This window comes from Brumimicrobium mesophilum, from assembly GCF_003025005.1.
In the GTDB taxonomy this organism is placed as follows: Bacteria; Bacteroidota; Bacteroidia; order Flavobacteriales_D; family Crocinitomicaceae; genus Brumimicrobium; species Brumimicrobium mesophilum.
This window is the reverse complement of sequence record NZ_PVSS01000010.1, coordinates 115,344-173,014: the sequence shown is the minus strand read 5'-3', so window position 1 is coordinate 173,014 and position 57,671 is coordinate 115,344. Positions and strand designations below refer to the sequence as shown.

Genomic DNA, 57,671 nt, shown 5'->3' with positions numbered 1-57,671 from the left:
GATGAATACAGAGATATGGCTGGTCAAGCACCATGGATAATTAACGGAGGAATCGAATACGTTGGAGAAAAAGGGTTCGGTAAAAACCTAAACGTTGGAATGTATTATAACGTTCAAGGTGAAACACTTTTATTCTCTGGAATTGCTGATCGTCCTGATATTTATTCAGTTCCTTTCCACAGTTTAAACATGAATGTTTCAAAACGCTTCGGGAAGAAGGATCAATTTAATGCAGGTATAATGTTGAAAAACATTGCCAATTCTAAAAAGGAAGCAGTATTTAAGTCTTACGAGGCAGATGATGAATATTTCTTTTCTCTTCGTCAAGGAACTACTGTTAGTTTGAAGATGAGTTGGAATTTTTAAGATTTATAAAATTTAAGTGAATCGATCAGAATATATCTTTTAATTTGAGAATAGTTGATTCCATTTTTTTACAAAATCCCTCCAGAAATGGAGGGATTTTTTTTTGGAAATGAATTTTATATCTTTAAAAACGCATCCTCTTTCCCTGATTTACGATTGCAAAATAGAAAACGTCCAAGCCGGTTTGGAGGAAAACAACCAAATTCCTATCTCAAAACAACCAAATCGAAGCCTTTAACCCTACGCCCCGACTTTAAGCGAAAAGCTTGCTGAACTTGTTTGCCAATTCCACAGCGATAAAAAGCGACAAAAGAAGCTATTTTAGCGGTGATCGGAATTGTGCAAAACAAGAAAGCAACTTGCAGATGGAGACGGAAATAGGCGCCCAAAGCAAAATCCCTTTAATATTTTTCAGTGCAGAATAAGAAGATTCATTTTTTGTACTCATGAAAACCCTTTACTATGTTTACAAATCGTTCCTAGTTCCACAGGAAATTGTCAGAATCATTTCTAATCTTGTATTTTAACTTTAAATTACTAAAACAATGCTTTCATTTTCTTGATAAATCTCCTAAATTTCGTTTGCTTTGTTACTTATACAAACGATAATTGCGGATTATAATCAATCATTAATGAAAGGTTTTATATTAAAACTACCGCATAAAAAAACATCAAACAATGAAAATTATTTTAATATTAGGAGCAGGATTATCATCTTCCTCTTTAATACGTTACCTTCTTCAAAATGCAGAAACGGAACAATGGCATTTAAAAATTGTAGATCAAAACAAGGAAGCTATTGAGAAAAAAATCAACGGTTCTGAATATGCTACAGCGATGGTTTTTAACGCATTGGATCCGGCTGAAAGAAGGCCAGAAATAGAAAAAGCAGATATCGTAATCAGTATGTTGCCAGCACGTTTTCACGTGGATGTAGCGAATGACTGTATTCAAATGAAGAAAAATTTGATTACACCTTCTTATGTTTCTCCAGAGATGAAAGAATTAGATGAAAAAGCGAAAGATGCGGGTATCATCATCATGAATGAAATTGGAGTTGACCCTGGTATTGATCATATGAGCGCGATGCGTGTGATTGACGAAATTCGTGACGCGGGTGGGGAAATGAAAGTTTTTGAATCATTTACAGGAGGTTTAGTTGCACCAGAAAGTGACGATAATCCTTGGAATTATAAATTTACTTGGAATCCAAGAAACGTTGTTTTAGCGGGACAAGGTGGAGCTGCTCAATTTATTCAAGAAGGGCTATACAAATACATTCCTTATCATAAATTGTTTCGCCGAACAGAAATTATTGATGTTGAAGGATATGGTCGTTTTGAAGGTTATGCCAATAGAAATTCATTGATGTACCGTGAGATTTACGACTTGGAAGGAATTCCAACAATTTATCGGGGTACATTAAGAAGAGTTGGTTTTTCAAGGGCTTGGGATGTTTTTGTTCAGTTAGGAGCAACAGATGATTCTTACACTTTAGAAGGAAGTGAACACATGACGAATCGAGATTTTATTAATTCATTCTTGCCCTACAATCACAGTGATACTGTTGAATTAAAGTTGCGTCACTACATGAAAATTGATCTTGATGATTCACTTTGGGACAAATTGGTATGGCTAGGAATTTTTGAAAATGAAACAAAAATAGGATTGAAAAATGCTACTCCAGCTCAAATGTTACAACATATATTGGAGGCTAAATGGCAATTGAAACCGGAAGATAAGGACATGATTGTGATGTATCACAAATTTATCTATTTGTTGAACGATGAATTGAAAGAAATTACATCAGAAATGGTAAATATTGGTGAAGACCAAACTTTTACTTCTATGAGTAACACGGTTGGTTTACCATTAGGAATTTGCGTTAAGAAAATTTTGAACGAAGAAATTCAGTTGAAAGGGGTAATTATTCCAACTCACAAAGATGTTTATGATCCAATTTTAAAGGAGTTGGAAGAATACGGAATTGTGTTTAAAGAAAAACAAATTCATCCACCGCGATTGTATAATGAAGAAGAAACGTGGAAGTAAATCGAAGATTTACAGTATTGAGTCTTGAGTTTCGAGTTTTGAGTATTGGGTAGGGAGTTAGGATTCTCTACTCACTACTCCTTACTCATAACTGATCTTCAGGTCTATCCAAAATTTCACACCAACAATACCTAAGACATAAACAAATCCTGGGATTGGAATTAAAATAGATAATATAATTGCCAAAAGACTTCCTCCAGTTGCAATATAGAGCGCTTTTCTTCGAGAAAAAATCAAATTTTTCCAAGACTGCCTTTGATACAGTCCTGTTTTTATAAACATTGTATTATACTGCTGGTAGTTTCCTAAAAGTACCAACGGTAATAGGATGTATCCTTGTGGGATGGGGAGTCCGGCTTCTTCATAGCTTAAAAATTCTATAATTTGATATGGGAAGTCTATGCCAGGAACAATGTGATAAACCGCAAAATGTGAGATAATAATCACCAAAAACATGATTGCAGAATTAACGATTAATCGACCATATCGAGTTGAGAACGGAAAATTAATCTTTTGATTCTGGACGATTTTATTGACTTTGATATACATAAAAACTTCGGTTACTACTAGGTCAATAAAGTAGTATAGCAGGATAAAGTAAATTCCCCAGTCAAAAAACAACAAGCCTAAAATCGGGAGTATGGCCTCACCAATGGCGTTTGCTAATTTTAAGCGATTCATAGGAATCTGACTATTTATTTCGTAATTTTTCTGCTGCTTCTTTTACTGGGGCGTAATTGGGGTCAATTCTTAAAGCTTCTGCAAATGCTCTTCCGGCATCAGGAATTCTATTTTGAGAATAATATGTTTCACCTAGTTGATACCATGCTGGTAGATATTTTGGATGTATTTCCAAGGCTTTGTTGTAAAAGTAAGTTGCACTGTCGAGCTCTTCCTGATAATATTGCTTGATGAAGGCCTGATTGAAATAGGTGATATAAAAATCAGGTTCGATTTTTTCGATTTTTCTGTATTGTGCTAAAGCTGCTTCGTAATCGCCAAGATCTTGTAAACTTTTGGCTACTCCATAAATTGCATTTAAATTGTCCGGTTTTAGATTTACGGCATTCTCATAATACTCAAGCGCTAATTTGTGATTCTCAATAGAAGTCAATAACCAACCTGTGTTTAAATGTCCAATAAAGAATTCTGGATCAATTTGAAGTGCTGTTTGGTAACTCGAAAGGGCTAAATCATTTTTTTCTAATGTTTTATAAATTGACCCTTTCAAAACATAGCCATCACGGTAGCGTTCATCAATTTTTAAAGCGTCATTGATATATTTTATAGCCGTTTTAAAGTCTCCAGTTAAAGAAAAAGTATTGGCTAATTCTACCAATGTTTGAGGGTCTTTTGGTTGTAGAGAAAGTATGTATTGGTAATGACGTTTTGCTCTTTCAATGTCAGAAACCGGTGCTTTGGGCTTATTAATTAAAGTCCAAGCATAAAGTCGACGTGCTTCAATATTTGTTGAATCTATTCTAAAAGCTTTTGCTCCTGCGTTTAAGGCACAATCAAAATTAAGCTCGTCCTTACACAAATTACCTTGACGAATCCATAATTTGACGTTTTCAGGATTTTCATTTAAACTATCAGATATTTGGGTGAACACATCTTTTTCCTTTTTAACTTCTTCTTTAACAAAGAATTGATCGTCTTCTACTTTCTCTTCGGAAGTGCAAGAGAATAATATTCCGAATCCTAAAAGTGCAAATATAAATGTGTTTTTAACCATAATTTCTTTTATTAAATAGACAAAGATAAGTATTTCTTCATTCTTAAAGTTGAGTTTAATTACAGAAGCTTAAGTGAAAGCTACGTTTTACTCATTGATAATTTACTTTTTTCTTGCGCGCAGCATTTCTCGCTTTCCTGGAGGACCTGGAATCTTTTCAACCTCAAAACCTAAACTGATTAAGCTTCTGCGTACATCTCCTTTAGCACAATACGTAACAAAGACACCATTGGTTGATAAAGCGCCGTACATTTTTGACAAAACTTCATCTGTCCACATAAATGGCTGAGCCCGTGGTCCAAATGCATCGAAATATATGAGGTCGAAATGTTCTTTTTTTGGAATAAAATCTTCCATTTTTTGCTGAACTTTATTTAGAGAGAAAGAATCGATGATTTTATTCGGAACGTCCCATTCGGTGGAATGCATTTTATAGAATTCACTTTTAACATTCTCTATGCCTTCCAAGTCTTCATATTTCAATAAATCAACTTCTTCTTTAGTTACTGGAAAGGCTTCTAACCCAACGTAATTTACCTTCTTGTTCTCATTTTTTGCTGCGATTAAGGTAATAATTGCATTTAAACCTGTTCCAAAACCAATTTCTAAAACATTAACTTCATCTTTTCTGATTTCTTCCCATCCACTTTTTATAAAAACATGCATTGATTCTTGAAGTGCACCATGATTTGAGTGGTAATGTTCATAAATACCTGGAATATAGAGGGTTTTTGAGCCGTCTTTTGTTGTGATTATTTCTCTTTTCATGTTTTCTTCTTTTTATAAAATCAATATTCTATTCTTTCTTTATTAGAACTTGTTTATCGTAACTTTGTATGTGCAAAACTAATGATTGTTTTTTGTTATGAAACAATTAGTTTAAAGCACAATCGAGGCTCTAGGATAATAAAAGTTATACACTAATATAGAGTTTTACACAATCTTAAAAGATGAACAGATTAAAACCCAATTTGGAATTGGTTTTAAATATATTTGCAATATGGATAAGCAGGATAAAAAAGAGGGTAAAACAGTAATGAGTAGGAGCACACGTGGTAGCAAAACTCCTATGGATATAGGTAGAATACCACCACAGGCAACTGATTTAGAACAAGCTGTTTTGGGTGCGATGATGATTGATGGAACAGCCATGAATAACGTTATCGATATTTTGAGAACCAAAGATGCCTTCTATGATCCTAAGCATCAAGCTATTTTTGAAGCAATGACGGAATTGTATAATACAACAACTCCTATTGATCTTTTAACAGTTACCGAACAACTCCGTAAATTAGGAAGTTTAGAAGTTGCAGGAGGTGCTTATTATTTATCTACTTTAACGAATAAAGTTGCTTCTGCTGCCCATGTTGAACACCACGGTAGAATTATCATTGAGAAATACATTCAACGTGAAATAATTGGAATTTCAAGTGAGATACTAAAAGAAGCATACGACGAGACGAAGGACGTATTTAGTGTACTTTCAAAAGCGGAGGAAGATTTGTTTGCGATTGCTCAAAACAATATGAAAAAGAGCTATGACACCATGCAAACTGCCATGAAAGGCGCAATTGAAGAAATTGAAAGTGCTCGAGGTAATCAAGATGGTGTTTCTGGAATTCCAACAGGTTTAAAAGCACTTGATAAGTTGACTTCTGGTTGGCAACGTTCGGATATGATTGTAATTGCTGCCCGTCCTGCGATGGGGAAAACGGCATTCGTACTTTCTATGGCCAGAAACACAGCGGTAGATTATAACATGGGAGTTGCGTTTTTCTCGCTTGAGATGTCAAGTGTTCAGCTCGTTAAACGTTTGATCTCTTCAGAAGCGCAAATTGATGCTGAAAAATTGAGAAAAGGAAATATTGAAGATCATGAGTTTCAGATGATTCATACAAAGATTGCCCGTTTATCAAAAGCACCAATATACATTGATGATACGCCAGGAATTTCGATTTTCGAACTCCGTGCAAAATGTCGTCGAATGAAACAAAAGCACAATATTGAATTGGTGATTATTGACTACCTGCAATTAATGACCGCTGGAACAAATAAAGGTGGAGGAAACCGTGAGCAAGAGATTTCACAAATTTCTCGTTCCATTAAAGAGATTGCAAAAGAATTGAATATTCCTGTTATTGCATTGTCTCAGCTGAGTCGTTCGGTCGAACAACGTGGAGGAGATAAAAGACCAATTCTTTCTGACCTTCGTGAATCTGGAGCGATTGAGCAAGATGCCGATATCGTTTCCTTTATTTACCGTGCCGAATACTATGGGTTACTGGAAGACGAAAAAGGTCCTACACAAGGAATGGGAGATATTATTATTGCGAAACACAGAAATGGTTCCACAGATACTGTAAGATTGAAATTTATAGGGAAATACGCCAAATTTGCTAACGTAGAATCTTTCGGAATGGATGAAGAAGTTCCACAATTGAGTACAATGCCTGTTGGAAGTGATTTCGATACATCATCTGCTGGAAATCGAATGGTGATTTCAAGTAGAATGGACGACATTGATGATGATGAATTTGATGTTTCTCACAATGAAGATGATGAAGCACCGTTTTAATCAGTAGATTATTTATACATTGACCAAAACGAAATAGATATGCGATATATTTTTACGATTATAATCACACTTTTTTTTAGTGCACAATTATTTGCATCTTCGATTTTAGTGCCAATGGATAAAGCGCAAGCGAATCATTTGAAGGCTTACGGTATTGCTTATTTTGTGTTGGAGAATGGTGTAACTATGGAATGGCTGCTCAATTATAGAGGTGGTTCTTTTCTTTTGCCGCATCTTTCAGCGATCGAAAATGAATTGGTAATTCGTGGAGTGAGCTATGAAATTGTTGCCGATGGTCAAGTCAATAATATTAAACGAAATATTGCTTCTCCTGAAGTAAATCAAGAAGTGGTGCAGTTAGAAGTTGCTCCAAAAATTGCTGTTTACACACCTGGAGGGAAGCAACCTTGGGATGATGCCGTAACTTTAGTTATGGAATACGCCGAAATTCCTTATGATAAAGTTTATGATAGTACAGTAATTGCTGGCGGATTAAAAGAATATGATTGGTTGCATTTGCATCATGAAGATTTCACTGGTCAATATGGAAAATTTTATTCTGCCTATAGAAATGCACAGTGGTATAGGGAACAGGTGGCTACTTTAGAAGCTAGTGCTCAAAGTTTAGGGTTTTCCAAAGTTTCAGATATGAAATTGGCAGTTGCTGAAACAATCAAAAGTTACGTTTTCTCTGGTGGTTTTTTGTTTACCATGTGTAGTGGGACAGATAGTTTTGATATTGCCCTAGCTGCGCATGAAACCGATATCGCCGAACAAATGTTTGATGGTGATGGAGTAGATCCTAATTACAAATCAAAATTAGATTTTAATAAGACTTTGGCTTTTGAAAATTTTGAAATTATTGAAAATCCAATGGAATACGAATATTCTACGATTGATGGAACAAATAGGCACAGAAGAATTGGAGAAAAAGATGATATTTTTACGCTCTTCGAATTCTCTGCAAAATGGGATGTGGTTCCAACGATGTTGACTCAAAATCACACCACGATTCTTAAAAATTTCTACGGGCAAACAACCGATTTTGTGAAGGATTACATTAAATCTTCAGTAACAATTATGGGTGAATCCAAAGCGATTGAGACTGTAAAATATGTTCATGGAGAATTGGGATTAGGAACTTGGACTTTCTACGGAGGTCACGATCCAGAGGATTACCAGCACAGAGTAGGAGATCCACATACGGATTTGAGTTTACATCCTAACTCTCCAGGTTACCGTTTGATTTTAAATAATGTTCTTTTTCCAGCTGCGAAGAAGAAAAAACGTAAAACATAGAAATTTTGGGCTTCCTCTTTAAAAAAGAATACCGTTTAGGGTTAATGCTTGTGCTGGTTTTTGGATTATTCCTTTTCTACGCAGATCAAACTTCAGAACAAATCATAACTTATTTCAGTAATACAATTTTTCACTATGAGAAACCAGCCTTTTTGAAATTGGTTTACTTGGTTTTACTGATAGTTACGATTGCAATGTTAGCGACTCTAAATAGGAGTGAAATTTCAACAGTTGAAGAAAAGAAAGAAGCATTTAATTCATTCGTCATCTCAAGTGTTTCCGCATTTTTCCCTGGATGGATTGTGCATCTATATTTCGTAATTCAAACGGTAGAAACAAGAGCCAGCTTTATGCAGCTTGAAGATCAATTCTGGATTTACCATTGTGCAGATTTAACGATGGTTATAGGATTTGCTTTTGCAGGATTTTTGAAATTAAGACCGGCTATACATAAATAATTACGAATGTTTTAATTACGAATTACGAATTGTTGGATGTGAAATCCATAGGCAGGCTTTACTCGTAAATTGAAAATCAGTGAATCCCGAAAGCTTTCTGGACCACGTTCGAAGATCCGTCATTTTTGCGGTGACTGAGCTCGTTGAAGGCCCGCGTTCCATAAAGTCACATAACCAGCCCACGAATTATCAATTAAAAAGGCTTTTTCTTCGAAGGTGTAACCACAAAATCTTTCAAATATTTTGGTTCAAAATACGCCACATCTTCGAATTCTTCATTTTTGAATTTTTCAAAAGCAATTTCTACTTGTCCTGCGGCACTTGAAACAATCGTTTCATCAATTAGTAAATCACGATTCCCCCAAATTTCTTTGGTTTTATTCGCTCCATCTCCGCATACAACAATTGGTAAAAACGCTTCGTAGGTTTTCTCCTCTAAAATGTCCGCTGAAAGACTTTTTACTATTTTAAAATCGCCGTCGAAGATCGTAGAAAAAACCTCCATTCTTCGTGCATCAATCATCGCACAAATTGAAGAGTTAGGATGCTTTTTCTGTGCTAAAGAGGCGATACTTACAAGGGTGTTAACGGCTATTAATGGAATACTCAAAGCATAACATAAACCTTTCGCTGTTGAAACTCCGATACGTAATCCTGTGTACGAACCTGGTCCGCTAGTGACAACAATAGCAGATAATTCATTCAATTTGCAATTGTTTTGCTTACAGATTTGATCAATGAAAACAGTCAACCTTTCGGAGTGAATATAGGCGTCAGAACTTTCTTCTAGAAGATCAATTAACTGCCCATTTTCGGAAAGTGCAACAGAGCAAACTTTAGTTGAGGTTTCAATGTGAAGAAATTTAGCCATATCATATAATTCGTTTTGCAAGAATAAGGTTTTTTCGTTAAAAGGGTTTAAATATGTAAAAAATTGGGTTCAATTAGTGAAGTATTGCTATTTTTGGGAGTTCTAATTTAGAAATATTCAAACATGTCATATTTATTTACGTCCGAATCAGTTTCGGAAGGACACCCAGATAAAGTTGCAGATCAAATTTCTGACAGCTTAATAGATCACTTTTTAGCTTTTGATAAGGATTCAAAAGTAGCATGTGAAACTCTTGTAACAACAGGATTAGTAGTTTTAGCGGGAGAGGTTAATTCAAACATTTATTTAGATGTTCAAAAAATCGCTAGAGACACAATCGAGCGAATTGGTTACAACAAAAGTGAGTATCAATTTGATGCAAAATCTTGTGGGGTAATTTCAGCAATTCACGAGCAATCTGAAGATATTAATCGTGGTGTAGATCGCGGTACTCCAGAAGAGCAAGGAGCAGGTGACCAAGGAATGATGTTTGGTTATGCAACAAACGAAACAGAAGATTATATGCCATTGGCACTTGATTTATCTCACCGTTTGTTGATCGAATTAGCTGAATTAAGAAGAGAAAATAATGAAATCACTTATTTACGTCCAGACGCGAAAGCTCAGGTAACAATTGAATATAGTGACGATAATAAACCACAAAGAATTGATGCTATCGTTCTTTCAACACAACACGATGATTTCGATGAAAGCGAAACTGTTATGTTGGATAAAATTAATGCAGACATCAAAGAAATTTTGATTCCTCGTTTAATTAAGAAAATCAATAATCCAGCTGTTGAAGAATTATTTGATGGCAACATTAAATACCACATCAACCCAACAGGGAAATTTGTTATTGGAGGTCCTCACGGAGATTCAGGATTAACCGGTAGAAAAATCATCGTTGATACATACGGAGGAAAAGGTGCTCACGGTGGTGGAGCGTTCTCAGGAAAAGATCCATCAAAAGTGGACAGGTCTGGAGCTTATGCTACACGTCACATCGCGAAAAACTTAGTTGCTGCGGGATTATGTGATGAGGTTCTTGTTCAAGTTTCTTATGCTATCGGTGTTGCTGAACCAATGGGTTTATATGTTAACACTTACGGAACAGCGAAAGTAGATATGACTGATGGTGATATTGCTCGTGAAATTTCAAAAATGTTTGACATGCGTCCAGCGGCTATTGAAAAACGTTTGAAATTAAGAAACCCAATTTATAGTCCAGCTGCAGCATACGGACACATGGGAAGAAAACCAGAAACGAAAACTGTTACTTTCGAAAACGCAGGAAGAAAAGAAACTTTAGAAGTTGAATTCTTTACGTGGGAGAAATTAGATTTCGTAGATCAAATTAAAACTGCATTCAAATTGTAAGAAGCAATTTGTATTTATATTGAAAAAGGTCGACAGTAATGTCGACCTTTTTGGTTAATGGGGTTTGTAGGCGTAGTTTTATAGGTTGAAATGCGATGTTGTTATGTTGGTTTGATGTTATGTAAAACGGTGTTGTTATATTGAAACGTATTATTCTGTTGTTCGGTGTTATGTAAAACGGTGTCGTTATGTTTATTATGTTGAAACGTATTATTATTCTGTAGAGACGCACGGCCGTGCGTCTCTACAGAATAATCGTCGGTCACCGTATAATAATCGTCTGTCACCACGCAATACCCCTACATTATAACAACCTGTTTTACAAATAAAATCGTGGTGTTGAAAATTTAATTCTTCAAGGTCTCATCCAACCATTTATAAAACTCCGTTTGCCAAATCATCGCGTTTTGAGGAGCTAAAATCCAGTGGTTTTCTTTCGGAAAGTAAATCATTTTAGATTTTATTCCTTTTAATTGGGCTGCTTGAAAAGCTTCAAAACTTTGTCCTTCTGGAACACGGAAATCAATTCCACCTTGGATAATTAAAATTGGCGTGTCCCAATTGTTTACCAATTTATGTGGACTAAATTCTTCGTAGGATTTCTTGTTTTCTTCTTCCCAATATGGTCCACCTAAATCCCAATTGGCAAAAAACAACTCTTCTGTTGTTCCATACCAAGACGTCATGTTGAATAATCCTGCGTGGGCAATTAATGATTTGAAACGTCCTTCATGCACTCCAGCCAGGTAATAAACTGAATATCCGCCATAAGACGCTCCAACAGCTCCAATTCTTTCTTTGTCAACGTATTTTTCTTTACTTACATCATCAATTGCAGATAGATAATCACGGATAGATTGACCACCCCAATCTTTTGAAATGGCATCGTTCCATTTTTGACCAAATCCTGGTAAACCTCTTCTGTTTGGCGCTACAACTACATATCCCTGTGAAGCCATTAATCTAAAATTCCAACGGAAAGAGAAAAATTGACTTACTGCAGATTGTGGTCCACCTTGACAATATAATAAGGTAGGATATTCTTTGTTTTCATCAAAATTTGGCGGTAGAATAACCCATGTCAACATTTTTTGATTGTCTGTAGTTGTTACCCATCTTTTTTCAATCGTTGGAGCATCAAACTGCTCTAATGCTTCATCATTCGCATGCGTCAATTGTTTGGCTTTCCCTGTTTTTATGTCTACTTCGAACATTTCATTTGGATGTAACATAGATTGACGCATGGCGATTAACTTTCCGTTAGCCAAGGCTAAACTTCCATAATTGTGGTCGCCAGATGTTATTTTACGGTGCTTTTTTGTTTTGACATCCAATTCAAATAATTGGTATGTTGCTTCAGTTACAGCCAAAAAATAAATTTTATCGCCTTTTTCATTCCAAACAAAATCACTAATTGTTAAGTCTATACTTGCAGTTAAATTTCTATCTTCTTGTGATTTTAAATCTCTAACGATAATGTCGTTTTTATCTGATTCGAAACCATCGTTGGCCATACTTAACCAAGCTAATTTTTGTGTTTTTTCATGAATTTTAGGATTGGCATCATATCCATTATAAGCTTCTGTCCAATTACTTGTTTCTTTCTTAAGGATATCATAAACATATAATTCTGAATCTGTACTCGTTGCGTAGTCTTTTCCAACCTTCTTTTTAGAAGCGTAAACAACGTGTTTTTCATTAATAAAAGTTACATTCTCTAATCCGCTGAATGGTTTCATCACACCTTCATAAGGAGTGTCTCCCAATAAATTAATTCCATTTGGATTAGCTTTTCCGTCTTCGATTGAATACAAAAACAATTGATCGCTGAATTCATCTTCCCAAGAATCCCAATGCTTGTAAAGTAAGTCGTCATAAATTTGAACATTAGCTTCTGGGTATTCAGGGTATAAATCAGCTGTTGTTTTTTGTGTTTTAACTCTCTCTAATGTTAGAAGATATTTTCCTTCTGGGCTAATGATAAAATCAATCAACTCATTGGAAGGCTTAGTTAAAACTGTTTTAATTTCAGGTTTGTTTAACGACGAAGTCACAATTTTCCTTTGTTCATCTTCGGTCATCATTCCTGCGATTCCATCATTTGACCAACGTAATCCTTGAATTTTGGCATTTTCGCCACTGATCTTTTCGTGGGTTTCTTTTTTCAAGTTATAAATGTAGTTATCACCATTTCCTGAGTTATTATTCATTTCATAAGCGGAAGAACGGTATAAAATATTAGCATTGTCAGGGGAAACACTTCCACCGCTGATGCGTTTTAACTCCCATAATTTCTCAGGAGTAAATGTCTGTTTTTGTCCATATATAAAAGGAGTAACCAATAACAATAAACCGAGAGTAAATTTTTGTAAATTCATTTGTTTTATCTTTTTGAAAAAGTGAAAATATAAATAATTTGTCATGATTTGGTGGATATAGAGTATAAAAGACACAAAATCGGATTATTACTATCGTTTCATCTAAGAACTCTCTCAATCATAAGCTTCCAAGCCCATGAATTCGTAATTTTTCTAATTCGTAATTGATATTATCTTTTTGATTATAATTACTATCTTTGCTATCCTAAAAAAACATTATATTATGTCACATTCAATAAAGCCCGGAGTAGCAACGGGAGACGAAGTTCAGGAAATATTCAAATTCGCAAAGGAGAATAACTTTGCTTTACCTGCTGTAAACGTTGTAAACTCAAGCACAATTAATGCTTGTTTAGAAACTGCGTCCAAGGTGAATGGACCTATTATCATTCAATTTTCGAATGGTGGAGGTATATTTAATGCTGGTAAATCCCTTTCTAATGAAAATGAAAGAGCTTCAATTGCAGGTAGTATTGCAGGAGCACGTCACGTTCACTTAATGGCTGAATTGTATGGCGCTACAGTGATTTTACATACTGATCATGCCGCAAGAAAGGTATTGCCTTGGATTGATGGATTGTTGGATGCGAGTGAAGAAGAGTTCAAAAGAACTGGTAAACCTTTGTTTAGTTCTCACATGATTGATTTATCGGATGAACCTTTGGAAGAGAATATCGCAACTTGTAAAAAGTACCTTGAGCGCATGAGCAAAATAGGAATGACTTTAGAAATCGAATTGGGAATCACTGGTGGTGAAGAAGATGGTGTTGATAATAGCGATGTTGACGTTTCAAAATTATACACGCAACCTGAGGAGGTAGCTTATGCTTTTGAGGAATTGTCAAAAATCAGTGATAAATTTACAGTCGCTGCTGCTTTTGGAAATGTTCATGGTGTTTACCGTCCAGGTAATGTTGTTTTAACACCGAAAATTTTAATGAATTCTCAAGAATTTATTCAAGAGAAATACAATACAGGAGCTAATCCAGTTGATTTCGTATTTCATGGTGGATCTGGATCAACAGTAGAAGAAATTCGTGAGGGAATTAGCTACGGAGTAATAAAAATGAACCTTGATACTGATATGCAATATGCATTCAACGAAGGTGTTCGTGATTATATGGTGAAATACAATGATTATTTAGGTTCTCAAATTGGTAATCCTGAAGGGGATGATTTACCAAACAAAAAGTATTACGATCCACGTAAATGGCTTAGAGAAGGTGAAGCTTCATTCGTAAAAAGATTGACAAAATCTTTCGAAGATTTGAATAATATTGACACTTTATAAACTACTTGATTATTAATATCACTATTTTAGTGATGAAAAAAATAGAAATTCATGGTTTGGTTTAAGAGAAAATTAGAAGGAATACAGACGTCTACCAAAAACAAAAAGGAAATTCCTGAAGGTTTATGGTACAAGTGTCCAAAGTGTCAAACTGTTGTCACAACAGAAGACCACATAGCTAACTTTTTTATTTGTGAACGCTGTAGTTTCCATGAAAGAATTGGTTCAGAAGAATATTTCCAACTCTTTTTTGATGAAGGGAAATTCAAAGAAATTAGTAAGAAATTGAGTTCTGGTGATCCTTTGGAGTTTGAAGATACTAAGAAGTATGTTGACCGTATAAAGCAAACTCAGAAGAAATCTGGACTAACGGATGCAATTCGTACCGCATACGGAAAAGTTGATGGTCAGGATTTAGTTATTGCTGCAATGGACTTTAGTTTTATTGGAGGTTCATTGGGATCTGTAATGGGAGAGAAAATCGCTAGAGCAATAGACCAAGCTATTAAATTGAATGCACCTTTCATGATTATTTCTAAATCTGGAGGAGCAAGAATGATGGAAGCAGGACTTTCATTAATGCAAATGGCGAAGGTAAGTGCAAAACTGAATCAACTTTCAAATGCGAAATTACCTTATATTTCATTCTTGACCGATCCTACAACTGGAGGTGTAACTGCTTCTTTTGCAATGTTGGGTGACATCAATATCGCTGAACCAGATGCATTGATCGCATTTGCTGGTCCTCGTGTAGTGAAAGAAACAATTGGTAGAGATTTACCACAAGGATTCCAACGTTCTGAGTTCGTTTTAGAACACGGTTTCTTAGATTATATCGTTGAAAGACAAAACCTAAGAACTGAAGTGTCTAAGTCTATTAGAATGTTTATGAACTAGAACTTTATAGTTTAAATATTTTAAAAGCCTTCAACGATAAGCGTTGAAGGCTTTTTTTGTGATTGTTTTATTACTTTTAGGCTTTTCTTAATATGCTCATCAACTCTATATGAAAAAAATAATTCTACTATTTGCTTTGACATTTCTACTGTATTCATGCGTTCTTGTTACTTTACCTTCTAGAATAATTAGAAATAAAGTATGGACCAAAAAAGCAGATGTTGTTAATGTGGTTCAACAAGATACTATACCTTTTGAAATTATCGGAAATTGGGCGGTTGTTGAAACAATTGTTGCAGGTAATAAAAGAAAGTATGTAATAGATACAGGGGCGCCCACTGTGTTAGGTTATTCTGATGCTTTTGTTGACAGAGTAATAGTAAAGCCTGAAATATATAAACCAATTTATGCTGAAAATAAACAAACATACTTTGCAAGTAATGCAAAAATTGACACCGTTATTATTGGAGCCAATAAATACTCAAATGTTGGAGCTGGGATCATCGACTTCAAATTATTTTCGAATTTTATGACATGCGAAGACATAAACGGCATTATAGGTGTAAACATTATGAAAAAGGGTGTTTGGAGTTTTGACTATAACAAGAGCCAAGTTATTGTCAGTCCTACTATCGAAGATCTTAATTTGGATAATAGTTATGTTTTCGATTTGCTTGATGTTAAGGGGTTTGAAGATCCTATAATTAGATTGAATGTAGAGGGTCAATCATTGGTTACTTTAATAGATACTGGAAATTCTGGATTTTGTACTTTTTTTAATGATAAAATCACTGACAACTTTGATGGTCAAAAAGTAAAACTTTCTCATGCATCTTTTAAGTTGATTGGTGAAGATGTATTGGTAGATAAGCAACTCTATTCAGATAGCTCAATTATATTGAATTTAAAAACCAACGATTTTGGGGATAATTATAAATTCACAGCCATGAATACTAACATAACTAGTAGTAAGACATATAAAAAACTAGATATGTTAATGGGTCATGATTTCCTGAAAGAATTTATTACAACTTTTGATTGGGCTAATAATAAAGTTTATTTTCAACCTATTCAAGTTCCTAACTTATCTGGTAGAAAGACCTCAAAAAATTTCAATATTAATTTCCATGTTTATGATAAAAAAGTTTATGTTTTTAATTACCTCAACGATTATTTCCCAAACGGTGCTATCAACATTGGCGACACCGTAAAAGCAATTAACAACATTCCAATTGAAGAAATTGTAAATCAAGAGAATTATTGCGAGATAGTGAGTGGTGAAAGAGATTTTTACCCAAAGCAAGACACCACCATTATTACTGTGAAAAACAAATTGGGCGAAACAAGAGATTTAAAAATGTATGAAGTTAAAGTGTTTGATTAAATAATTTGAAGCTTAGTCTCGTTAAACGATTTTATCACTCTCATCAATATTCTCATCATTTTTGTCTTTATCCTTTTCTAAATCTTCTTCAGAATGATTTTCTTCTTCCTCGTTATGTTCTGAGGTTTGCGCCAATTCGTCAATGGAAGATTCAGACTCATCTCTTTCTTGCAAAGTCGAAGAAATTTCTGCTGATATTTCAGTTTTTGCGAATTCCTCTGCTTTTTTTACGTTTGCTATTTGGGTTTCTAGATCTGTTGCTACATCTTTATCTGAAGAATCTGTAGCCATTCTTCCCTTTCTTTTGGTGAAGAAAAGTTCGTCGTTGTTGTTAAACATTAAACCTATCATCATAATAATAACAGACAATAATATAACTTGAATGACTAGAGATTTGTTTACTAAATCAATACTGTCTTCAGGTGCAATATAAAGGAATAGTAAAATGGTTATTAGCCCACGTGGAGCAACAAACATTAATGGCATAACTGGGAGTTTGGAAATTTTTAACTGCACCAGCCTTATGAAGAAAATCAACCCTACAATCCCTAAAGCCCAATAAAATGTCTTTTGGTTTAATAATTCTTCTGTTTGAATTAAAAAACCAAAAAGAAGGAAGAACATGACACGAACTAGGAAAGTTCCTTCGCGTAAAATTTCGTGGAATTTCTTTATTTCATTTCCCAGCTTATGGGGTTTGAGCTTTTGAATGAGCTTGAATTGTTGAATTTGACCTAGATTTCCTAAGAATAATCCAAATAACATAATAAAAATTAATGCGGGTAAATGATATATTTTGGAAAGCGTATAAATTAAAATGACCAATATAATGATGGGAATAAACTTAATTGAATGATCGATTTTGGCCAATAAATAGGATAGGGCAATGGTAGCAATAAATGACACCATAGCAATAATAAGAAGTTGCAATAAAAACACCCAAAATGAATGAAAGTCAATCGTTACATTTCTAAACACAAAATCGAAAAATAAAACACCTAGAATATCAGAAAGACTACTTTCATAGGTGACGAATTCTTTGTTCTTTTTTCCAAGATTAATGGCACTAGGAATTGCGATTGCTGAACTAATCACTGTAAGTGGAATAGCGCCAATCAAAGCTTTTCGAAAGTCGGGATCCACATCTCCAGGACCGTAATGCAATTGATAATAGTAGAAAGCTCCAGCAAGTATAAAACCAAGTGCCATCATAGGGATAAGTGCAACTACAATAGATTTCTTAATCAAAGGGAGTTTGGATTTATCTAGCTCCAATTCTAAGGAGCCTTCCAAAACAATTACAATCAGTCCTATAGTTCCTAAAATAGGTAGTAGATCATCTAATTTTGGGACGTTAATATTCAAAACATCCGTTAATTGTTGAAGTCCAAAACCTAAGATGAGCAAAAGTATAACGGAAGGTATTTTCGTTTTAGCCGTTGTTAAATCAAAAATGTATGCCATTAAGATCAGCACACAAAATGCAATTATAAAAGTATTTGTCATGGAGTTATTTTAAATGCTTTTCCATCAAACTCTTTTCTAATGAAGTTGAAAAACAAAAAATTCATTCCCTTAAATATAGTAAGATTTGAAAAACTTGAATCTAAATAACGCCCTATTTTTAGGCATTGTTTATTAAGGATTCATTAATTTTTGAATTAGATACTGTAAGTGTCAGTTATATTGGTTGTTACGTGTTTTTTAATTAGATTTCCAGGCTCACGTAAAATGAATTGAGTTTTACCAATATTAAACACTGTTCGAAAGTTCTAACTTGAAATAGTGGTTATTTGAATCAAGATTCTTGAGTTTAGTCTCGTATGCGTCAATAGTAAATTACATCAAAACACATTTTATTGAGATGTAAACTTTCTTACCAATATTAAATGAACCTGAGTCGACACCGATTTCGTAGTCAAATCGGTTGATTACCAATGACCCTAATAAAGTGTTATTAGAATAATTTAATGGTATTTTCACATTCTTTTTTACGCCATGCATTTCAAGTTGACCTTCTGCAAAATAACCAGTATTGTTCCTGATTATATTGGTAGATGTAAAACAAATTTTTGGATATTTTTCGACATGAAAAAAATCTTTCGTTCTTAGGTGATCATCTCTTTTTTCAATTCCTGTATTTACAGTGGATGCATCAATACAAACATTAATTTGTGATTGGCTTAAATTGTTTTCGTTAAAATTAATTTCTCCTGTAAACCCTGAGAAGCTTCCTTCTACGGTGTTTACTAACATATTGCTAATTTCAAAACTTATACTAGAGTTCCTCTTGTCTATTTCTTGTGAAAAAACTAGTGATGAGAAAAATATGAAAAAGAAGAATAGGTTGAATTTTTTAGTCATTTTATTGATTTTGAATTTTAATTGAAAATAAACACTTTTACAATGTTCATTAAATTAATAAACTCTAAATTATCGAATTTTAAAATAATATCCAATTATGAAAACATTCAAATTAGAACCACGATATAAAGATGCTTTTCATTTTAGAGCGTATTGGGGAAATGGAAATGGAAAGGATATTGTTGAATGGAGTAAAGCAAATCTAAATTTTGATGATTTTTATAATCAATGTCATTTGTATTACGAAGTAGATGAGTTAGGAGATCAAGTCATTCAAGAGTTTTATACCAATCAGTCTTTTAAAGAAGCAAATTCAAAATTGGAAACATATATCAGGTCTGGTATTCCAAATAATGAAGAAGTTCCAGAAAGTGTAAAAGCTTTATTTGAATTTACTGAATGTGTTCCTGAATGGCTAAATGAAGATTTACTTCAACTTGGAGCAGAGGCATGTATGAAAACAGGAAGAGATGCATTGATGTCTTTACGAGATTATTCGTTGATGGGTGGTTACGACTATGCATACCTAAGTAAACCACTCGTTTTCACGGGAGCTTTGAAAAAAGGAGCACTCAAAAGATTGTCTGAAACATTAGATTTTTGGATCAATGTAACACGGACAAATGCTATGGCGATTCATGCGAAAGGTTATGAGTTTGCGATTAAAACTCGCCTAATTCATTCCTATGCACGTTTTCAACTAAAAAAGCATGTGAAGGACTGGGACTATGAAGAAATGGGTGAACCAATTAACTTGTGGGACATGACCGCAACTTCAAACGGGTTTAGTTTGGTTTTACTTCATGGACTAAAAAAGTTAGGCAATTCATTTACCGAAGAGGAAGAAAAAGGGATGTTTCATCTGTGGAAATATATTTCTTACTTAATGGGTGTTCCTGCAGAGTATTTACCCGGTGATAAAAAAGAAGCAACAGAAAATTTCTTCTTGTGGACTTCAATTCAACCTCCTGCTGATCAAGATTCGGTGTATTTGGCTCAATCTCTTGTTCAAGAATCATTAGAAAACCCCATTTTAAAACATCAATTCCAAAGAAATTTCTTAAATTATATTCATGTGAGTAGCTCCAAGTTTCTCCTGGATAATGAAGTTTTTGAACGCCTCGAATTACCTCTAGTGTGGAATGCAAACTTAATTCCAAAATCACTTAAATTTGGAAATAAAGTCATGCAAAAATACCTTTCGAGAGAAACTCAAATCAAAAGAGGGGATAAGTTGCAGATGGATATTTTACAGCAATACTTGTCAATTACGAATTAGATTAATTATGAATTACGAATTGTTTGGTTTCTCACTCCGTTTTCCAACAAGATTTAAAGTGATCCCACGTAACACTGTAGTTTAATTCAAAAGTCAAAAAGGAGGGTTAAAAAATGATGACGGCTCGGCGTCATCATTTTTTAACCCTCCTTTTTGAAAACCCCTCCTACCACAAAAAATGTTACCGTGAGATTTCATCTCGTGGTACGTTTTTTTACTGCTCCAGAGATGGTCAGCGTTTAAAAGCCTTTTTAATTCGTAATTGATAATTCGTAATTCCTAATTAAGTTCGCCGAATTTCCCTTCATTAAAGTCTTGGAAAGCTTCAATTAATTCTTCTCTAGTATTCATTACAAATGGTCCATGAGCTGCTATTGGTTCATTGAGCGGATCTCCGCTTAAAACCAAAACTATTGCATCTTCTGTAGCTTCGATTTCAAAATGCTCACCATCTCTGGCCATTAATGCCAAATGATCTGTTGGAATTTCTTCTTTTCCATTCAGCTTAAAAGAACCTTTGATAGCCAATAAAGTCGTTGTGTAATTCGCTGGGAAATTAAATTCAGCTTTCCCTCCCTTATTCAGCTTTGCATTCATCATATGTATAGGAGTGAAGGTAGAAGCAGTTCCTTTGGTTCCGCTATATTCACCAGCTATTACTTCAATTGTTCCAGCATTACTTGGTAATTCCACTTTGATTATCGATTCTCTTGTTACGGCTTGATATTTTGGATCTGTGTTTTTATCCTTTTTTGGAAGGTTTACCCAAAGTTGAACCATTTGAAATTCACCACCAGTTTTACTCCATTCTTTTTCGTGAAACTCTTTGTGTAAAACACCTTTTCCGGCCGTCATCCATTGTACTTCTCCTTCTCCAATAATTCCACCACCTCCACTGCTGTCGTGGTGCTCAACTTTGCCTTTATAAGCAATCGTAACGGTTTCAAACCCCTTGTGTGGATGTACTCCAACCCCTTTTGGGGTTTCAGAAGGAGGGAAGTTATACTTTGAATTATAATCCATCATAATAAATGGATCCATGCTTTGCATATCCATTTTTGGTACTCCTGGAATAAAGTTGTGAACTCTGAATCCATCTCCAACAAAGTGTGGAGTATTCGGAGCTACCATAAAATCTATATTTTTTGTTTTCATTTTTTTTTAATGTAAAGTTAAGTATGAAAACAGTTATGTGCATTGACCTATGTTAAGAATTTGAATTTGAACTTTTGGAAGCCAGTTCTTTTCTCACCCTACTCAGGCTTTCAGGAGTTATTCCTAAGTATGAAGCTACCATTAGTTGAGGAACTCTTGATAGAATATCTGGATACATTTTTGTAAATGTCAAATATCTCTCTTCTGCTGTAGCACTCAATAGCAACGTGATCCTGTTTTGTAGGTGACGAATGTGATTATTCAACAATTCGTTATTAAAAGCCGTGAAGTTTGGTATTACTTTCTCTAATTTATCTAGTAATTCTTGTTTAAGAATAAATACTGTCGTGTCTTCAAGAGCGTCCACATTATATTTTGAGGGTTTATTAAAAAACGTACTTTCTCTATCGGTCACCCACCATCCTTCAGGAGCAAATTGAAGAATATGTTCCTTACCTTTATTGTCTATAGAATATTGACGAAGTAATCCTTTTTCAACAAAAAAAGTAGTATCGCATAAATCGCCAGAAAAGTTTAAAAATGAACCTTTTTGAAATTCCTTTCTAGGACATTGACTAAGAAGCTCTGATAAATTTTTTTGATCTACGTCAATCTTAGAGGTTAAAAACTCATTGAAACTATATTCTTTCATTGAAAGTTGTTTTAAGTTATAAATGAAAAAGACTAATTATTATTTGAATTGTCGGATTCCTTTTGTGACTCTTGAATTAACTCCTTGCTTTTGATATCTTCCAAAAGTGCTTCCTCTTCCATTTGTCTAGCTTTTGTTAAAGCACTCGCCACAAGTCCGGCGGGAATTGTTACAATACCCACTCCAACCATTAAAATAAAAAATGTAAATATTTTGCCACCAACTGTAATTGGGTATACATCTCCATATCCAACAGTAGTTAGCGTCACAATTGCCCACCAACCGCTGTGAAAGATGGAAGTGAATAATTCCGGTTGAGCCGCATTTTCGAAATGATAGATGCCTGCTGAAGCAAGGAAAATAAAAATTCCAGTTACGATTAAGAAAAGTATCAGCTCTTCTCGAATAAGTTTTGCAACCAAATGAAATCTGTTTAAGGCTTTATTGTAGCGTATCAATTTAAATGCTCTGAATATTCTAAATATCCTAAAAGCCCGTAATGCTATAGTATCATATCTAACGGCTAAAAAGAAGGGTAAAATGGCCAATAAATCTATTATTCCATAAAAACTAATAATATATTTAAATGGATTTTTTGCGATAAAAATTCTCACTACATACTCCACGGTGAAAATTATTATACACACCGTTTCAATCCAAAATAGAATTGATTTCGTTAAATCGGAAATTCCTGGCAAAGTTTCAATTGCATAAGCAGTTAACGAGGTGAAAATTAAAATTTGGATAGTATAATCAAAGATTTTCCCTTTTTTGGTGGTGTTGTCATCTACGATTGACCTTAGCTTTGCTTTGAAACCCATTTAAAGATTGCTTTTGTGAGTATGGAAAGTAAAAATAGATTTTATTTGTTAAAAAGCATAAGTTTTATTGGGGTGATAAGAAATAATTTTCCGGAATATCAGTCACCAAATCTTCATTTGATTTGGCACGGACGATTTGCAAATCGTACTTGCGCTGTTCTAATCAAATAGCCATTAAAGATTATCCTACCTTAATCTGGTATTTGTTTAAAAGTCCAACTACATTCTGTTGTGAAAATTGAGCCCCTTTCATTCTATTTTTTTCTGGATCAATTGAAAGATTATAAGTCGTTCTAAAATCTGCTTTTACTAAGGTGCAATTGGTGAATGTTGCTCCAGCGATATCAGTTTCATCAAAATCGGCAGAGGTTAAATTACAATCTGTAAAATCAACTTCCTGAAGTTTACAATTGGCAAAAGATGTTTTAACGAGTTTATTTGAGAAAAAAGAGGAGTGATTTAGTTGACAATTTTGAAACGATACTTGGAATAAAAAATCAGCACATTCGTCAAATTGAAGTCCTAACATTTTACAATTACTAAAGCGAACATCTTGAAACCCTGTTCCTCCTAATTTAACAGCACTTAAATTACAATCAACAAACTCACAATCCACAAAACGGATATTTGTAAGGTCAGTATTGGCGAAATTACAATTCACAAAAGTACAAACTTCATAATCTCCTCTTTCTAAATTTTCTAATGTGAAATCCTCCTTTTCGAAGGTAGTTTCTTCAACAAAATGTGCCATTTCTATTCTTTTTTATGAATCATCAAAGTTAATCGGACTTATTTTAAGAACAAATTCATACTCCTTATAATTTAACTATTTTCGTGGGTAATAATTATTACAGTTCGATGAGAATAAACACGGTGATTCAGGAAATGAGAGAACTCTTGCGAATGGAGGAGGAAACGCAAGAAAGAAAATGGTTTGAAAAGGACGTTTCTCTAAAAGATTTACGAAAAGAAGGCGCAATTCTGCATCCGGTAAAAATCCAAAATAAAACTTTTGGTTATACAGATCAACCTGTGATTACTGTAACTTTTCACACGCCTGGTGGAGTGAATAATTCATATTATAGCCAAGGTACACCTGTGGCTTTATTTCTTCCTTCATCGAATGATATTTGTAATGGGCAATTGCTTTCTATTTCTGATCGAAAAGCGGAAATTTTACTGTATTCGGAAGATTTTCCTGATTGGATAGATGAAAAGAATCTTGGAATTAAAAGATTGCCGGATAACAGAACATTCCAAATGATGCATGGCGTGTTAAAACGCATCGATAAAGGTGAAGATAAAGCTACACAACAACTTTTTGAATATGTTCATGGAATTAAAAAGCAAAAAGAAATTCAGCCGTTAGAAAAGAAAATAAAGGTTGGGGAACACCTCAATCAATTTCAATTGAAAGCTGTTGAAAATGGATTGTGTGATGCGCAATTACAAATAATTCATGGTCCTCCTGGAACTGGAAAAACTACTACCATTGTTGAATTGATTCAGTCGTTAAGAAAACAAGGATTAAGTATTATTGCTTCTGCTCCGAGTAATGCCGCTGTGGATCATTTGGCGCAACAATTATTAAACCTTGGACTAAAAGTTTTGCGTTTGGGAAATACCGCAAAGGTAAATAAGGTGGTTTGGGAACATACGCCTGAAGGAATTTTAAGCGACGACAAATACAGTAGGAAAATTAAACGTTTAAAGATTCAAGCTGCCGAATACCGAAAAATGGCACATCAATACAAACGAAGTTTTGGAAAATCAGAACGAGAGCAACGAAAATTGCTATTTAATGAAGTGTATGCAATTCGCGATCAAATAAGGAATTTATCTACTGCGTATTTAGCTCAATTTTTTGAATCTGCCGATGTTATTCTTGGAACACCCATCGGATTAATGGACAAAATGTTGTTGGGTAAAAAGTTTGATGTTGCTTTTCTGGATGAAGCAGGTCAATGTATCGAACCATTGGCTTGGTTGGTGCTTGAAAAAGCGAATAGAGCTATTTTGAGTGGGGACCATTTGCAACTCCCTCCAACCGTTATTAGTGAAGAAGCCGGAAGAAAAGGTTTGGCAACTTCTGTTTTGGAAAGAGCAATTAATGCTGGAGTTCAAAGTGATCTTTTAGGAGTTCAGTACAGGATGACACCAGAAATCGCTGGATTTTCGTCTAGGTATTTTTATGATGGAAAGTTGCAAACACATGCTGAATCTGTTCCAGAATCAATGATTTTTTATGACACTGCTGGTGCAGGTTTCGATGAAAAAAGATTAGAGAATAGCAGAAGCACTGCAAATCCAGAAGAATTAAGAATCGTTAGAGAAAATATAGAGAATTGGGTTGGAAAGGATCAGTCTGCGGTATTTATTTCTCCATATTCTAGTCAAGTGGAATTAGCTAAGGAAGAATTGAAAGATGTCAAGGTGAGCACAATTGACGCTTTCCAAGGTCAAGAAGCAGATGTGATCATTTTAAGTTTGGTAAGAAGTAATGGCGAAGGGAAAATTGGATTCTTATCTGATTACCGTAGAATGAATGTTGCATTGACAAGAGCGAAGAAAAAACTGATTGTCATTGGAGATTCTGCCACTTTAGCCAATGATAAATTCTATAAAGAGTTTGTTGAATATGCAGAAGAGGTTGGTGGTTATCGAAGTGTGTTTGAATTGATGTATTAACCGCAAAGAAAGCAAATTAAAGGCGCAGAGTTCGCAATTTTTTTAAACAAAAAAGAGATCCTTCATCGCTACGCTTTTTCAGGATGACGGCTCTAAGGAAAAGGTTATCAAAAAAGGGAGAAAAAATGAAGCTATGCTTCATTTTTTCTCCCTTTTTTGACCTTAAAACCAACCGATCGTCATTCCGATCATTGCGTAAAATCTATGATTTTTAGTGATGGAGGAATCTCATTTTCTTCTTTGTTTTCTTTCTTCTCCGCGACCTTAGCGGAAACCTCCCCGGTCTTTGCGGTTAACCTAGCCCTAGTATTCAATAAGTTTTTGAAGTGCCTCTCCAACTTTATTCGCATTTGGTAACAAAGCAAATTCTAAATCACTGTGCAAAGGAATCGCTGGGGTATCAATGGCTCCTACAATAGCAACTGGTGCATCAAGATATTCGAAACATTCACGTTGAATTCTTCCTGCTAATCCTAAAGTGAAACTCGCTTCAATAGATTCTTCAGTGACCAACATTACCTTGTTGTGTTTCTTCGCTGCGGCATAAATCGCATCAGTATCCAACGGACTCAAAGTTCTTAAATCAATGATTTCAACTGCTCCAGGGTGTTTTTTTGCTGCTGCTGTAGCCCAATAAACTCCCATTCCATACGTGATAATTACAACGCTTTCTCCTTTATCAATATTTTCTTGATCAGCTTCTTGAACCAATCTCGATTTTCCAATTGGAATAACGTAATCTTCATCAGGCTCAACAGACATTGCACCTTCAGTTCCTTTTATTTTTGACCAATATAAACCTTTGTGTTCTAAGATTAAAACTGGGTTTGGATCGTAATATGCTGCTTTCATTAATCCTTTTAAATCTGCACCAGTAGAAGGGTAAACTACTTTTATTCCACGAATGTTTGTTACAACAGATTCTACACTTGAAGAATGGTAAGGTCCTCCAGAACCGTATGCACCAATAGGTACACGCAATACTGAACTTACAGGCCATTTACCGTTTGAAAGGTAATTACTACGGCTTAATTCTGTAAATAACTGGTTCAATCCAGGCCAGATATAATCAGCAAATTGTACCTCAACAATTGGTTTTAATCCAACTGCCGACATTCCAACAGTACTTCCAATAATGAAAGCCTCCATGATTGGTGTATTGAAAACACGGTTGTCACCGAATTTCTTACCCAAAGTAGCTGCTTCTCTAAAAACACCTCCAAGTCTAGCACCAACATCTTGTCCGTACAATAAAGCTTCTGGATGTTTTTCCATTAATTCACGAACTGCAAATAAAGCACAATCCACCATCACAGTTTTTTGCTTTCCTTTGGGCTTGCGTTCTCCTTTTTCTTCTGTAATTGGAGTAGGAGCAAAATAATGATCAGTTAAACTTGAAGGGTCTGGATCGTCAGCTTTTAAAGCTTCGTCGTAAACTTGGTCTATAACTTTTTTAGTTTTTACCTCAAAATTCACCAAATCTGCCTCATCAACTCCAGCTGCTCTAGCCAGTTCTTTGATTTTTGGATAAGGGTCTCTTAGACCTTGTTCTTCTAAATCATCACGATAAAACTCCATTCGAACACCAGAAGTATGGTGACCCAATAATGGAACTTTTGCATGAATTAAAAATGGACGACGTTCTGTTCTGATTAGTTTTAATACTTTTTGAATTGTATTGTATGACTCTTCGAAATCGGTTCCATCGATAGTGTAAACTTCAACACCTTTAAATCCACGTGCATAATATGCCATGTCTTGTGCTCTGATTTCCTCTGCACTTGCTGAAATATCCCATTCATTATCTTGGACTAAATACAAAATAGGCAATTGCTTTAAAGCTGCCATTTGAAGTGCTTCAGAAAATTCTCCTTCTGTACAAGCGGCATCACCAATTGAACAAACAGAAACTGGATTTTCTCCATTTAAGTCTTCCGCTATACCTTCAATTTCTTTGTATTGCATTCCCATCGCAACACCTGTCATTGGAATAGCTTGCATTCCTGTTGCAGAAGATTGATGTGGAATTTTTGGGAAATCGGGGCGGTTCAATGAAGGGTGAGAATAATATGTTCTTCCTCCAGAAAACGGTTCGTCTTTTTTTGCAAATATATGGAGCATTAATTCATATGGTGTAATTCCCATACCTAATAAAATGCTATCGTCTCTATAATATGGTGCTACAAAATCTTGTGGTTTCAATTGCATTCCTAATGCCAGTTGAATAGCCTCATGTCCACGCGATGTTGCATGAACGTATTTACTTGTTACTTCTTTGTGTGCCTCGTACTTTTCTGATAAAGTTTTTGCAGTACACATCAACTCAAATCCTTTGCGAACTATTGATTGATCAATTTTTACTGTCTCTTGTTTTGCTGTATCTGTATTTGGCATGTTTTTTATTTTGGATGGCTAAGATAAAGATATTTTTTTGAATACTATCATTGTTTTATGGGCGATTTCGTATAGACGGATTGCAATCAGTCTCTACCGATGCGCCCTCAATAAATGTCCGTAGAACATATCTTTTCCAGTGAAGGTTTTTTTCCATAATTCTGAACATTCCACTTGTTTGAAATGCTTTTTAGCAAAGTAATTGATTTCTTTCAACTTTACTTTTGGAGAGTATGTATTGAGAATTAAAAGTCCACCGGGGTGTAAAAGTTTTGATGCAATTTCAATTAATTCTTCAAGTTTGTGCTCAATTTTCCACTTTTCTTTGTTTGCACCAATTCCCCATGCGGGTGGATCCATAACAATTAAATGGTATCTATTTCTTCTCTTAAATTCACGTTCTGCATATTTCAAAGCATCCTCATGTACCCAACGAATACCATCTAGTTTTGAAGATTCCATGTTTGTTTTAGCCCAAGTAATCAATTGTTTTACAGAATCTACGTGTGTAACATCAGCTCCTTTTGCTTTTCCAACTACAGAAGCTGCTCCGGTGTATGCAAAAAGGTTCAACATTTTCATTCCAGGTTTCTTCAAGTGATCTGAAATTAAATTCCAATTGGTTGCTTGCTCTGGAAATAAACCAACATGTTTAAACTTTGTTGTTTCTAAATTGAAAGTCAATTCCTTAAATTGAATTTTCCAATCTTCTTGGGGTGCTTTTTGCCGAGTAACCCAATTTCCAGCAGTATTTCCCTTAGGAACGAATTCTAAATGGGCCCTTTTATTCCATTCCTCCTCCGACATTCCTGGCTTGAAATAGGCTTGTCGCTCTGGTCGAATTGTAACAATGTTTCCCCATCGTTCTAATTTTTTTTCGTTTCCAGCATCTAGTAGTTCATACTCGGACCAACTCTCACTATACGTTTTTTTAGCCATTATTGATCTTTCTCGTTTTGTTTTTCCAATTCTTTATGAACTTGCTGAAGAGATTTATAAAAATCGTCTCCATACGCTCGTGTAAGTGGTGCTTTTAGAAATTGATAAACAGGTACATTAAGTTGCTCACCTAAAACACATCCGGGTTTACAAATGTCGATCTCTTCATAATTTAGTGCCGTGAAACTTTCATATTCTTTTGCACGAATAGGGTAGAGCTCACATGAAATTGGTTTTTTCCAATCCACATCACCTTTTCTATAGGCTTGTTCAATCGTACATTTAGTTGTACCATCTGTATCGTAAGCAACAAATGCACACGCCCCTCCATCAACTAAACTTGTTACCGGTTCTCCAAAGTCGTCTAGGTAAGAAACTCCGTCCTTTTCTACTTTTTCAATTCCTTCTTTAGTCATGTAAGGTTTTACCTTTGGAAAGATATCCTCCATGATTTTTATTTCGTCCTTTTTCAAGGGAGCACCTGCGTCACCTTCAACGCAACAAGCGCCTTTGCACTTCGATAAGTCACAAACAAATTTGCGTGAAAAAATCTCATCGGTTACTATTTTATCGTCAATTTCTATTAACATAATGCAAAGTTAGCAATTAGAATTAAGCTTACATAAAAATTCCCGACCCACGAATGACAAATTCGTTTGATTTCTTCCTATATTTATCGAAAATAAGAAAGGTTATGATGAAAAAAACAAAATTTTTATTTGTTGCTTTGGCAGGATTGATGATTTCAAGCTGCGCAGAAGAAACTGCTGAAACAGTGAAAACAGAAGAAGTAAAAGAAGAGAATTGTCTATACAGTTATTCTGCTGAGAATTCTGAATTTAATTTTACTGCTTATAAGTTTTTAGGTAAAACTGGAGTTGGTGGAACTTTCACTGAAATAAATGTAGAAGGTGGTGAAGAAAATGAAAGTGATGTTGCTGTAATTGAAAATTTAAGTTTCGAAATTCCAGTTTCTAGTATCAGTACAAAAGATGAAAGTAGAGATGCTAAGATTGAGGAGTCATTCTTTGGTACAATTAACACCTCTTCCTTAACAGGTAAGGTTGTGGATTTGGATGAAAATGCAATGAAAGCGACCTTAATGATTTCAATGAACGAAATAGATAAGGAAGTGGTTGGGGATTATACTTTAACTGATGGAGATTTTACTTTTGAAACTGAAATCAATGTAAACGATTGGCAAGCGCAAGAAGGAATTACAACATTAAATACAATTTGTAAAGAATTACATACAGATTACGCCAATGGAGATACTGAATCAAAATTATGGCCAGATGTAACACTTAAATTTTCGACAAAGTTGAAAAAGAACTGTAATTAATAAAAGATATTTTTAAAATTGAAAGCCAGGGGATGCTCTGGCTTTTTTGCATTATTGAAATAAATATCAAAATTTAATAATATTTTTGTGAGTTTTGAGTTAAGTACTAGGGAGTAGAAGAATTTTATGAGACATATAAAAAACAAACAATCAGCATTTGGAATTTTGGTAGCATTTTTTGCTGTCTTTCTAATTATTAGCAGTTGTTCAACCGAGAAAAATACCTTTATCAATCGTACTTATCACAGTACTACCGCAAAATATAATGGTTACTTTAATGCTAAAGAACTAATTAGGGTTGGATTAGAGGACTATAGAAAAAATTATAGAGAAGACTATAATGATATTTTGCCGATTGAGTTATTACCAAATGAAGAAGACGTTGTTAACTTTTACCCTGTAGTAGATACCGCAATCGTTAAATGTCAAACTGTGATTTCTAAACACAGTATGCCTACCTCTTCAAAACCATCTAAAAAGAAAACTGAACACGCAAACTGGATAGACCAAAACTGGTTCATTATTGGTTATGCGAATTACATTCGTCGTGATTATGACGCTGCTTTAAGAAGTTTTGAATACATGCGCAAGTTTTATGTTGACCGTCCAAGTACTTATACGGGTGAATTGTGGGAAGCAAAAACCTTCATTAAAATGGGGAAATTAGCAGAAGCAACAAGATCACTTCAAAAACTAGAGGCGAGAACCAATAAGGTGGTTTATACTGACGCAGAAGCTGAAAAGAAGGCAAAAAAGAAGAAAAAGAAAAGGAAAAAGCTGAAATTCGTTAAAACCAGTAGTTCTGATGAAAGTGATTCTCCTGATGTACCTGAAGACTTCAAGTATGATTTAGCTATTGTTAAGGCGATGTTAGCATTAGAAAAGAACGATTCAAAAGTTGCTATTGCCGAATTAAGAAATGCTTTAAAAGAAGCGCCTAGTAAAGAAGATAAAGCAAGGTTAAGTTTTATTTTGGGGCAACTTCTAGAAAAAGAAGGAAATGCCGAGGCACGAAGTTTCTATTCAGAAAGTATAAAAAAGAACGCTCCGTTCGAAATGAGTTTTAATGCTAAAATTAATAGAGCTGTTGTAAGTGACCTGAATGATCAAACAATGATTGAGGAATTGGAGGATTTAGCGAAAGAAGAACGTTATCTTGAATTCAGAGATCAGATATACTTCGCAATGTCGAAAGTTGAACTTGGACGAAATGACCGTAAAAAAGCGAAGTATTATCTATCTAATTCTGTTTTCTATTCTTTAAATAATCCACGTCAAAAAGGGGTGAGTTATGAGAAATTAGGAGATTTATCTTTCGAAGAAAAAAACTATGTTTCTGCTCAAAAATATTACGATAGTTCGGCGAATGTTATTCCGGAGTCTTACCATAATTTTGAGGTAATTAAAAATAAGGCTGAAAAATTAGCAAATCTTGTTGAGTATATCGATCAAATTGCATTTGAAGATAGTGTTCAAAGAATTGCTAACTTAAGTGAGAATGACCGTGAGAAGTTCTTGAAGGATGTTGTTAAGCAAATTCAAAAGGAGGAAAAAGAAAAGCAAGAAAGAGATGCGATACGTGCAGAGCAAATTCGTAAACTTCAACAAACGTATGCAGAACAGAACCAGAAAGGAGGAAGTAAATGGTATTTCGGCAATTTGAAAGCCCAGAAGGAAGGACTGGAAGAGTTTAGAAGGGTTTGGGGACAAAGAGAAAATGAAGATTATTGGAGATTGTCTCAAAAACCGGATCGAATTGCATTTAATAATTTCGGCAATGATTCTATACCTGGTGATTCTTTAGTTCCAGAAGAAACCAACGAAATTGCTGTAAGTGAATTGTCTGTTGATGATTTAATGACTGATATTCCGCTTACTGATTCGTTAATGGATTTGAGTAATGAAAGACTTTTGGCTTCGCTTTATAATTCAGGAATGATATATAAGGAACAATTGAATGAAACGCAAATGGGTGCGGTTCAGTTTCAACGTGTTTTAGATAAAGATATTGAAAATGAAAACAATGTTCTTTCGGCATTTCAGTTGTATAAAATCAATGAAAATGGCGGAAGTAATGGACAGTATAAATCATACATTTTAAATAATTATCCAAATACAGATTATGCTAATTACCTAAGAGATCCTGATTACTTTATTAAGAAAAAAGAACGTGATGCTTTGGCTTTAAAGGATTATTTGAGATCTGTAACACGATTCGAACAAGGTTTATTCTATCCTGTTATTTTGAGAGCAGATAAAGTAATTGAAGAGGAACCTGATAATGTTTATAGAAAAGAGTATTTCCTTTTGAAAGCAATGGCAATGGGACAAATTAACAGTGATAAGACTTCTTTATTACCTGTTTTAAATCAAGCGATTTTAGAATACCCTGAAACTGATATAGCTAAAAAGGCGAAAGAATTAATAGAGTTAATTGAAAATGGTATTCCTCCATTTGAGGAGTTTGAAATTGCGACGCAATTATTTTCATATGATTCGGATGAATACTATATTCTCGTATTTTTAAAAGAAAATCAGAATGCAAATAGCTCAGGGAATAATATCTCAAACTTTAACAGAGATTACTTTGGAAGAATGCGTTTAAGCAGTGCTCCCCAAGTTTATGATAAAAACACTAACTTTGTAATGGTGAAGGATTTTAAAACCACTTCAGAGGCTAAAGATTATATGCGTGATTTTAAAAGAATTAAACAACATATAGGGAACTTAAGGGAAAACGAAATCATTTTCATTTCGAAAGAAAACTTTAAAGTTATGCTTCAGCAACAAAAATTGGAGGAATACAGAGAATTCTATAAGGAGACATATAAATAAAATTATGAACCATGTTTAAAGGAGATAAATCGAAGTCAAAGCCAGAGAGTCCAGATAGACTCAATAGACTTGTTTCAGGAACCAAAGTAACGGGAGATTTAACAGCAACGAGTAGTTTAAGAATCGATGGTGAAATTGTTGGAAACGTTAACTGTGATGGTAAATTAGTGCTGGGAACAGAAGGGGTGATCACCGGTGATATTCATGCGAAGGAAGTGGAGCTAGATGGGAAAGTTGAAGGTTTCATTAATGCAGAATTATTATTGACATTACACCAAACAGCATCTGTAGTTGGAGATATTCAAACTGGTCGAATAGTTATTGAAGATGGTGCTCATATTGACGGAAACATTAAAACAGGTGAAGGAAATACGGGGAAAAAAAAATCGGTTGAAAAATTGAAAAAAATTGCCCCGAAAGAAAAAATGGAAGCTTCTGAGCTTGTTTATTAATGGAAAACAAGGGAAATCAAGAAGATACAAAGAAGCGCGTGAATACTTATGTGAGGTTTTCAGGTATTGCTCTTCAAATGGGTATCGTTATTACAATTGCTGCTTTAGGTGGAGATTGGTTGGATGAAAAACAAGAAAACGAATTCCCTATATGGACGCTTGTATTGACACTTATTGCTATTTTTGCATCACTTTTTCAAATCATAAGGGCAGTAATTAAAATGAGTAAAGATGAAGACGATTCTAAAGGATAATTTAGTTTATTTATTTTTCTTTACGGGACTGGCATTAATCCATTATGGAATTCTGCAGACTTATCCAGATATTTATTTTGGTAACGAAATAATCCTATCCTATGCGGTGCTTTTTATTCTCAATAGTGTTGGAGCAACAATATTCTACCTCGGAAATAACGAAAATAATAAAATCGATTTCGCGCAGCTTTACTTACTCTTCACAACAATCCAAATGTTGGGATGCTTCGCATTTGCGGCGTACATAAAAATAGGATTTGATGAAATCGCTAAACCTGTTTTAATCCAATTTGTCGTTCTATTCTTTATTTCACTAGTTTTTCAAACTGTTTATTTGGTGAAAACAAAGGTCAAGAAATAATTACCAATTATGAATTCGTTGTTTTATATAGGTGAAATATAGAGATAAGTCAAAAAACTTTCTCATAGTCTATTTTTTAATAACCAATTTATCAATTATTCTTCATTTTAGCTTCTCGATTAATCCAGTTGTTGAAAACCCTTCTTCCAATTCAATGGTTTTAACCGTTCCTCCAAGGGCTTTGATTTCCTTAGAACCTACAATGTATTTAGCATCTTTTTCATCTGTAACTGAAGCGTCGTAGTCGGCCCCTTTTACAAGAATAGAGGGTTGAATAACCTCAATAAGTTCTTTTGGTGTATCATTATCAAAAATAACAACCAAATCCACAACTTGTAGGGATGCGATAATTAATGCACGAGATAATTGTTCATTAACAGGTCTTCCAGGAGCTTTATTCAGTCTTTTTACACTTTCATCGGCATTTACACCCACCACCAAATATGTACCTAATGAAGCAGCTTTTGCTAAATATGTAACATGACCTAAATGCAGAATGTCAAAACAACCGTTAGTGAAAACTACTTTCTTTTGATTGTCTTTCCAAGACGATATTATTGCACTTGCTTCTTCTTGAGAAACTAATTTATGCTTTATTTGCTCCCAACTTGTCATCGCTTTCTTTTTTGTAATTTCTTGGTAATAGAATCAAAGATAATAAACCTAAAAGAATCATCATGATTGTTTGTGACAACCAAATTATCATTCCTAGGGCTTTTCCAACTCCTTCTGCATGTTCTTTGATCTCAAATTGGTCACCAATGAAGTATATCACAACAATTCCTACCAAGTAAGGATATGCTCCAATCCCACCACTCGTAAACATTAATCCAAATGTTCCGGCGATAAATCCGATGAAAACACCGCTAATTGGAAAGTTTTCTGTTTGTTCAAATGCTTTAAAACAGATCCCAAAAAACAACAAGTATAAGCCCCAAACCATTATTGTATAAAATATAAATTGGAACGGCTTCTTTGATTTTAAAATCCCGAAAAATCCGTTCAATACATCTTTTATAAATTCTGTAATTTTTGTTCTGAATTTCTCTATTTTAATCCAAAGAATGGCAAATAAAAGTATACCTCCCGCTATAACTGAAATGATTAAATTCAATATCCATTGTCCACTTTGGGCTTCACTACCTTCCTCTGGAGCACCGTCAATAATTATGTCTTTTACGGCAATTAAATCATCAAAACTCAATGCTATGGTAATCAAGAAAATGACACCCAACATTACAAGGTCAAACATTCTTTCAGCTATGATGGTTCCAAAACTTTTTGAAAATGGAACCTTATCTGTTTGATATAGCAGAGCAGGACGAGTAACTTCTCCTGCCCTCGGAATAAGTAAATTAACCAAGTATCCAACCATCATGGCGTGGTAACGGTGCCAAAATTTTGGCGTATAACCAAGTGGTTCTAATAAGTATTTCCATCTGTATGCGCGAATCAAATGACTCATGAATCCGAGTAACATTGAAAGGAAAATCCAAAAATAGTTTGCTTCTTTTATCGCCTTGAAAAAGATTTCTTTTGTTGGAGCATCCATGGCATTATAAAAGTGCCAAGTCAAGTATAAACCAATTGCCAAGGGGAATAAAACCTTGATTACTGAAATGATTTTTTTATTCGTGCTTTTTGCCATTCTATAGATTCTGTATGAACCAGCGAAGTTAAAGTTTTCTGCTGATAATTAGTTTAAAATTTTATTGTCGTTCATTTAAATAACATAAATTACTTTAATAGACTTAGGAATTTTGGGGATTGATAACATCTAATTGTAAAAAGCCATGCTATATTGATTACTAACACCAAAAACCTAACAACTATTGCCGAATTTTAAAAATAAGCAATAGATTCTTTATACTTTTACTTTTTAGAGCTATAAATTATCGTGGGTTATGAAATTAGAAGAACCAAAAACAATTAAAGAAATTGCTGAATTCTTAAACTGTGAATATTCAGGAGATCCAGCACACTTAATAACTGGAATTAACGAAATTCACCGTGTTGAAGAAGGAGATATTGTGTTCGTTGATCATCCAAAGTATTACGACAAAGCTTTGAAAAGTAATGCAACCACTATCTTGATTGATAAAGAAGTAGAATGTCCGAAAGGGAAAGGTTTATTAATTAGTGAACATCCATTTGATGACTTCAATAAATTAACTAAACATTTTAAACCTGTTCGAATTACGATAAATGCCATTGGAGAAAATACCCAAATTGCAGGTTCCGCGCAGATTTATCCAAACGTAACTATTGGTAATGATGTGGTAATTGGTGAAAATGTATTGATTTATCCTGGAGTTGTAATTATGGATCGCACAATAATTGATGACAATGTGATTATCGGTGCAAATTCAGTGATAGGATTTAACGCTTTTTATTACAAAAAGAAGCCAACAGGGTATGACAGATTACATACATGTGGAAATGTACATTTGAAAATGAATGTAGAGATTGGTGCAATGTGTACTATCGATGCAGGAGTTACCGCAACAACTATAATTGGTGAAGGTTCTAAATTAGACAATCAAGTGCAAGTTGGTCATGATACTATAATTGGAAAGAATTGTTTACTTGCTGCGAACGTTGGAATTGCGGGATGTACAGAATTGCAAGACAATGTTACTATGTGGGGGCAAGTGGGTTGTGCCAGTGATGTGGTTATCGGAGAAAATGCTGTTGTTTTAGCCCAATCGGGAATCTCTAAGAGCTTAGCGCCAAATAAAACCTACTTTGGAAGTCCGGCGAAAGACATTCGTTTGATGTATAGAGAAATGGCTGCTTTACGCAAATTGCCAGAGATCTTAGAGAATATGTAATCTAATTTTCAACAGGTTTTATAATAAATATCGATCTCATAAAGCATAAAAAAGTAGAATGCAAGATTCCATAATTCGAGCACTAAGTGAGGAATTGAAGTTTAAAGACTTTGAACTAAACGCCTTGCTTGAAATTACAAAAGGAATCAATTCTGATCAATCCTTGGATTATTTGCTTTCGGTGTATGAATTCATTCTCAAAGAACAATTGGGATTGCAAAAATTTGTGCTTTATAAAAAACAAACTAATTGGACTCATTTAATAAAAACAGGAGTAAAGGGAAGGATAAAAGATATTGATATTGAACGTGATTTGTTGCGTTTTGATAAAATTACTTTAATCGAATCATCAAGCAATCTCGAATTGAATCAATTTGATGTGGTTATTCCTGTTTTTCATCAAGAAAAAGCATTGGCATTTCTTTTATTGAGTGAGAAAAACATAAATGGAAAAGAGTATAATTTTTCAAGTTCTATAAGTGAGCTTTCTTTTATTGAAACGCTAACCAACATCATAGTTGTAGCAATTGAGAATAAAAGGATGAATAAACAAGGTTTAATTCAAGAGAGAATTAATAAAGAATTAGAAGTGGCATCCGAAATGCAAAAATTACTTTTCCCAGATAATCTGCCTTCAGATAAACGTTTAGATCTAGCTGCTACTTATACTGCCAGGCACGAGGTTGGGGGTGATTATTATGACTTTATTCGCATCAATGAAGATGAATTTATAATTTGTATTGCCGATGTTTCTGGGAAAGGTGTAGGAGCAGCTATGTTGATGGCTAATTTTCAAGCTACAATTAGAACGCTTTTAAGTTTTGAGAAATTTGATTTAGAATATCTCATTCATGAACTAAACGGTAAGGTCATGAAAGCAGCAAAAGGAGAAAAATTTATTACTTTTTTCATAGGGAAATACAATTCCAAAACAAGGCTTTTGCAATATGTTAATGCCGGTCACAATCATCCAATTTTAACCAATGGAAAAAAAGCTGAATTTCTAGATAAGGGTTCAATTGGCTTAGGTATGTTAGATGAAATTCCTTTTATAGAACCAGATGAAATTGAAATCAAACCTAATTCAACTTTGATTTTATATACGGATGGAATAGTTGAACTTCAAAATAAAGCAGGAGAATATTTCCAAGCTGATAGATTAATCAAGTTAATCCATAGTTTTTACCCTTTGAAAATGGAAGATTTAAATAATCTTATTTTTTCGAAATTGGACGAATTCCGAGAAACTGAAGAATTGGTAGATGATACAGCAATTTTTAGTTGCCGTATCTTCTAAAAAAAAATTAATTTCTAATTATTTCATATACTGGAGTGTATTCCTCTGGAACAGCAGTAGTCAATACATAATTGGGAATTGTTGTATTGCTTTTACATGTTGAACACTCTGTAATTGATATCGTATAATTAACAGTTGATTCTATTTTGTTCACTGTAACATTTCTATTGTAACCTGAACTGCATGTTGCAGAAGTTGATAATCCTAAAACAGAGTATTTATTGAAATCAACAGACTTATAGCTTACTCCACCATCAAGACTCATCTCTATGTTTTTATCATAACTTGTTGCATTCGTTATGAATAAATCTTCAGGTGCTTGGCCAATAATTCTTACAATTGCGTCTTCTACAATTATTCCTTCTGTGCTATTACTAGGGTCGCACTTAGAACATGATGATAAAGATATGATTAGGGTGATAATCGAAAGGTGAATTAATTTATTCATGATTTAAAATTATAGGTTAATATTTTGTGTAAATGTACTACGATTTTTTCCGAAGTTCAAAGTTTTGACCAAGATAAACCTTTCTAACTTGTTCATCGGCAGCTAATTCTTCAGCTGTACCGGCTTTTAAAATACTTCCTTCAAACAATAAATATGCTCTATCTGTAATAGAAAGTGTTTCTTGAACGTTGTGATCAGTAATTAGGATGCCAATATTTCTGTTTTTTAATTCTGCAACAATGGACTGTATATCTTCCACCGCAATCGGGTCTACTCCTGCAAATGGTTCGTCAAGTAACACGAATTTAGGATCGGTTGCTAAGGCTCTAGCAATTTCTGTTCTTCTTTTTTCTCCACCTGAAAGTGCGGATCCTTTGTTTTTTCTAACGTGATTTAGTCCGAATTCAGAAATTAATTTTTCGAGTTTTTCATGTCGCTCTGCCTTATTTAATTTGGTCATTTCTAGAATGGCCATAATGTTATCTTCAACGCTCAATTTTCTGAAAACTGATACTTCTTGTGGCAAATAACCTACACCAAGTTGAGATCTTTTATACATTGGGAGACGGGTGATGTCTTTATCGTCCAAATGAACAGTCCCGTTATCTGGCGATACTAACCCTACAATCATATAAAAAGAAGTTGTTTTCCCTGCTCCATTAGGTCCTAGGAGCCCAACTATTTCTCCTTGATTAACTTCAATGGAAATACCCTTAACAACCTTTCGGCTACGGTAGGATTTAGTTATATTTTTTGTAAATAATTTCATTTTCTTATTTCCACTGACTAAAATAGTATATTCAAAAGACTCAAATGTTAATTCTGCATTTTTTCTTAGAATTTTAGAACCTAATTAAGAATTTAGCTCTAATTCCAACAGGTGAAACTCCAGGGTCCAAATGTGTCATTCTCCAAATGGCATCTATTCTAAAAACTTTAAATATGTTTTCAATTCCAATAGCGCTTTCTACATAAGGAACGTTGCCAAATGACTTTGTATTTTCCGGCAATAACATTTCTGTTGTTTGTCTTTCAGATACATCTCCATATACGGCTTTGGCAGATGCTACTAACCTCCATTTTAATTTTCTTACCAATGGAACTCTATCAAAAAATAAACCATTGAAATGCTGCTCGGCAGAAGCACCAACATAACGGTCAGAAATAAATTCGAAATAATTCATTCTGTTGTGCGCTAAAGTTTGGAACCAATACGTTTGAGAACCTTCGTGAACTTTTAAGAAGGGATAAGCGGCTTCACCAAAATAAATTCCTCCGTAAATTTCGTAATATAACTTTCCGAAAATCCCCAGCTTAGGACTGTGACTCATTTTTAATTCCAGCTTTTGATATTCATAATCGGAACCTAAAACCCCTTTTATTCCTAGAACCCCTTCTAAACTTATTGCTGGATACTTTGATCTTAGCGAAATACGGTCAAATGCTCCTGCTATAAATTCTTCATTTTTGGCGTATCTTATTTTTAAGGATGTTTCAAATGTGGAAATTTCGTCAATAAATTGATAGGATACTGATGAAGTAGGAATCCTGAATTCCGCAGCGCCTAAAGCACCCATATTTTCCCATTTTGCTCCAGCCGTTACAATAAAACTTTTCCATAAATCTTTCTCGAATTTGGCGCCAAAAGTTTCCACCATAATCAATTGGTCTAAAGGCTGAGTTCTGAAAATAGAACCAAAAGCACCATCAATATCTGCAGCTTCTTCCGATAGTCCAAGCTGTTGGATGTCATAATCGTAAAAGAGGCTTAACATCCCTCTTTTCTTCGGTGTTACATTGTAGCGAATTCCTCCTCCATATTTGAATTTTTCATCTTTATAACCATAAGCTAATTTTCCAGAAAACTCAATTCGCTCACTAAAATCGTTTGAAGTTCTAAGTTTAATTTGATTCCTAAATCCTTCAACAGTATTGAAACTAAATAAACTTCCTGCACTACCGACTTCAATTTTACCCAAGGGATAAAAACCAGTAGTGATCATAAAAGTTATGTTTTTAAAGGCCTTAAAAAGTGGAACTTCATTTAATGAATCTATCATGGTCTCAATATCCTCCTCTTGATTGTTCAAGGGTTTGTGACGATTCGCTTTCCAATATTCAGGAGTTCTTTTACCTGCTTCATCTAAAACAACAACATTCTCACTTGCGCGATAAAAATCAGGAGGCTTAGGTGTGTTGATTACAAAGTCACGCCTAGTAGTTAACTTTCGACCATAAAAACCAACAAGTTTTGATTTTTCTAACGCTTTTAGGTCAACAATCAATTTGTCCGATGTCATCATCCAAACTTCTTCTTCTACCTGTTCGAATTCTTGTTCTAAATAAAAACCATTGACGTAGTTAATATTTACATCCTCTGCAACATTTGCTGACCATTGCTTAACAGCGTAGGTAGTGTCATGAACCCACATTTCTCCAGCAAAGGTTAGGTCACCTTTTCTTTTTGGTTCAAAAGTTAATAGGTAGCACCATTGGTTGCCAATGAATGCACTGTCTTTTAAATACAATTTGTAGAATGCCCTTCCGAAATCAGCAATTGGACTAATAAATGATTTATCGAAAATACCGATGTAATTCTCATAAACATTGATGTCTTGATACATCTCACCCAAAAATTGATTAACCTCCAGGTTTTCAATTCCTGTAATTCGAGAAGCTTTGACAACTTCCTTTTTTAATTTCGGATTTGTACGGTAATAAAAATCGGAGAGAGATTCGGTGAGTATAAGTGGTAAAAATTTATCACCGTTTAAAGTGTCTAAATAGTCCATAACCAAGTTCAAATTTTGAACTATTTTCCGGTCTCCAAATTGTTCTCCAATATTATTTAAATCAAGCTGAATTTTATTGTAAGTTTCATACTGATAGGCTCCTAGCTTCTCCTTATTGTTTATAGGTTTATTGTTGACAATTCTTCTGTGTAAAACGGTAGAAGGTTTCTCATCCGGTGCACGAATATAGACTTCATCCGTAGTTTGAGTAATGGGTTCCAACCTGAAATTCATTACTTGAGTCTGGTCTTTTTTTATGTAAACAGTTTGACTCGCAAAGCCAGATGCCCGCACAACTAGTGAGTCAGTAGAGTAGTATGATTCCAAATCGTAGTTCCCATCAAAATCGGTTTCTGTACCAATTTTTGAATCTTGAAAAAATACACTTGCAAAGGGAATAGGTGCTCCAGTTTCTGCTTCAATTACACTTCCTGATACTCCCGTTTTTTGAGCACTCAGAAAGGTACTTGTTAAAAGAAATAATATGATTAGCCATTTCATTGTTTTCTAATGTAATTAATTTGTGATGAAATAGAATTGCCAATTATATTATTTTTCATGGATTGAAGGGTTTGTATAAAACGAGATTAATTTAGTTTTTCAGCTTTTAATCTTCTTCTGACTACCCTAGCGCTAATTAAAATTCCAACCTCATAAAGTAGGATGATGGGAATAGAAACTATTACCTGACTTATAAAGTCGGGTGGTGTGATCAATGCAGATAAAATTAAAACTCCAACTATAGAATGTTTTCTGTATTTTCTTAAGAAAACAGCATCTATGATTCCGATTTTGGTTAAAATGTAAACTACGATTGGGAGTAAAAACAATAGTCCTGTAAAAATAACGCTAGAAATAATTAAGGACATAAATGAAGCAATCATCCATATATTCTCAAATTCTGAGGACAGTGAGAATACACCAAAAAACTGAATACATAATGGAGCAACTACTAAATATCCGAAAACAACACCAATCATGAAAAGTAATGTCACGAAAAATGTGATTCCACGCACTTCTTTCTTTTCGTTGTATTTTAGACCAGGTTTTACAAATCCCCACAATTGATGAAAAACGTAAGGAAATGCAATGATAAATCCTCCTACAAAGGACATCAATAATGCCGTAGAAAATTGCGAACCTACTTTGTTTGACTGAAATTTAATTGGAATGTCATTTAAACAAATGCCCAAATAATCGCACATAAACTGAAAGGAAATGAAACTTGGTTTCGTCATGGAAATAAAGATGTTTTGTATAATCCATTCTTTATAAAACCACATCACAATCGCAAAAACAAGTATTGCGATAACTGATCTCACTATTCTCCAACGTAATTCCTCAAGGTGAGAAAGGAAAGACATTTCATTTTCTTCGTCATTCATAATCGAATGCGAAAATAGTGTTATTTCTTGTCTTTTTAAGAATAGTTTATTTGTTTATTCGTGAAATTTTTGATTTATGAATCTTATAGTCTGAATAGATAACTTCTCTACAATTCTACATAGTACTCTTTCAACTTCTAAATTCTTTTCCTGTATGTATTCCTCAAGTGCAGTCTTCAGAAAATAAATAAGCTTACCCGCTAGAGTTTGAAGTTATTGATGCTAGATAAATTAGAAAAATTATTTTACTTCCCGATAATCTAACAAAGTCACAGAGCCATGTTTGACTACCTCAATTCCGTTACCATCTCTTAGGGAAAGACGATAAACGTATACCCCTTCCCCGGCGAAATGATCTTTATCTAATAATTGACCATCCCATCCTACTTCAGGATCTTTAGTTTTAAATATTATTCTACCATATCGGTCATAAACCTCAAATAAATATTCTTCGATTCTGTTATGACTCGTAATTGGTTTGAATATTGGGTTTTGACCACCTACTGTAAATGCATTTGGAATATATATAATTGGTTCAATAATCGGACAAGCTACATTACTGAAACTAGTTTCTTGTAATCCAAACATATTACTCGCTTCAACTGCTTCAACATAATAGCAAACTTTTCCTTGGCTCGGTGTACTGAATTGATCGACAGTGTCGGTGTAACTTCTTGTATTGTAGGGAAGGACCGCGATTGGAGTAGGAGAAAAATAACCATCTATTGAGCGATAAACTCTGTAACTAGAAATTGTTCCTAAGAAATTAGTGTAAGGATTCCATTGTAAGGTGTGACTTTCTGTTTCCTCTTTGGTGATCACATTCAATAACATGGTTTTTCCAATTTCTGAGAATTCAGATTTCAATTGACAAGTATCAATAGATTTTGTTTTGTAGGTATAGGATTTTTCGTCTGTTTCGACATCACTGTCTATAAAAACAACTTCATTATTATTTCCAATATGCTTTTGCTCTATTTTTTCGAAAGTTTGTGTTTTTTCATTTAAGCGATATAGTTCAATTATTTCGGCACTCCCTAAATTTGTAATTCTTTGTTTAACCGCTATTTCTTTACCATAAACAGTCGCAACACTCAAATAAGACTGCTCATTTCCGTTTCCAGAGATTAAGGTTACTGTATCAATATTCGAAAAAGAAGTCTCACCTTGACTAGAGAAAGTTTGAACAACAACTATCATTTCATCACCTAAATTAATATTTGTGCTAAATGAATTTGATTGTGATTGACCAATTTCGATCCAAGCTCCTCCATTTGTTCTCATGAAAATCTTGTGAAAGTCCACAGAGTTAAAGCCTAAATATCCAGTCCATGTTAAATTGAGTAATTCATCACAAGCATTAATCGAGGAACTCAATTGATTTGTTGTGTGCGGATTCGCTTTTGCAGATGTTTGGAAGGTTGGAGGCACATTTGTCGTATAACAAGAATCGAAAGCCGCTATGGAATACTGAAATGGACCATTCTCTAAATTTTCGGAATGAGTGTAAGTTGTATTTGGTCTTCCCCAAACAGTATCTATTTCAACCAAATTACCATTTAAATCTGTTTGATAAACAACGTAGCCGTACGTGTCTGCCTGACTATTTACATCCCAAGAAACAGTAATGTCGTTAGTCAAAGTATCGATGTTAACTGTGCTAATTACTGGAATACTAGGAACGATTTTGTCTTCAAATATATCACCTTGAATATTACTGGTGAAATCACAATTTGAAGTTGGTAAAACAATTTGATAACTGATAAATTCAGAACAAACTGTAATCGAATCCGCATAGTTCGTTGTGTTGTAAAGTACCGAATCAATTAACGTCCAATTCCCAGCAGGAAATTCCTTGTAAATATGAAAGTAATTATTAAAAGTGCTGAGTTGAGTAGGGAAGGGTTGGTTCCATGAAAGAACTGCTTCTCCATTTCCAGGGTTATTTAAGTCTAAAAAGATGTTCTTTAAAGTATCAGAAGATAGGGGAGTGCTTCCAGGTACATTTGAATTTGCAGTTACATAATATCCATCTACAATTCCAGCTCCCGGATTCGTAATTGTTGCACTATTTGTGTTGATATCTGTGTAAGTATTGTAAAAACCACCTCCTAAACCGAAAAGGTCGTAACTATCAAATTCGCCATTCGGATCTAAAATTGGATTCCAGTGAATTGTTAAGTCACCATTTGGTGCAGTTGTGATACAAGTAATCTCTGGAGCAAGCAAAGCCCTTGCTTCAGAAATATTGAATCCGAGCAACAAAATTATAGATAAGAATTGTAATATTTTATACATTGGTGTTTAAACGTAATTTTAATTCTAATAGTATAACGTTGATATATATTTTACGTTGCTGAAAAGGTGGTCTTATTTTGATAACACTATTCTGCAAAATTAAGGATAAATTTTAGGTGTACCATTGGATTTTTTGAATGATGTGGTGATTTTTGGAAGGATTAGTTTATAATTATTGGATTTACGGCGATTTTCGCCGTGAATTCAGGATTTTTTAAATAAAATAAAAAAACCGATATTGTTTAATGTAGATTTAGAATCAGCTTTTTAGTAGCTTCGACAAGATTCAACCCAAAAAATTCGATTAAATCTTATTTTCGTTAAAATAAGTTATATTTTTGTTTGCTATACAGAATGGCTTCTTGAATGATTTTAAATTCGATTTTCATGAAAAAATATTTACTACTTATAATGACCTTTTCTTCAATTTTTTTAGGTCAAACTCAAATTCAATTTGAGTTAATTCTTCCCCCCTTACCTTCTCCACAAGTGGTTGCAGATTTTGATGGCGCACGCTATGGCACTTTCGATTTTTCAGATGTTGATTCTGATGGAGATCTGGACGTGCTCATCACTGGTCAAAATGAGCTTAATGATCGAATTGCAAAACTTTATGAAAATGATGGAATTGGCAATTATTCTGAGGTAATAGGAACTCCTTTTACTCCTGTTTATATCAGTACAGTGGATTTTGCAGATATTGATGGAGATGGGGATCAAGATGTGTTAATTACCGGTAGATCTGTATCATCGTTATACAGTACCGAATTATTTATTAATGATGGATTAGGAAATTTTGTAGAAGATTTAGGAACCCCTTTTGATAATGTTTCAGGAGGGGCAACTGCGTTTTCTGATATTGATGGGGACGGGGATTTGGATTTGTTGATAACAGGTGAAATACAAGGAGGTAGCATTGCAAAGCTTTACACTAATGATGGAATAGGTAACTTTACTGAAGTGATTGGCACTGCATTCGGAGGGGTACAATCCAGTGAAGTTGCTTTTTCTGATGTTGATGGTGATGGAGATCAAGATGTTCTCATCTCAGTTCAAAACTCACCAAATAATTCTTCAACCAAACTATATAAAAATGATGGACAAGGTACATTCTTAGAAGAAGTTAACGTATCATTTATTAGTTCTAATGATGGCTCTATTGCTTTTGCAGACATAGATGGAGATGGAGATCAAGATGTTTTAATATCTGGAGTTAATTCGTTAAATGTGTATATAACTAAGCTTTACATTAATGATGGCTTAGGCATTTTTACAGAAAATATCAATACACCTTTTATCAATCTTAGAGGTACTTCTATTGCTTTTTCTGATGCTGATAATGATGGAGATCAAGATGTGTTAATTACTGGGGAAACATCTACATTTTCCCAGGTTGCTAATCTATTCCTTAATGATGGTTTTGGAGTATTTTCGCTAAGTACCAGCGCTGTATTCGATGGTGTGCATTCAGGAAAAGTTGATTTTGCGGATATGAACGGAGACGGTAATTTGGATATTTTATTTTCAGGACGTGCAGGATTTGCAGTAACGAATTACTATATTGGTGATGGATTGGGTAGCTATTCTGAAGTTACAAAATCATTGCTTGAAGAGGTGAGTAATAGCGCTCATAAATTTGAAGACATAGATGGAGATGGAGATGAAGATATACTACTTACAGGGATGAAAGCAAGTGGTTTAATTATATCCAAGCTTTACAATAATGATGGTTTTGGTGTTTTTAATGAAATCACGACAGATACTATTTCTGATGTTTATTGGGGTGATGTTGCTTTCGAAGATGTCGATGGCGATGGAGACCAAGACCTTTTGATTACAGGAAATGGGTTTAATTCTTCAACTCAATCATATTTAGATACAACGCTACTTTATTTAAACGACGGGTTAGGAGAATTTACACTGATGTCGGGCACTATATTTGAAGGTTTGAACTCAAGTACCATCGCCTTTGCAGATATTGATGGGGATAATGACAAGGACGTTATAATAATCGGAAATGACTATAATTTGGATTATATTACGAAGTTATATTCAAACGATGGTGTAGGTAATTTTACAGAAGTCCTTGGAACTCCTTTTGTCGGAGCCAATGGGGGAGTGTCTTTTTCAGATATTGACGGTGATGGAGATCAAGATTTAATAATCACAGGTCAAGAAAATAGCACACCTACTTCTGGATTATATTTGAATGATGGTTTAGGAGGATTCACAGAGGCATTAGGAACTCCTTTTAATCTTGTTAACTTAGGTACCGCAGATTTTGCAGATATTGATGGAGATGGAGATGAAGATCTTTTGATTACAGGAAGTTCAATATCACCTCCAGCGGCTATAATGTATGAGAATGATGGTCTAGGAAACTTTTCTGAAATTTTAGGCACCCCTTTTGAAGGAGTTTATAATAGTTCTGCTCAATTTGTTGATATAGATGGAGATGGTGATCAAGATTTAATAATTACTGGTTCAAATACTTCCTTCTATTATAGTGCCAGCATTAAAATTTATATTAACAACGGTTTAGGTCATTTTTTCGAATTAACAAATTTACCTATAAATGGAGTTAGTGAAGGGAGTATTGATTTCTCAGATATCGACGGAGATGGAGATTTTGACTTGTTAGTGTCTGGAGGAGAAAATGATCGTAGCTTTTCAGCTAAATTGTATCGAAATATATCAACGACTTGTCCTCCACTCTCAAGCGTGCAAACTGTTTTTTCATGTGTCGATTTCACATGGATTGATGGAATAACTTATACAGCTAGTAACAATTCCGCTCAATTTACTGCAGTAAGTCCATCTGGGTGTGATTCAATCGTAACTCTGAACTTAACAATATCAGGTAATAGCCCTTCAACTGGTACAGATATTATTACTGCTTGTGACTCTGTTGTTTGGATTGATGGATTAACATACACAAGTAACAATAATTCAGCTACACATACACTAACAAATGCCGCAGGTTGTGATTCGGTTGTAACTCTGAACTTAACAGTGAAATCCTCATCAGCTGGTATTGATGTTGTTACAGCATGCGATTCTCATACATGGATCGACGGTATAACCTACACAAGCAATAATTATTCAGCCACAGATACTTTAGTAAATGCTGCGGGTTGCGATTCTATTGTTATGTTGAACTTGACAATTCTTACAGGTTCTTTAGATGTTGACTCGATTACTTCATGTGGTAACTATGTGTGGCCAATAAATGGAACTACTTATTCTCAATCAGGTGTTTATACCGAATCTTTTATCAATCAAGTGGGTTGCGATAGTATTCATACATTAAATTTAATTATTGATTGTTCAATTTATGGTAACGTTTCAGTTACAAATAATGTTGGGGCGGTTTGTGATGGAGAAGCTCAATCAAATGTTTATGGAGGTGTTCCGCCTTTTACTTTTTTATATTCAACAGGAGAAATAACACAAGATATCCAAAACCTTTGCTCAGGAGTTTATGATCTTTCAATAACAGATAATGCATTGAATAGTTATCAAACTACATTTGTTGTTTCAGATTTAACTGTTAGCTACAATAGTGATTCAACATACCTCAGTTATTCTGATTCACTCTTTACCTCATCGACCTATAATTGTTCTTATGACTACACTCAACCAATAGATACTTTTTATGTTGATTTGAATAGTATAATCCAACTTGATCAGAATATTTACCAAGCAACTTGGTATTTAGCGCAAGGGATTGATACATTTATTATTACCAACGTTTATTATACAACGCAAGATATCAATGGATCTTTCGCATTTTCATTAACGATGTATTGTGATGATTCGAATTTTGGTGGAAGTCAAAATAGGTCGGTATTGAGATCTGTAAACTTTGTCTTTAAAACTAAGGGCTCACTTTCATTGGAATCTTATATAGAAGAAGAAATTGAGTTGTATCCGAATCCAACAACTGGATTATTTTATCTTAATGTTCCTGAATCAATGGTAGGTTCACCTTTAATTTTAACAAATTCAGTGGGCCAAATTGTTTTTAAATCCAAAGTAGCTTCTTCAAGTAGTGGGTATAGTATCTATGGATTAGCTGAAGGAGTTTATTTCCTGCAACTTCAAACATCCAATTCAGTAATTACTAAAAAGCTGAAAATCGAATAAATGAATAGCCTATTAATTTACGAACCAAGCTCCCACGAGATTGTAACTCATGGTCTTGGTTCGTAAATTCATTTCTCAAGCGACCGTGATTTCTCCGAATAAAAATCCGCGACTAAAATCCGCATTGCTTGCATCTTCTTGCGGTGACTGAGCCTGTCGAAGGCCCGCGTTCCGTCACCCCAAAGTCATGTTACCCAGCACTCACCACAGTAAAGTCTTCCCAATTCAAATACAAATTCGCCAGTTCTTTCACTTCTTTCGGAGTAATTTCATTCACTTCTTTGATGAACTTATCATAATAAGAGAAGTCCAATCCATAAGTTTCAACTGAAATAAATCTGTCCATCATGGCTTGCGCTCCATCAGATTGCTCTAAGATTTGACCAATAATGTAGTTTTTGACCAATGATAATTCGGTTTCACTCACTTCTTCAGTTTGTAAAAGTGTGATTTCTTCTTTTATGGCTTCTAAAGTCAAATCTTTAAATTCTTTTCCAACTTCTGTGCTGATAAAGAAATAGCCTGTTTCTTTGAGTTGTGCAACTCCAGAACCAATTCCGTAAGTATAACCTTTGTCTTCTCGGATAGATGTCATTAATCGACTTCCGAAATAACCACCTAAAATGGTATTGACAACGCTAAATTTGATGAAATCTTCATGTTGTTTGTTGAACAAAACTCTTCCAACGCGAATTGCAGTTTGAAGTGCTTGCTCTTTTTTTAAGTGAATGTTGTTTGGCGTATAACTATAATCGTAATCAATTTTAGTCACTTCATCTTTACTGAATTGATTTCCTAATGCTTTGATTGAATTTAATTCTTCCTCATTTAAAGAACCAACTACGCTGATGTATTGTAAGCCTTTTAAGTATTTGTCCTTGTGGAATTCGATTAAATCTTTTTGGTTAATTTTATCGTAATCTTCCAATTGCGTTAAATCTCCATAAGGTGAATTGCTAAATAAATCGCTCAAAAAAGCTCGTCTGGCTTGCGTAGAAACTTTCTCTAAACTAATCGCCATTTTCTTTTTCTTCGATTGAAGCAATTGATTGATTTCCTTAGGATTGAAATTTACATTAATAATTGCGTCAACAACGGTTTGAGTAATTGCAACAATGTGTTCTTTTAATCCAATAGCAGAAATTGTAGATTTTTCAGTGGAAACTTCAATTCCAGTGAATCCACCCAATCCATCAATTCTATCTTCGATTTCATCACTGGATTTATCTGCTGAGCCAGAAAACAATAGTTCTCCAGTAAGCTGCGCAATGATTTTTGATGTTTTTAAACTTCCAGCATCAAAAATGAAATCAACTCGAACCGTTTCATCCGTTGTTTCAAGCATGCTGTAAATATTCACTTTGTTACCTAAAGTGTCAATTTCTGGTGATTGAAAATCTATATGTGTAATCGTTGATGTTTCGGGTGCAATTGTTCTATTCATCATTTTTCTTTGCTTTAATAATCAATTGGGTACAGTTTGTTTTCTGTAAAATTTCTTCAGCGTGTTTCTGAATTCCTTCTACTGTAACTTTCTCGTAAGATTCCGTTTCGGTATTGATGAGATTTGCATCTCCCATTAATTCGCTTTGTGCAAGGGCTATACTTTTATTCAACACTCCTTGCTCTGAAAACGCTTTTGTTGTTTTTACTTTATTGATAATTTTTTCTAACTCAGCTTCTTCAACTAAAGTGGATTGCATTTCATCTATAAGTTTCCAGATTTCTGTGTCAATTTGCTCTAAAGTTACTCCATCACTTGGGTGACAAGAAATCATTAGCATTCCTGTATCTGTCGATCCCATCACATAAGCGTTAATGTCAGTCACCAGCTCCAATTCCTTTTTCAAGCGTTTGTACAATCGAGAAGATTTTCCTCTTCCCAAAACATCAGAAATTAAATCCGCTTCGTAATAACCTTCTTGACCTTTCCCAGCCATTTTGAATCCGTATGTATAAACATCTGAAGGAACATCTCGTTCAATCGTTTTTGTTCTGAATTCTGTTTGTTTTGGTTCTTGAGGTAAGTTTCTAACTTTCTTTTCTTTCGAAGGAATGTCGCCATACCATTTTTCAACTAGTCGTTTTACTTCGTCTAATTCCAAATTTCCAGCAATACATAAAATTGCGTTTCCTGGGTGATAATGTGTGTTGAAAAAGTCTTTCACTTCTTCCATCGTCGCTTCTTGAATATGCTCAATGTTTTTTCCAATTGTTGCCCATCTGTAGGGATGAACTTGGTAAGCCAAAGGGCGTAATTCTAACCATAAATCTCCATACGGTTGATTTAAATAACGTTGTTTGAATTCTTCAATTACGACACTACGTTGAACTTCTAAGCTTTTTTCTGTGAAAGCCAAAGACAACATTCTATCACTTTCTAGCCACAATGCTGTTTCTAAATTTTGAACAGGAACAACATCATAATAATTGGTGATATCGTTACTAGTAAAAGCATTATTCGAACCACCAGCTTCTTGCAATGGTCCATCGAAATTTGGAATATTTATCGATCCGCCAAACATTAAATGCTCAAATAAATGGGCAAACCCAGTTCTTTCTGGAGATTCATCTCTCGCTCCAACATCGTATAAAGTGTTAACCACCGCCATTGGTGTTGTTACATCTTTATGGAAAATTACACGCAATCCATTGTCGAGTACAAAACGCTCAAATTCTACCATTAAAACTTAAATTTTTCATTTGTATTTTGTGCTGATAATTCAGCTTTGAAATCATTAACAATCTCCTCCACGATTTGTGCGGCAGGAAGAATTTTATTGATCAATCCAGAAACTTGACCAATCTCTAATTCACCTTCTTCCAAATCACCTTCAAACATTCCTTTTTTCGCTCTACCTCTTCCAAGTAAGGCAAGTAAATCATCCAATTTCTTCCCTTGATTATAAGCTTCTACAACTTGAGTATAAAAAGCATTTTTAACCAATCGAACTGGAGTAATCTCTTTTAAAGTTAGAATTGTATCGCCTTCTTTGGCTTCAACAACCGTATTTTTAAAATTAATATGCGCAGAAGATTCTTCCGAAGCCACGAAACGACTTCCTATTTGAACAGCATCAGCTCCTAGATTCATAGCTGCTAACATTCCTGCTCCATTTCCAATTCCACCTGCTGCAATAATTGGAATGTCTAAAGCTTCAGCCACCATCGGAATCAAACAAAAAGTTGTAGTTTCATCTTTTCCATTGTGTCCACCTGCTTCAAAACCTTCCGCAACTATGGCGTCAACACCGGCTTCTTGAGATTTTAATGCGAATTTCACGCTAGAAACAACATGAACAACTGTAATTCCATGGTCTTTTAAATGCTTTGTCCATGTTTTAGGATTTCCAGCAGATGTAAAAACAATAGGAACTTTGTGTTTAATTATCGTCTCAATGTGCTTGTCAATATCTGGGTAAAGCATGGGTAGATTCACAGCAAAAGGTTTGTCAGTTGCCGCTTTACATTTTTGAATTTGTTCATCCAAAATTTCAGGATACATACTTCCCGAACCAATGATTCCAAGTCCACCTGCATTGGAAACCGCAGAAGCCAATTCCCAACCCGAACACCAAATCATTCCTGCTTGAATGAGTGGATATTCTATATTAAACAACGATGTAATTCTATTTTTCATAAAATGAGTTTTTTCTAATTTTGGTATCGAATTTTGCGATACTTTCGGAATAAGGCGGAATATTGGGGTGATTCAAATGATGGTATGTACGGAAGGTTTGCCAACCGTCCATATATCAATCATTTTTAGGATTCAACTTTTTCCTCCAAGCCAGCAACATAATTACCAGCCCTGCTAAAACGAAAGGAATACTTAACCACTGACCGGTATTGATAATCAACCCGGCATCTCGTTCTGCTTGACCAACTTTTACGAATTCGATAATGAATCTCCATCCAAATATAAAGACGAGGAAAAGTCCAAATAGGAATCCGCTCTTTTCTTTTAGGTTAGTTTTCCAATAAAGTCTTAAGAGGATGAAGAAGCTCAATAAATAAGCCAATGCTTCGTATAATTGGGCTGGGTGACGATAAACATGAACCATTTTACCATTTACTTCCACTAAATTATCGATACTTTCATGCATGAACATGAATCCCCACGGCATCGATGTTGGGTTTCCGATAATTTCGTGATTTACTAAATTTCCTAATCGAATAAAACATGCTGCAATGGCGATTGGAGCGACAATTCGGTCTAAAATCCACCAAATGGCTTTTTTAGTTACAACTTTGCTGTAAATAATTAAGGCAATTAATATTGCAATTGCACCTCCATGACTAGCTAGTCCACCTTCCCAGACTTTAAAAATATCAATAGGATTCTCCCTGTAAATATGCCAATCGTAAAAGAAAACATGGCCTAGACGTGCACCAACAATGGTAGCTACAACGATGTAAATTAATAGTTTGTCTAACCATGCTTCTGGAATTCCTTCGGATTTAAAAATGCGCTTCATCACGTAAAAACCGATAATTAATCCCGAAACAAAAAGTAAACCGTATAAGTTTGGAGTGCTCCACCCGTCAATAAGTTGAGAGGTCATATTCCATTCAATTCCTAATATCACAACGTATGTTTTTAAAATGTTTTCGAAAGATACTTTTTTTGAAAGAAAGAACGGGGAGTTTTCAATAAGAATTACGCAAAGACTTCGCAGAGTTTCTCAGAGATGAACTGAGGTTTGGTTCGAGTTGTGTTTTGGTAGGCGTATACTGGGTTTTATTGATTATCTTGGGTTGAAGGAGGTATTTGCTATAAATTATTGACCATTCTTCTAATTCCGTGTTTCATTAGTTTAGTTTTAAAGTTTAAAAGAAGTCCTAGTTTGTATTTCCCAAGTTTTAGGTAGGTTAGCAATGGGGCGTAATGAACATCAATTATAGAATCAACGGATTTTAGTTCAATAACTACTTTTTTCTCAACGAGTAGATCGATACGGTAACCTTGATTTATTTTGATTTCTTTATAGGTAATTGGCATTTTTACCTCTTTCTCAACTTCTAGTCCAATTTTCTCAAGCTCATATATTAAACATTGTTGATAAGCTGATTCTAGTAAGCCAGGTCCTAAATTGTTATGTACTTCTATTGCACAACCAATTATAATCGAGGAGATTTCATTTTCATTCATTTTGATTTAGGTTTTTAAGTTACTACCTAAGATAAATAAAAATGTTGAATAACAAGGTTTAAAAAAATACTATTATTGGAGTGTGCTAGGCTTTTGTAATTCAACGTCTTAAGTTTTGGAGTAACTTTAACTCAAGAATCCCCTCTGCGAAACTTTGCGGTCCACTGCGGATCTTTGCGTAACAAAAAAATCTCCTGACCAAACTCTTTGCGCAACTTAGCGAAAACATAGCGCATCTTTGCGTAAGAAAAATCCCACAATCAACTTCTACGAAACTTAGCCAAAACATAGCGAAACTCCGCGAAATATTAAACGTCACGATAGCACAAGATGCCCTCGTGGTCTTGGTTGTAGTTTTTTTCGAAATTTATATTTTACTTCTCCACCTTAATCGCCTCAGCTATACGAATCGGCTTCTTATTATTTCCTTTAAACTTCAACTTCTCAGACCTCCCTTTCTTAAAAATCTTATTGCTGTTCTCTAATCCTTTTCTTAAGGCTTTTTGCTCTTCTAACGGAAGATTGTAGATCTCTTGACATTCTGTTGAGCAGCAATTCTGCATTTTTTCTTTACAATTTTCACACTGAATGAAAAGTAAATGACAAGCATCGTTTTCACAGTTTGTATGAGTGTCTGCAGGGTCTCCACATTGATGGCAAACAGAAATTATGTCATCCGTGATTCTTTCACCACGTCTTTCATCAAAAACGAAGTTCTTCCCAATGAATTTATTCTCTATTCCATTGTCTGTACAATCGTTGGCGTATTTAATAATACCACCTTCCAATTGATGTACATTCTTAAATCCGCGGTGTTTATACCATGCTGAAGCTTTTTCACAACGGATTCCACCTGTACAATACATTACGATGTTTTTATCTTCATTTCCTGATAAAATTTCATCTTCAATGATTGGTAAAGACTCACGGAAAGTGTCTACATCAGGAGTAATTGCTCCTTTGAAATGACCAACTTCCGTTTCGTAATGATTACGCATGTCAATCAAAATAGTATTCGGGTCATCGATTAAATTATTAAATTCAGTAGCTTTAAGATGTTTTCCTTTATTTGTAACATCAAAACTCTCATCATTTAAACCATCCGCTAGAATTTTATTACGGATTTTGATTTTCAATTTTAAGAATGGAAATTCTGCTTCCGTTTCGTCAACTGCTATGTTTAGTCTGATTTTATTTAAGAATGAAATCTGATACAATTCTTCTTTAAACTGCTCGAATTTGTCAGCTGGTACACCTATTTGTGCATTAATTCCTTCTGTTGCAACGTAGGTTCTTCCTACGGTTCCAAGGTTTGACCACATTTGAAAGAGGTGGTCTCTAAAAACTTGAGGGTTAGGAATAGAAGCATATTGATAAAAAGAAACGGTAACGAATTTTGTTCCACGTTCTTTTAGCTTTTCCACCAACTCCTCCTTACTCAATTTATTCCACAGTTGCATGCTATGTTTATTTTATGATTAAAGATTTTGCAAATATAAGCTTTTAGAAGAAAAAGTAGGGAATTGGATTTATGATTATTGTCAGTAACCGAGAAGTTGTGTTTTATTGTTATAAACTAAAAGTGAAAGCGTTCAGAAAGTTATTCTAAACGCTCTTCAATTAATTCCATCTGTTTTTAAAGTAAAACCATTAACCAATTAGTGACTCTAAAGCCGAATTATAAGTCTTTTTCGCTTCTTGTATAAATCCATAATGGTCGTCATCTATCACCAGTTTTCCTTGAGTAACATGACCTAAAAGCGTGAAGTTGACATTTGTATTAAGCATGAAATCAATGAACTGATCTTCGCTATCTTCACTGACGCCAATAATGACTCTTCCAGCTGCTTCTCCAAATAGAAAAGCATCTTCACGAATTTCTGCATCTGTTACAATGTCATACCCAAGTTCATTGGGCATCGCCATTTCAGTTAATGCTATAAAAACACCATCTTTCGAACAATCATGAGCTGCATTTATCAAACCTTCCGAGATTATAGACTTTAGAACTTTGTGTAACTCTAATTCTTTTTCAATATTGAAATATGGAGCTGGAGATTTTTTCACTCCATGATACGCATTTAAGTATTCTGAACTACTAATGCATTCTACCGCTTCACCAAGAATGAAAATTAAATCACCTTTGTGTTTAAAATCGTATGAAATACTTTTGTTTTTATCAGTTAGCAATCCAAGCATTCCAATCGCTGGAGTAGTTGAGGAGGATGTTGAAGAACGATCATTCCCTTCTGTCTTTTGAAATGAAAGATTTGTATCTGCTATTGGAATTTGAAATTTATCGCTTGCCACTTTTAGGCCTTCTACCGTATTTTCAAATTGCCATAAGGATTCTGAATTATTTAAATGTTCAAAATTTAAACATGTTGCAATTACTATTGGCTCACCCCCAGAACAAATAATATTTCTCGCTGCTTCAGCCACCGCTATAGAAGTGCCGATATGCGGATCGGATTTTACGTATCTAGAATTACCACTGATTGTCATCGCCAAAGCGTTTGTAGAGTCTTTAAGTGCAATAATTCCTGCGTCGGTTGGAGATTTTGAGGTGTTTCCAACGGGTAATTTCGTAGAATTGAATTGTTTGTTAATCCATCTTCTTGAAGCGTTGTTTGGGTTTTTTAATAAGAAAGTAGCAACTTCCTTTAGGTTGGTTGGTTCAGGAATGTCTTGAATATTATAACTTTTATTTTTCTTGAAATATTCAGGCTCTGAAGCTTCTATTAGGTTTGCTTGGGTTATTTCTTTTTCTATTGTTGAATAAGGGAAACGTGCAATTAATTGGTCTTTTAGAAAAAAGCTTATTTCCTGATTATTTATTTCTTTGCGAATTTCAGTTAAATTTATTTTTAATTTTTCCGCAATTACCATCGTAATATTTCCTGATATAAAATCAAAAGAATTTTCGGTCTTGCTTTTAGAATTAGATTTTTTTGAATCAATTAAACTTATTGAAAAAGTGTTTACTATGCTATTTTTATTGAAAGATTCATCAAAAAATAAATCTGCTTCAAATATAGTTGTCTCGGAGTTATTTAAAGAATCGCTAATTTCTTTAATTATCTCTTTCAATGATTTTAGC

47 protein-coding genes (2 of these 47 cut by a window edge) are annotated in these 57,671 nt (G+C 34.4%); 19 read left to right on the top strand and 28 right to left on the bottom strand.

What is annotated here, in order from left to right:
- Together C6368_RS11810 and C6368_RS11800 are read left to right on the top strand one after the other, a co-directional pair.
- On the top strand, window positions 1-366 hold the end of the coding sequence (locus tag C6368_RS11810; protein ID WP_107039418.1) for a TonB-dependent receptor. 2,526 nt of this gene lie to the left of the window's left edge; 366 of the gene's 2,892 nt are visible here — the last part of the coding sequence; its start codon lies beyond the left edge, outside the window; it ends in the stop codon at window positions 364-366.
- Between the two features lie 678 nt (window positions 367-1,044).
- The gene (locus C6368_RS11800) at window positions 1,045-2,418 is read left to right on the top strand and encodes a saccharopine dehydrogenase family protein (RefSeq protein WP_107039416.1); all 1,374 of its coding nucleotides are present in this window, start codon (window positions 1,045-1,047) and stop codon (window positions 2,416-2,418) included.
- Window positions 2,419-2,499: 81 nt separating this feature from the next.
- Here the strand turns inward: C6368_RS11800 and C6368_RS11795 are convergent, their stop codons facing one another.
- The 3 genes from C6368_RS11795 to mnmD all read right to left on the bottom strand — a co-directional run bounded on the left by C6368_RS11795 (window position 2,500) and on the right by mnmD (window position 4,921).
- On the bottom strand, window positions 2,500-3,099 hold the full coding sequence (locus C6368_RS11795; RefSeq protein ID WP_107039415.1) for a hypothetical protein: 600 nt from the start codon (window positions 3,097-3,099) through the stop codon (window positions 2,500-2,502).
- A gap of 10 nt (window positions 3,100-3,109) precedes the next feature.
- Window positions 3,110-4,153, bottom strand: a complete 1,044-nt coding sequence (locus tag C6368_RS11790) for a tetratricopeptide repeat protein (RefSeq protein WP_107039414.1) — start codon at window positions 4,151-4,153, stop codon at window positions 3,110-3,112.
- A gap of 102 nt (window positions 4,154-4,255) precedes the next feature.
- Window positions 4,256-4,921 (bottom strand): tRNA (5-methylaminomethyl-2-thiouridine)(34)-methyltransferase MnmD, encoded by a 666-nt coding sequence (gene mnmD, locus C6368_RS11785; RefSeq protein ID WP_107039413.1) that lies wholly within the window; start codon window positions 4,919-4,921, stop codon window positions 4,256-4,258.
- Window positions 4,922-5,153: 232 nt separating this feature from the next.
- On the opposite strand from mnmD, the gene dnaB reads away from it, so the two are divergent.
- From dnaB to C6368_RS11770, 3 genes are read left to right on the top strand one after another with little or no spacing between them, the layout of a single operon-like run.
- On the top strand, window positions 5,154-6,728 hold the full coding sequence (gene dnaB / locus C6368_RS11780) for a replicative DNA helicase (protein ID WP_107039412.1): 1,575 nt from the start codon (window positions 5,154-5,156) through the stop codon (window positions 6,726-6,728).
- Window positions 6,729-6,767: 39 nt separating this feature from the next.
- Window positions 6,768-8,027, top strand: a complete 1,260-nt coding sequence (locus C6368_RS11775) for an asparagine synthetase B (RefSeq protein WP_107039411.1) — start codon at window positions 6,768-6,770, stop codon at window positions 8,025-8,027.
- 5 nt (window positions 8,028-8,032) lie between these two features.
- Window positions 8,033-8,485, top strand: coding sequence for a hypothetical protein (locus C6368_RS11770; protein WP_159038576.1), 453 nt, complete (start codon window positions 8,033-8,035; stop codon window positions 8,483-8,485).
- A 193-nt stretch (window positions 8,486-8,678) separates the two neighbouring features.
- Here the strand turns inward: C6368_RS11770 and tsaB are convergent, their stop codons facing one another.
- Window positions 8,679-9,356 (bottom strand): tRNA (adenosine(37)-N6)-threonylcarbamoyltransferase complex dimerization subunit type 1 TsaB, encoded by a 678-nt coding sequence (gene tsaB / locus C6368_RS11765; protein ID WP_107039435.1) that lies wholly within the window; start codon window positions 9,354-9,356, stop codon window positions 8,679-8,681.
- Window positions 9,357-9,479: 123 nt separating this feature from the next.
- Between tsaB and metK the strand changes: the two genes are divergently transcribed.
- Window positions 9,480-10,736 carry a methionine adenosyltransferase gene (gene metK, locus C6368_RS11760; RefSeq protein ID WP_107039409.1) on the top strand — a complete coding sequence of 419 codons (1,257 nt, stop codon included), beginning with the start codon at window positions 9,480-9,482 and terminating at the stop codon, window positions 10,734-10,736.
- Between the two features lie 347 nt (window positions 10,737-11,083).
- Here the strand turns inward: metK and C6368_RS11755 are convergent, their stop codons facing one another.
- Window positions 11,084-13,114: a S9 family peptidase gene (locus C6368_RS11755; RefSeq protein WP_107039434.1), complete on the bottom strand. Its 2,031-nt coding sequence runs from the start codon at window positions 13,112-13,114 to the stop codon at window positions 11,084-11,086.
- 223 nt (window positions 13,115-13,337) lie between these two features.
- Between C6368_RS11755 and fbaA the strand changes: the two genes are divergently transcribed.
- The 3 genes from fbaA to C6368_RS11740 all read left to right on the top strand — a co-directional run bounded on the left by fbaA (window position 13,338) and on the right by C6368_RS11740 (window position 16,686).
- The gene (gene fbaA / locus C6368_RS11750; protein ID WP_107039408.1) at window positions 13,338-14,405 is read left to right on the top strand and encodes a class II fructose-bisphosphate aldolase; all 1,068 of its coding nucleotides are present in this window, start codon (window positions 13,338-13,340) and stop codon (window positions 14,403-14,405) included.
- Window positions 14,406-14,456: 51 nt separating this feature from the next.
- The gene (accD, locus tag C6368_RS11745; protein ID WP_107039407.1) at window positions 14,457-15,302 is read left to right on the top strand and encodes an acetyl-CoA carboxylase, carboxyltransferase subunit beta; all 846 of its coding nucleotides are present in this window, start codon (window positions 14,457-14,459) and stop codon (window positions 15,300-15,302) included.
- Between the two features lie 109 nt (window positions 15,303-15,411).
- On the top strand, window positions 15,412-16,686 hold the full coding sequence (locus C6368_RS11740) for a hypothetical protein (RefSeq protein WP_107039406.1): 1,275 nt from the start codon (window positions 15,412-15,414) through the stop codon (window positions 16,684-16,686).
- 21 nt (window positions 16,687-16,707) lie between these two features.
- Here the strand turns inward: C6368_RS11740 and C6368_RS11735 are convergent, their stop codons facing one another.
- Both C6368_RS11735 and C6368_RS11730 read right to left on the bottom strand, forming a co-directional pair.
- On the bottom strand, window positions 16,708-18,192 hold the full coding sequence (locus tag C6368_RS11735) for a cation:proton antiporter (protein ID WP_199851631.1): 1,485 nt from the start codon (window positions 18,190-18,192) through the stop codon (window positions 16,708-16,710).
- Between the two features lie 333 nt (window positions 18,193-18,525).
- Entirely contained in the window at window positions 18,526-19,050 is a 525-nt protein-coding gene (locus C6368_RS11730) for a YceI family protein (RefSeq protein WP_107039405.1), read from the bottom strand.
- A gap of 97 nt (window positions 19,051-19,147) precedes the next feature.
- Between C6368_RS11730 and C6368_RS11725 the strand changes: the two genes are divergently transcribed.
- Window positions 19,148-20,329: an oxygenase MpaB family protein gene (locus tag C6368_RS11725; protein WP_107039404.1), complete on the top strand. Its 1,182-nt coding sequence runs from the start codon at window positions 19,148-19,150 to the stop codon at window positions 20,327-20,329.
- A 279-nt stretch (window positions 20,330-20,608) separates the two neighbouring features.
- On the opposite strand, the gene C6368_RS11720 is transcribed toward C6368_RS11725, so the two are convergent.
- From C6368_RS11720 to C6368_RS11705, 4 genes are all read right to left on the bottom strand, one after another.
- On the bottom strand, window positions 20,609-21,484 hold the full coding sequence (locus tag C6368_RS11720; RefSeq protein WP_107039403.1) for a pirin family protein: 876 nt from the start codon (window positions 21,482-21,484) through the stop codon (window positions 20,609-20,611).
- A gap of 52 nt (window positions 21,485-21,536) precedes the next feature.
- Complete coding sequence (locus tag C6368_RS11715) at window positions 21,537-22,136, bottom strand: Crp/Fnr family transcriptional regulator (protein WP_107039402.1); 600 nt, start codon at window positions 22,134-22,136, stop codon at window positions 21,537-21,539.
- Between the two features lie 32 nt (window positions 22,137-22,168).
- A complete protein-coding gene (locus C6368_RS11710) occupies window positions 22,169-22,957 on the bottom strand; it encodes an ion transporter (protein WP_107039401.1) in 789 nt (262 codons plus the stop codon).
- A gap of 181 nt (window positions 22,958-23,138) precedes the next feature.
- Window positions 23,139-23,708, bottom strand: coding sequence for a pentapeptide repeat-containing protein (locus C6368_RS11705; RefSeq protein WP_107039400.1), 570 nt, complete (start codon window positions 23,706-23,708; stop codon window positions 23,139-23,141).
- A 107-nt stretch (window positions 23,709-23,815) separates the two neighbouring features.
- On the opposite strand from C6368_RS11705, the gene C6368_RS11700 reads away from it, so the two are divergent.
- Complete coding sequence (locus C6368_RS11700) at window positions 23,816-25,645, top strand: AAA domain-containing protein (RefSeq protein WP_107039399.1); 1,830 nt, start codon at window positions 23,816-23,818, stop codon at window positions 25,643-25,645.
- A gap of 303 nt (window positions 25,646-25,948) precedes the next feature.
- Here the strand turns inward: C6368_RS11700 and C6368_RS11695 are convergent, their stop codons facing one another.
- The 3 genes from C6368_RS11695 to C6368_RS11685 form a co-directional block, all read right to left on the bottom strand.
- On the bottom strand, window positions 25,949-28,039 hold the full coding sequence (locus C6368_RS11695; RefSeq protein ID WP_107039398.1) for an alpha-ketoacid dehydrogenase subunit alpha/beta: 2,091 nt from the start codon (window positions 28,037-28,039) through the stop codon (window positions 25,949-25,951).
- A gap of 93 nt (window positions 28,040-28,132) precedes the next feature.
- Complete coding sequence (locus C6368_RS11690; RefSeq protein ID WP_107039397.1) at window positions 28,133-28,978, bottom strand: class I SAM-dependent methyltransferase; 846 nt, start codon at window positions 28,976-28,978, stop codon at window positions 28,133-28,135.
- Window positions 28,978-29,568 (bottom strand): DUF3109 family protein, encoded by a 591-nt coding sequence (locus C6368_RS11685; protein ID WP_107039396.1) that lies wholly within the window; start codon window positions 29,566-29,568, stop codon window positions 28,978-28,980. Before C6368_RS11685 ends, C6368_RS11690 begins: the two co-directional genes overlap by 1 nt.
- A gap of 104 nt (window positions 29,569-29,672) precedes the next feature.
- Between C6368_RS11685 and C6368_RS11680 the strand changes: the two genes are divergently transcribed.
- From C6368_RS11680 to C6368_RS11660, 5 genes are all read left to right on the top strand, one after another.
- On the top strand, window positions 29,673-30,320 hold the full coding sequence (locus tag C6368_RS11680) for a YceI family protein (protein ID WP_159038575.1): 648 nt from the start codon (window positions 29,673-29,675) through the stop codon (window positions 30,318-30,320).
- 126 nt (window positions 30,321-30,446) lie between these two features.
- Window positions 30,447-33,155, top strand: a complete 2,709-nt coding sequence (porW, locus tag C6368_RS11675; protein WP_107039394.1) for a type IX secretion system periplasmic lipoprotein PorW/SprE — start codon at window positions 30,447-30,449, stop codon at window positions 33,153-33,155.
- A gap of 11 nt (window positions 33,156-33,166) precedes the next feature.
- On the top strand, window positions 33,167-33,607 hold the full coding sequence (locus tag C6368_RS11670; RefSeq protein ID WP_107039393.1) for a bactofilin family protein: 441 nt from the start codon (window positions 33,167-33,169) through the stop codon (window positions 33,605-33,607).
- Window positions 33,607-33,861: an AtpZ/AtpI family protein gene (locus tag C6368_RS11665; protein WP_107039392.1), complete on the top strand. Its 255-nt coding sequence runs from the start codon at window positions 33,607-33,609 to the stop codon at window positions 33,859-33,861. Before C6368_RS11670 ends, C6368_RS11665 begins: the two co-directional genes overlap by 1 nt.
- A complete protein-coding gene (locus C6368_RS11660; protein ID WP_107039391.1) occupies window positions 33,839-34,222 on the top strand; it encodes a hypothetical protein in 384 nt (127 codons plus the stop codon). The genes C6368_RS11665 and C6368_RS11660 overlap by 23 nt, the downstream gene beginning before the upstream one ends.
- A gap of 102 nt (window positions 34,223-34,324) precedes the next feature.
- Here C6368_RS11660 and C6368_RS11655 read toward each other — a convergent pair whose 3' ends face one another.
- Window positions 34,325-34,837 carry an adenylyltransferase/cytidyltransferase family protein gene (locus C6368_RS11655; RefSeq protein ID WP_107039390.1) on the bottom strand — a complete coding sequence of 171 codons (513 nt, stop codon included), beginning with the start codon at window positions 34,835-34,837 and terminating at the stop codon, window positions 34,325-34,327.
- Window positions 34,809-35,870 (bottom strand): lysylphosphatidylglycerol synthase transmembrane domain-containing protein, encoded by a 1,062-nt coding sequence (locus tag C6368_RS11650; protein WP_107039389.1) that lies wholly within the window; start codon window positions 35,868-35,870, stop codon window positions 34,809-34,811. The genes C6368_RS11655 and C6368_RS11650 overlap by 29 nt, the downstream gene beginning before the upstream one ends.
- Window positions 35,871-36,126: 256 nt before the next feature.
- Here C6368_RS11650 and C6368_RS11645 point away from each other — a divergent pair, with 256 nt between their 5' ends.
- Both C6368_RS11645 and C6368_RS11640 read left to right on the top strand, forming a co-directional pair.
- Window positions 36,127-37,053 carry a UDP-3-O-(3-hydroxymyristoyl)glucosamine N-acyltransferase gene (locus C6368_RS11645; protein WP_107039388.1) on the top strand — a complete coding sequence of 309 codons (927 nt, stop codon included), beginning with the start codon at window positions 36,127-36,129 and terminating at the stop codon, window positions 37,051-37,053.
- A 58-nt stretch (window positions 37,054-37,111) separates the two neighbouring features.
- Window positions 37,112-38,350: a PP2C family protein-serine/threonine phosphatase gene (locus C6368_RS11640; protein ID WP_107039387.1), complete on the top strand. Its 1,239-nt coding sequence runs from the start codon at window positions 37,112-37,114 to the stop codon at window positions 38,348-38,350.
- Between the two features lie 7 nt (window positions 38,351-38,357).
- Here the strand turns inward: C6368_RS11640 and C6368_RS11635 are convergent, their stop codons facing one another.
- The 5 genes from C6368_RS11635 to C6368_RS11615 form a co-directional block, all read right to left on the bottom strand.
- The gene (locus C6368_RS11635; RefSeq protein WP_107039386.1) at window positions 38,358-38,798 is read right to left on the bottom strand and encodes a hypothetical protein; all 441 of its coding nucleotides are present in this window, start codon (window positions 38,796-38,798) and stop codon (window positions 38,358-38,360) included.
- 37 nt (window positions 38,799-38,835) lie between these two features.
- A complete protein-coding gene (gene lptB, locus C6368_RS11630) occupies window positions 38,836-39,567 on the bottom strand; it encodes an LPS export ABC transporter ATP-binding protein (protein ID WP_107039385.1) in 732 nt (243 codons plus the stop codon).
- Between the two features lie 73 nt (window positions 39,568-39,640).
- Window positions 39,641-42,091 carry a DUF5686 and carboxypeptidase-like regulatory domain-containing protein gene (locus C6368_RS11625; RefSeq protein WP_107039384.1) on the bottom strand — a complete coding sequence of 817 codons (2,451 nt, stop codon included), beginning with the start codon at window positions 42,089-42,091 and terminating at the stop codon, window positions 39,641-39,643.
- An 86-nt stretch (window positions 42,092-42,177) separates the two neighbouring features.
- Window positions 42,178-42,975 (bottom strand): twin-arginine translocase subunit TatC, encoded by a 798-nt coding sequence (gene tatC, locus C6368_RS11620; RefSeq protein ID WP_107039383.1) that lies wholly within the window; start codon window positions 42,973-42,975, stop codon window positions 42,178-42,180.
- A 240-nt stretch (window positions 42,976-43,215) separates the two neighbouring features.
- The gene (locus C6368_RS11615; RefSeq protein ID WP_107039382.1) at window positions 43,216-45,273 is read right to left on the bottom strand and encodes a T9SS type B sorting domain-containing protein; all 2,058 of its coding nucleotides are present in this window, start codon (window positions 45,271-45,273) and stop codon (window positions 43,216-43,218) included.
- A 387-nt stretch (window positions 45,274-45,660) separates the two neighbouring features.
- Between C6368_RS11615 and C6368_RS11610 the strand changes: the two genes are divergently transcribed.
- Window positions 45,661-49,419, top strand: a complete 3,759-nt coding sequence (locus tag C6368_RS11610; protein ID WP_159038574.1) for a T9SS type A sorting domain-containing protein — start codon at window positions 45,661-45,663, stop codon at window positions 49,417-49,419.
- A gap of 190 nt (window positions 49,420-49,609) precedes the next feature.
- Here the strand turns inward: C6368_RS11610 and C6368_RS11605 are convergent, their stop codons facing one another.
- The 7 genes from C6368_RS11605 to C6368_RS11575 all read right to left on the bottom strand — a co-directional run.
- Entirely contained in the window at window positions 49,610-50,866 is a 1,257-nt protein-coding gene (locus tag C6368_RS11605) for a M16 family metallopeptidase (RefSeq protein ID WP_107039380.1), read from the bottom strand.
- Window positions 50,856-52,103 carry a M16 family metallopeptidase gene (locus C6368_RS11600; RefSeq protein ID WP_107039379.1) on the bottom strand — a complete coding sequence of 416 codons (1,248 nt, stop codon included), beginning with the start codon at window positions 52,101-52,103 and terminating at the stop codon, window positions 50,856-50,858. The genes C6368_RS11605 and C6368_RS11600 overlap by 11 nt, the downstream gene beginning before the upstream one ends.
- Window positions 52,103-53,059, bottom strand: a complete 957-nt coding sequence (locus C6368_RS11595) for an NAD(P)H-dependent flavin oxidoreductase (RefSeq protein ID WP_107039378.1) — start codon at window positions 53,057-53,059, stop codon at window positions 52,103-52,105. The genes C6368_RS11600 and C6368_RS11595 overlap by 1 nt, the downstream gene beginning before the upstream one ends.
- 115 nt (window positions 53,060-53,174) lie before the next feature.
- Window positions 53,175-54,008: a prolipoprotein diacylglyceryl transferase gene (gene lgt / locus C6368_RS11590; protein WP_107039377.1), complete on the bottom strand. Its 834-nt coding sequence runs from the start codon at window positions 54,006-54,008 to the stop codon at window positions 53,175-53,177.
- Window positions 54,009-54,193: 185 nt separating this feature from the next.
- Window positions 54,194-54,571 (bottom strand): GxxExxY protein, encoded by a 378-nt coding sequence (locus tag C6368_RS11585; protein ID WP_107039376.1) that lies wholly within the window; start codon window positions 54,569-54,571, stop codon window positions 54,194-54,196.
- Window positions 54,572-54,945: 374 nt separating this feature from the next.
- Window positions 54,946-56,031, bottom strand: coding sequence for an oxygen-dependent tRNA uridine(34) hydroxylase TrhO (trhO, locus tag C6368_RS11580; RefSeq protein ID WP_107039375.1), 1,086 nt, complete (start codon window positions 56,029-56,031; stop codon window positions 54,946-54,948).
- A 190-nt stretch (window positions 56,032-56,221) separates the two neighbouring features.
- On the bottom strand, window positions 56,222-57,671 hold the 3' portion of the coding sequence (locus tag C6368_RS11575; protein WP_107039374.1) for an AIR synthase related protein. The gene runs 356 nt beyond the window's last position; 1,450 of the gene's 1,806 nt are visible here — the last part of the coding sequence; its start codon lies beyond the right edge, outside the window — the gene reads right to left on this strand; the stop codon is at window positions 56,222-56,224.

Coding starts and splice junctions, on each gene's coding strand:
- lptB (WP_107039385.1), bottom strand. CDS start 39,567: ATGAAATTATTTACAAAAAATATAACTAAATCCTACCGTAGCCGAAAG.
- fbaA (WP_107039408.1), top strand. CDS start 13,338: ATGTCACATTCAATAAAGCCCGGAGTAGCAACGGGAGACGAAGTTCAG.
- C6368_RS11695 (WP_107039398.1), bottom strand. CDS start 28,039: ATGCCAAATACAGATACAGCAAAACAAGAGACAGTAAAAATTGATCAA.
- tsaB (WP_107039435.1), bottom strand. CDS start 9,356: ATGGCTAAATTTCTTCACATTGAAACCTCAACTAAAGTTTGCTCTGTT.
- C6368_RS11670 (WP_107039393.1), top strand. CDS start 33,167: ATGTTTAAAGGAGATAAATCGAAGTCAAAGCCAGAGAGTCCAGATAGA.
- C6368_RS11705 (WP_107039400.1), bottom strand. CDS start 23,708: ATGGCACATTTTGTTGAAGAAACTACCTTCGAAAAGGAGGATTTCACA.
- C6368_RS11610 (WP_159038574.1), top strand. CDS start 45,661: ATGAAAAAATATTTACTACTTATAATGACCTTTTCTTCAATTTTTTTA.
- C6368_RS11655 (WP_107039390.1), bottom strand. CDS start 34,837: ATGACAAGTTGGGAGCAAATAAAGCATAAATTAGTTTCTCAAGAAGAA.
- C6368_RS11710 (WP_107039401.1), bottom strand. CDS start 22,957: ATGGGTTTCAAAGCAAAGCTAAGGTCAATCGTAGATGACAACACCACC.
- C6368_RS11775 (WP_107039411.1), top strand. CDS start 6,768: ATGCGATATATTTTTACGATTATAATCACACTTTTTTTTAGTGCACAA.
- C6368_RS11635 (WP_107039386.1), bottom strand. CDS start 38,798: ATGAATAAATTAATTCACCTTTCGATTATCACCCTAATCATATCTTTA.
- C6368_RS11615 (WP_107039382.1), bottom strand. CDS start 45,273: ATGTATAAAATATTACAATTCTTATCTATAATTTTGTTGCTCGGATTC.
- C6368_RS11650 (WP_107039389.1), bottom strand. CDS start 35,870: ATGGCAAAAAGCACGAATAAAAAAATCATTTCAGTAATCAAGGTTTTA.
- C6368_RS11640 (WP_107039387.1), top strand. CDS start 37,112: ATGCAAGATTCCATAATTCGAGCACTAAGTGAGGAATTGAAGTTTAAA.
- C6368_RS11585 (WP_107039376.1), bottom strand. CDS start 54,571: ATGAATGAAAATGAAATCTCCTCGATTATAATTGGTTGTGCAATAGAA.
- C6368_RS11595 (WP_107039378.1), bottom strand. CDS start 53,059: ATGAAAAATAGAATTACATCGTTGTTTAATATAGAATATCCACTCATT.
- C6368_RS11600 (WP_107039379.1), bottom strand. CDS start 52,103: ATGGTAGAATTTGAGCGTTTTGTACTCGACAATGGATTGCGTGTAATT.
- metK (WP_107039409.1), top strand. CDS start 9,480: ATGTCATATTTATTTACGTCCGAATCAGTTTCGGAAGGACACCCAGAT.
- porW (WP_107039394.1), top strand. CDS start 30,447: ATGAGACATATAAAAAACAAACAATCAGCATTTGGAATTTTGGTAGCA.
- C6368_RS11790 (WP_107039414.1), bottom strand. CDS start 4,153: ATGGTTAAAAACACATTTATATTTGCACTTTTAGGATTCGGAATATTA.
- C6368_RS11730 (WP_107039405.1), bottom strand. CDS start 19,050: ATGACTAAAAAATTCAACCTATTCTTCTTTTTCATATTTTTCTCATCA.
- C6368_RS11685 (WP_107039396.1), bottom strand. CDS start 29,568: ATGTTAATAGAAATTGACGATAAAATAGTAACCGATGAGATTTTTTCA.
- C6368_RS11690 (WP_107039397.1), bottom strand. CDS start 28,978: ATGGCTAAAAAAACGTATAGTGAGAGTTGGTCCGAGTATGAACTACTA.
- C6368_RS11755 (WP_107039434.1), bottom strand. CDS start 13,114: ATGAATTTACAAAAATTTACTCTCGGTTTATTGTTATTGGTTACTCCT.
- C6368_RS11645 (WP_107039388.1), top strand. CDS start 36,127: ATGAAATTAGAAGAACCAAAAACAATTAAAGAAATTGCTGAATTCTTA.
- C6368_RS11720 (WP_107039403.1), bottom strand. CDS start 21,484: ATGAAAACAAAAAATATAGATTTTATGGTAGCTCCGAATACTCCACAC.
- C6368_RS11700 (WP_107039399.1), top strand. CDS start 23,816: ATGAGAATAAACACGGTGATTCAGGAAATGAGAGAACTCTTGCGAATG.
- C6368_RS11680 (WP_159038575.1), top strand. CDS start 29,673: ATGATGAAAAAAACAAAATTTTTATTTGTTGCTTTGGCAGGATTGATG.
- C6368_RS11665 (WP_107039392.1), top strand. CDS start 33,607: ATGGAAAACAAGGGAAATCAAGAAGATACAAAGAAGCGCGTGAATACT.
- C6368_RS11625 (WP_107039384.1), bottom strand. CDS start 42,091: ATGAAATGGCTAATCATATTATTTCTTTTAACAAGTACCTTTCTGAGT.
- C6368_RS11725 (WP_107039404.1), top strand. CDS start 19,148: ATGAAAACATTCAAATTAGAACCACGATATAAAGATGCTTTTCATTTT.
- C6368_RS11660 (WP_107039391.1), top strand. CDS start 33,839: ATGAAGACGATTCTAAAGGATAATTTAGTTTATTTATTTTTCTTTACG.
- C6368_RS11795 (WP_107039415.1), bottom strand. CDS start 3,099: ATGAATCGCTTAAAATTAGCAAACGCCATTGGTGAGGCCATACTCCCG.
- C6368_RS11740 (WP_107039406.1), top strand. CDS start 15,412: ATGAAAAAAATAATTCTACTATTTGCTTTGACATTTCTACTGTATTCA.
- accD (WP_107039407.1), top strand. CDS start 14,457: ATGGTTTGGTTTAAGAGAAAATTAGAAGGAATACAGACGTCTACCAAA.
- C6368_RS11605 (WP_107039380.1), bottom strand. CDS start 50,866: ATGATGAATAGAACAATTGCACCCGAAACATCAACGATTACACATATA.
- trhO (WP_107039375.1), bottom strand. CDS start 56,031: ATGCAACTGTGGAATAAATTGAGTAAGGAGGAGTTGGTGGAAAAGCTA.
- C6368_RS11735 (WP_199851631.1), bottom strand. CDS start 18,192: ATGACAAATACTTTTATAATTGCATTTTGTGTGCTGATCTTAATGGCA.
- C6368_RS11715 (WP_107039402.1), bottom strand. CDS start 22,136: ATGAAAGAATATAGTTTCAATGAGTTTTTAACCTCTAAGATTGACGTA.
- tatC (WP_107039383.1), bottom strand. CDS start 42,975: ATGAATGACGAAGAAAATGAAATGTCTTTCCTTTCTCACCTTGAGGAA.
- mnmD (WP_107039413.1), bottom strand. CDS start 4,921: ATGAAAAGAGAAATAATCACAACAAAAGACGGCTCAAAAACCCTCTAT.
- dnaB (WP_107039412.1), top strand. CDS start 5,154: ATGGATAAGCAGGATAAAAAAGAGGGTAAAACAGTAATGAGTAGGAGC.
- C6368_RS11800 (WP_107039416.1), top strand. CDS start 1,045: ATGAAAATTATTTTAATATTAGGAGCAGGATTATCATCTTCCTCTTTA.